Source organism: Streptosporangium sp. CA-135522 (genome assembly GCF_050949235.1).
GTDB lineage: Bacteria > Actinomycetota > Actinomycetes > Streptosporangiales > Streptosporangiaceae > Streptosporangium.
This window is the reverse complement of record NZ_CP192026.1, coordinates 9,702,245-9,759,915: the sequence shown is the minus strand read 5'-3', so window position 1 is coordinate 9,759,915 and position 57,671 is coordinate 9,702,245. Positions and strand designations below refer to the sequence as shown.

Here is a 57,671-nt window from a genome sequence, read left to right as displayed (position 1 = left end):
TTAGGTGGTGTCGCGGTTGGGTGGGCACATGATTGACGTTCACTTCGTGACTTTCGACTGCGCCCGGCCGTACGAACTGGCGACCTTCTGGAGCGAGGCCACCGGCTGGCGGATCCACCCGGAGACCGCCAAGGAGGACGACGAGGTCCTGATCCAGGGCACGATGAACATGCTGTTCATCCGGGTTCCGGAAGGCAAGTCGACCAAGAACCGCGTCCACCTGGACGTCACCGGCTCCGACGGCACCACCCGTGATCAGGAGGTCGAGCGGCTGCTCGGGATCGGCGCCACCGTTCAGGACGACCGGCGTAACCCCGACGGGACCGGCTGGGTGACCATGCTCGACCCGGAGGGCAACGAGTTCTGCGTCTGCCGCGCCGGATACGAGAAGGCGTAACCGCCCTTGTCAGAGCGATGTTCTGTCGGACATGCTGCGGTCATGAGCCCCCCGAGCGCGTCCGTGAGCATTCACGTCTCGGCGCCGCCTGCAGTGGTCTACGCCCTGGTCACCGGTATCGGCGACATGGGCGAGTGGAACGTCGAGTGCCGCAGCGCCCGGTGGCTCGGACCGGTCCGGGAGGCGCGTCCGGGCGCGCGGTTCCGGGGTGGCAACAGTCTCGGGTGGCGGCGCTGGTCCACGCTCTGCACGGTCACCGCCGCCGAACCCGGCCGGGTCTTCGCCTATCACGTCCGCGCCGCCGGCCTGCTCGACGTGGCCGTGTGGCGCTTCGGCATCACGCCCACCGAGACGGGCTGTCACGTGGAGCAGAGCACCTGGGACACCCGCGGCCCCCTCATGATGATCATCGGCAGGCTCGTCACCGGCGTCCGGGACCGGGCCGCCCACAACGAGGCCAACATGCGGCGGACCCTTGAGGGCCTCAAGCGGGTGGCCGAAGGGTCGCCGGCCCGGTCCTGATCAGTGCCCGTGCGGCAGGGACGACTGGCCGCGCCCCCTGAAGGACAGCGCCAGGATCGCGGTGATCAGATACACCACGACACCGCCCTGGAGAGCGTCCAGCGCCGCGCCGAACATCCCCTCGCCGTCAAGGACGAGCTGCACGGGATACATGAGCGCGGCGGCGCCGAGCGCCGGGTAGAGAGAGAAACGCCAGGGGCGGCGCAGGGCCCACAGGCGCGCCTGCCGGGTCACCCGGTCCCCGGTGTTGGGCTTGGCGACCGAGCCGATCGCCGCGATCAGCGTGAACAGCCCGATCCCGAGCGACAGCGCCCAGGTCAGGTCGGCGTTTCCCGGCAGGATCACGCCCATGCCGAAGCTGACGGCGGCGACCGCGCCACCGGTCGCCGCGGCGGCCTTCCACGGCGCTCCGCGCAGAGCCGCTCCGGCGAGGGACATCTCGTCACGTCGAGTCAGTTCGTCGTTCATGGCATCAGACTGCCCTTTCGAGCCCCCTGTCCACATCGGGGGGCAACCCTGACCCGTCCCTGAGCTCCGCCTCCCCGATAGGTTGACGGCCATGCCAGTGAACTTCCGTATCGCCGGGATCGAGGACGTTCCGCCGATCGTCGCCCTCATCGCCGATGACAGCATCTCGGCCGCCCGCACCGGCGACTTCGGCGACGAGCACCGCGCCGCCTTCGAGGCCATCGACGCCGACCCCAACAACGAGCTGATCGTGGCCGAGCTGGACGGCGAGGTCGTGGGCACCATGCAGCTCACCTACATCCCCGGGATCTCCCGCCGCGGCGCCACCCGGATGCAGATCGAGGCGGTCCGGATCGCGGCGGCCCTGCGCGGTCAGGGCCTGGGCCGCCAGATGATGGAGTGGGCGCTCGAACGCGGCCGGGCCCGGGGCTGCGCCATGGTCCAGCTCACCACCGACAAGGCGCGCAAGGACGCCCATCGGTTCTACGACTCGCTCGGCTTCGTCGCCTCCCACGAGGGCTACAAGCTCGGACTGGGCTGACGGGCCCGTCCCCGCGAGGGGTCAGGCCTGACCCTGATCCGCCCGACCCTGACCCTCCTGGCCCTTACCCGCCCGACCCTGATCCGCCTGACCCTGGTCCTGACCCGCCTAGCCCTGATCCGCCTGATCGGCCGGCAGCGGGGCGAGCTCGACCAGGTTGTCATGGTAGACGGCGCCTTGCCCCATGTCGGCGTCGCGCTCGTCCACCACGGCGTTCGCCGTCGCGCCTCCGGCGCTCAGCTTGCGCCAGTGCCCCTTGGCGGCGGCCACCACGCCCGGCCGTACCCTGTCGCTGATCTCCACCACCGCCTCGAACTCGCCGTTGCCGTTGAACACCCGGGCCCGCTGCCCGTCCTCCAGCCCGCGCTGCGCGGCGTCGGCCGGACTGACCAGGACCCGGGGGCCCTTCGACCGGCGAAGCAACTCGGGGTTGTTGCCGAAAGTGGTGTTGAGGAACGTGTGGGACGCCGGGGTGATCAACGCCAGCGGGTACGGCCCGCGCTCGGCGGAGGCCGTGTAGGAGGGTATGTAGGCGGGGTCCGAGCCGAACTCCAGCCTGCCCGAGGGCGTCGGGAATCCGTCGGCGAAGGGCATGAACGGCTGCGGCACGTTGAGCCGGACCCAGCCCTCCTTGCGCAGCCGATCGACCGTTATGCCCTCCAGCGACGGGTGCCCCGAGGCGAGCAACTGCTCGGCCAGCTCCAGGTCGGAGTCGTACAGCGACGGCTCGGTCAGGCCCATGTGCGCGGCCAGGCGCCGGAACGTCTCCGTGGTGGACAGGCACTCGCCCGGCGGCTCGACGGCGGGTTCGTTCCACATCAGGTACATGTGCCCGTAGCCGGCGTGCAGGTCGATGTGCTCGGTCTGCATGGTCGCCGGCAGCACGATGTCGGCGTAGTCGACGGTGTCGGTCGGGAACTGCTCCATCACGACCGTGAACAGGTCCTCGCGCAGCAGCCTCTCGCGGATGCGGTTCTGGTCGGAGGTCGAGCCCATCGGATTGGCCGCGTACACCCACAGGCACTTCACCGACTCGTCCAGCCCCTCGGCCAGCCGGGTCATCGTGAGCCGGCGAACGGGCGCGGCCAGCAGGTCGTCGCGCGTGTCGATGTTGAGGTGGACGTGGGCGCTGGTGGAGTAGGCGACCCCGCCGCCGGGGTGGCGCCAGTCGCCGGTCACCCCGGGGATGGCGGCGATCGTGCGCATCGCGGTACCGCCGCCCGCGTGCCGCTGGATGCCCATCGTGGCCCTGATGCCGGTGGGCCGGGTGTGCGCCAGCCGTACGCCGAGAGCCCGGATGTCGGACTCGGGCAACCCGGTGATCTGCGCCACGCGCTCCGGGGGATAGCGCAGGATCTCCGCGCGGAGCCCGTCCCAGCCGTCGGTGTGGTGCTCCAGGTAGTCGCGGTCCTCCATCCCCTCCGACAGGACCACGTTCATCAGCCCCAGAGCCAGGGCCGCGTCCGTGCCGGGCCGGATCGGCAGGTGCTCATCGGCCTGCTCGGCGGTCCGGGTGCGGATCGGGTCGATCGCCACCACGTGCGCTCCGGCCGCGCGGGCGTCCTGGATGAACTTCCACAGGTGATGCCCGCTGGTCAGCGTGTTGGTGCCCCACAGCAGGATCAGCTTCGACAGCGCGAACGTCTCCGGGTCCATCCCGCCGGCCGTGCCGTTGGTACGCGCCAGGCCGACGTTTCCCGCCGTCGAGCAGATGTTCAGGAAATGCTTGGAGGCGCCCAGCACGTTCCAGAACCGCCGGCCCGCCACGCCCTCGGATCCCTGGACGTAGCCCAGCGTGCCGGTGCCGAGATACGGCCAGACGGCCTCGCCGCCGTGCTCCTCGACGATCCCGCGCAGCCGCGCCGAGATCTCCTCCAGGGCCTCGTCCCAGCTGATCCGCTCGAACCGGCCGGACCCCTTCGGACCGACCCGTCGCATCGGGTGGAGGATGCGGTCCGGCGCCCGCGTGTGTTCGAGGTAGCGGTTGACCTTCACGCAGAGCGCGCCGCGGGTGTAAGGGTGGTCGGGGTTGCCGCGCATCTTGACGGCCTCGCCGTCCCGGACGGTCACCACCCACGAGCACGTGTCGGGACAATCCAACGGACAGGCACCCAGAACCTGCAATTCCCCCAAAGACATGCCCTCGACTTTAGCCGCGCAGGAAAGCAGGAAAAAAGGGGGATACGGCCGGATCGGCCGCATCCCCCTTTTCGCTCTTCACCCCGTGCGGTGCGGGATCGGCTGGCGGTCTCGCACCGCACGGACGGGCGCTACATCGGGACGCCGCCGTGGTCGTGGTCGTCTCCGAGGCCGCCACCGCCGGCTCCCGGCCGGCTGGAGGCGGGGGCGCCGCCTCCGGGCAGGTCGGCGCTGTAGGCGTAGACGAACGCCGCCGTCGCGATCGCGCCGGTGTTCACCGCCAGCGCCTTGTCGTTGATGTTGGCGATGGTGTCGCAGGCCTGGTGGTAGCACTTGTCGTAGGCGACCCCGGCCTCACCGCCGAAGCGGGCGGCCTCGGCGGCGGACTTGACGCCCTCGGCGCCGGTGAACAGGCCACCCGCGGGGATGCCCACCGCGATGAACGGCCCGTAGTCCGAGCGGCCGGTGAAGTCGGTGCCGGTGTACGGCTGGCCGAGCACCTTGAAGTACGTCTCGAAGAGCTTCTCGATCTTGTCCGAGCCCGCGGGGCCCGCCGGAGCGCCCGTCGCGTCGGAATCGTCGCCGTCGTAGATCCCGAAGACGTGGTTCGGCGACGCGATCATGTCGAAGTTCAGATACAGCTTGATCTTCGCCTTCTCCTCGGCGGAGAGGGCGCCCACATAGTGCTCCGAGCCCAGCAGACCCAGCTCCTCGGCGCCCCAGAAGGCGAAGCGGAGCTTGTTCTTGGTGGGCAGGACGTTCGCCTTCAGCGCCGTCTCCAGGACGCCCGCGCTGCCGGAGCCGTTGTCGTTGATGCCCGGCCCCTCGGTGACGCTGTCCAGGTGGGAACCGAGCATGACGACCTTGTCCGGGTCACCCCAGCGGCTGTCGGCTATGACGTTGCGAGTCTTGCGGTGCGGATCGCTCTCGGTGTTCGTGGTGAGCGTCACCGTCGTGCCGGCCGCGGCCAGCTCGTTGCCGACGGCGAAGGTGGTGCCGACGACCGGGATGTGCGTGGTGGGCTCGTTGAGCGTGCCGCTCAGCAGGATCCGCCGGTCGTTGGGGCCCTCGCCCGGCTGCCCCTCGTTGAAGATGATCACACCGGAGGCGCCGGCCGCCTGGGCGAGCTCCGCCTTGACCTGGAAGTTGCAGGTGCCGCGCTGGATCAGCGCGATGTTGCCCCGGGTGAACCCGGCGAAATCGCTCGCCTCGCAGCCGGAGGTCGAGCTGGGCGTCGGACTCGGCGGCAGGACCAGGTCCACGCCCTGCACGGCGGCCGTGGCGTTCCCCGACCCGGAGTAGGTCATGGTCCTGAAATCGGTGTTGCGCACGTAGGACTTAGCCCCGGGCGAGACCCGGTCGAGCACGGACCTGGTGACCTCACGGAAGAACGGGAACTCGAACTCCTGGAGGGTGACCCGGTAACCCGCCTCGCGCAGCTTGCCCGCCACGTAGGCGACCGAGGCCTCGTGACCCGGGGTGCCCGACGCGCGGATGCCGCCGTTGGCGGCGGCGATCTGCTGGAGCCTCTCCAGATGCCGCTTGACGGCCGGGGCTTTGACCGACTGGCTGAACGCCTTGGGGTCAGGTTCGGCCGACGCCGCAGTGGCGGAGATCACCGGCAGTGTCATGGCCGAAGCCGCGGTAATCGCGGCCACCAAGCCCTTGTAAGCGCGTGGGCGCATGCAAACTCCTCTGGCACTGGCAAGAGTGGATCAGGAAATCCCGCATGATCGCGATGAGAGCGAAGGCAGTAGGAGTAATCGCGATCCTTAAAGACCGACCTCACATTTGTTATCGAGCGGAGTCGAACCGATGTTTCGGTCAGTCGTCCGCGATGGCTATCGTCGAGGACGGGAAAGCTGCTGCGGCGGCGGTGAGCGGGCTTCGGCACATGATGGTCAGCCTTTCAGGCAGCTGCTCCTCCAGAGCGCCATCGCCGCAGCTCCACGGGTCAATTCTCGATCTCGGATAGGTAGGCGATGTTCGCCAGATCGGTCTCGTCAGTGCTGGCGCCGCCCGAGAACCAGGCGTCGAGGATCTCCTCCAGCAGGGGCGCCGACGTCAGCCGGAGACTGATCGCCAGCACGTTCGCGTCGTTCCACCGCCGAGCCCCGGCCGCCGTCGCCGCGTCCGCGCACAACGCCGCCCGGATCCCCGGCACCTTGTTCGCCGCCATCGACGCGCCGGTCCCCGTCCAGCAGCACACGATCGCCTGGTCCGCCGCGCCCGAGGCGACGTCTTGTGCGGCCTGTGAGCAACACCACGCCCAGTCGGCCCGCTCATCGGTCAGGGCTCCGTGCGGGATCACCGTGTGCCCCCTTTTCCGGAGCTCGGACAGCAGGATGGGAGCTATACCGTCGAGACTGTCAGAGGCCAGTGAGATACGCATGCCTCTGATTGTGGACACTGGAAGAGAAGATCGGTGACGCACCTGTAATGACGAAGGTGCAGAATCGCTGGCGGTGACGAAAATCAGGGAACTCAGGGAACACGGCAAAAGCGCGCCCGTCGACGACGCGAGGTCCTCGACGGGCGACGACTCCGTCGTGCTCGTCGTCGAGCCGCTGCTCCCGCAGCGGATCAGGCGCCCCTCCGACCTGTTGCGTTTCCTGGCCACCCTGCTCGGGCTCGCGGCCGTGGTGTTGCTGGCACTCGTCGCGAAGAAGACGCTCAACGGCCTCGAAAGCGACGTCATCGACGGCACGAACCGCGCCCCCTTCCTGCTCAGCGGCCTGGTCGGGGTGCTGAGCGGGGCGGCCATGCTGGGCGTCCCCGCCGCCTACGCGATCGAGCGGGTGCTCCACCGCGACGGCCTCCGGGTGGCCGAAGGCCTGTTCGCGGCCATCGCCGGCATGGTCCTGTCCTTCGCCCTGGGCGAGTGGCTGCTCAACGCCGGCCCGGAGGACCTGCGCCTGCTGCTCACCGGCGGACGCAAGGGGGTCGAACCGCTCAACACGCTGCTCACCTCGGTCATCGCCTACGTCACCGCGGTGCGGATCTCCCGCCGGCCCACCTGGCGGGCCGCCCTGTGGAGCGCGGTCGCGCTCAACGCGATCGCCCTGTTCGCCGCCACGGCCGCCACCATCCTCGGCATCGTCGTATCCATCCTCGTCGGCCTGGCCGTCGGCTACGCCACCCTGTACGGCGTGGGCAGCCCCAACACCCGCCCACCGGGCAGCGCGGTCGTCGCGGCGCTCGCCAAGCTCGGCTTCGCCCCGGTCCGGGCCCGCAGGCTCGACGACGACCACCAGAGCAGCCGGCGCTACGCCATCGGCCTCAAGGACGGCAGCCGCCTCGACGTCACCGTCCTCGACCGTGACCGGCAGGTCGCCGGCCTGCTCTACCGCCTCTGGCGCCGGATCCGGCTCAACACCGAGACCCGCCGCCGGGCCATCCGCTCCCTCCGCGCCGAGCTGGAACGCGAAGCCCTGATGGCGTACGCCGCCCAGGCCGCCGGGGCCAGCACGCCCCGCCTCGTCGGCACCAGCGAGATCGGCACCGAGGCCGCGCTGCTCGCCTACGAGCACACCGCCACCCGCGCGCTCGACGACATCCCCGACGAGGAGATCGACGACGACCTGCTCGCCCAGATCTGGGAGCAGGTCCTGCTCCTGCAGGTCCAGCGGCTCGCGCACCGGCGGCTGACCGGCGACAGCATCCACGTGGACAACGAGGGACGGGTCATCCTCATGGACGCCCGCAGCGGTGAGATCGCCGCCGGCGACCTGCTGCTCCGCCTCGACATCGCCCAGCTGCTCACCTACCTCAGCCTGCGCGTCGGCGCCGAACGAGCGGTCCGCGCGGCCGCGTCCGTCGCCGGCCCGAACACGCTCGCCGGCGCTCTCCCGCTGCTCCAGCGGATCGCGCTCACCCGCGAGACCAGGGCCGCGCTCAACCGGAACAAGGAGCTGCTGACCGCGATCCGCGAGCAGATCGTCGAGCTGGAACCCAAGGTCGAGGTCGAGGAGGTCCGCCTGGAGCGCTTCCGGCCGCGGACCCTCATCACCATCATCGCCAGCGCCTTCGCCGCGTACTTCCTGGTCTACTACATCACCCAGATCAACCTGAACATGATCAGCTCGGCCAAGTGGAGCTGGACCGGCGTCGCGCTGATCGCCGCGATGCTGACCTATGTCGCCGCCGCGCTGATGCTCAGGGGCTTCGTGCCGGAGAAGCTGCCGCTGGGCCGTACGGTGCTCGTCCAGTTCGCCGGGTCGTTCGTGAAGCTGGTCGCTCCGGCCGCGGTGAGCGGCGTCGCCATCAACACCCGCTACCTGCAAAAGCGCGGCATCTCCCCGGGCCAGGCGGTGGCCAGCGTGGGCGCCTCCCAGCTCATCGGCCTGGGCTTCCACATCACGCTGCTCCTGCTGTTCGCCTACATCACCGGCTCCAGCGCCGCCACGTCGTTCACCCCGTCGCGCACGCTGGTGTTCGTCATGCTGGCCGTGGCCGTGCTGGCACTGGTCGTCGTGACCGTCCCCCGTCTGCGCCGGCTGGTCACCGGGCGCATCCGGTCGCTGTTCTCCGGCGTGATCCCACGCCTGCTGGACGTGCTCCAGTCACCCCGCAAGATCTTCGAGGGCTTCACCGGCACCCTGCTGCTGACCATCTTCTTCGTGGTCTGCCTCGACGCCAGCGTCCGCGCCTTCGGCGGATCCCTCAGCTTCGCCGCCGTCGCCATCGTCTTCCTCGCCGGCAACGCCATCGGCTCCGCCGCCCCCACCCCCGGCGGCCTCGGCGCCGTCGAGGTCTCCCTCACCGCCGGCCTGACCCTCTCCGGCCTTCCCGGCGAGGTCGCCACCTCGGCCGTCCTGCTGTTCCGGCTGCTCACCTTCTGGCTGCCGGTCCTGCCCGGTTGGGCCTCGTTCACCTACCTGCAGCGACACGAGGCCCTTTGAGGGGTCAGGCCTCGCTGGAGCGGGACCAGAGGTTGACGCCGGCCTCGACCGCGTCCTTGTCGATCGCCTCCAGCTCGTCGTCGGCGAACGACAGGTTCCGCACCGCCCCGAGGCTGTTCTCCAGCTGCTCGACACTGCTCGCGCCGATCAGCACCGAGGTGACACGCCTGTCACGCAGCGCCCACGCCAGCGCCATCTGCGCCAGGGACTGGCCACGCCGCCCGGCGATCCCGTTGAGCGTGCGGATGTGCCCCATGGTGTCGTCGGTGAGCATCTCCGGAGTGAGGAAGTGCCGCAGCGAGGCCCGCGACCCCTCGGGGACGCCGTTGAGGTAGCGATCGGTCAGCATGCCCTGCGCCAGCGGCGAGAACGCGATGCAGCCCACACCCTCGTCCTCCAGGACGTCGAGCAGGCCGCCCTCGATCCACCGGTTCAGCATCGAGTACGACGGCTGGTGGATCAGCAGCGGCGTGCCCAGCCCGCGCAGGATCCGGGCGGCCTCGGCGGTCTGCTCGGGGGAGTAGGAGGAGATGCCCGCGTAGAGGGCCTTGCCCGACCGGACCGCGTGGTCCAGCGCGCCCATCGTCTCCTCCAGCGGCGTGTCCGGGTCGAACCGGTGGCTGTAGAAGATGTCGACGTAGTCGAGCCCCATCCGCTTCAGCGACTGGTCCAGGCTCGACAGCAGGTATTTACGCGACCCCCACTCCCCGTACGGTCCGGGCCACATGTCGTATCCGGCCTTGGTGGAGATGACCAGCTCGTCGCGGTACCGCGCGAAGTCCTCCCGGAAGTGCCGGCCGAAGTTGGTCTCCGCCGAGCCGTACGGCGGGCCGTAGTTGTTGGCCAGGTCGAAATGGGTCACTCCCAGGTCGAAGGCCCTCCTGAGGATGGCCCGCTGGGTGTCGAAGGGCTTGTCGTCGCCGAAGTTGTGCCAGAGCCCCAGCGAGACCGCCGGAAGCTTCAACCCGCTCTTGCCGACCCTGTTGTAGGGCTGGTGCCCGTCGTATCTGTCGTCCGCCGCGCTGTAGGTCACTGGGCCACCTTGGCTGTGTCGAGGATCCAGGAGAGGGTGAGGGCCTCCTCGCGCCAGGAGTCGTAGCGGCCGCTACGACCGCCGTGCCCGGCGCCCATCTCCGTCTTGAGCAGGAACGGCCCGCCGCTCGCCGTGTCGCGGAGCTTCGCGATCCACTTGGCGGGCTCGTGATAGAAGACGCGGGTGTCGTTGAGGCTGGTGATGGCGAGGATCGGCGGGTAGACCCGGCGGTCCACGTTCTCGTAGGGCGAGTAGGACTTCATGTACGCGTACACGTCCGCGTTGTGCAGCGGGTCGCCCCACTCGTCCCACTCGATGACGGTCAGCGGCAGCGATGGGTCGAGGATCGTGTTCAGCGCGTCCACGAACGGCACCTCGGCGACCACCCCCGCGAAGGACTCCGGCGCGAGGTTGGCGACCGCTCCCATCAGCAGCCCGCCGGCCGAACCGCCCCGAGCGATGATCGCGCTCGACCAGCCCTCCGCCTTGAGGTGCTCGGCGGCGGCGACGAAGTCGGTGAAGGTGTTCTTCTTCTTCTGGAACTTGCCGTCCTCGTACCAGCGGCGACCCATCTCGCCGCCTCCCCTGACGTGCGCGATGGCGAAGACGAAGCCCCGGTCGAGCAGGCTGAGCCTGGCCACCGAGAAGGACGGGTCGATCGAGATCTCGTAGCTGCCGTAGCCGTACAGCACGGTCGGCGCGGGCCGCTCGGTGCCCTTCTTGACCACGATCGAGATGGGGACGCGAGTGCCGTCGGAGGCGGTGGCCCACTCGCGGAACTGCTCGTAGTCGGCCGGGTCGTAGCCGCCGAGCACGGCCTTGCGCTTGAGCAGGATCAGCTCGCGCGACCCCAGGTCGTAGTCGTAGACCGAGGGCGGAGTGACCATGCTGGTGTAGCCGAGGCGGAGCCGTTCGGTGCTGTACTCCGGATTGCCCGAAGGCGCGACGTCATAGATCGGTTCCGGGAAGGAGATCTCGTACGCGGAGTCGAGGAGCTCGCTGCGGGAGGGCTCCGCGCCGGGCGCGTCGTCCAGGCTTCGCGGCAGGACGCGGATGCCGGTGAGGCCGTCACGGCGGAAATGCACGACGGTGTGGGTCTCGAAGGCGTCCACGTCCAGCAGCCGGGTGTCCGCGCGGTGCTCGATCAACGGCGTCCAGTCGCCGGGGGCGTCGAGCGGCGCGGTGGCCAGCTCGAAGTTCTCCGCGTCACGGTTGTGCAGGATGAGGAAGTGGTCACCGGCGTGATCGACGCCGTACTCGACGCCGGTCTCGCGCGGCCGGACGACGCGGAACTCGCCCGCCGGGTCGTCCGCCTCCAGGACGCGGACCTCACTGGTGATCTTGCTGCCGGCCGTGAGCAGGAGGTAGCGCTCGCTGCGGCTGAGCCCGACGCCGATCCAGAACCGCTCGTCGCCCTCCTCGTGGACGAGCACGTCGTCCTCGGCGGAGGTGCCGATCGTGTGCCGGTGGACCTGGTTGGGCCGCCAGGCGTCGTCGACGGTCGTGTAGAAGAACGTGGTGCCGTCGGCCGACCAGGCTCCGCCGTAGAAGATGCCGGGGATCTCGTCGGTGAGCGTCTCACCGGTGTTGAGGTCCTTCACCTTCAGAGTGAAGCGCTCGTCGCCGGTGAAGTTGACGGAGTAGGCGAGGAGGGTGCCGTCGGGGCTGACCGAACTGGTGCCGATGGAGAAGAAATCACTGTCTCCGGCCAGTTCGTTCCCGTCGAGCAGGATCTGCTCGCCGGGAAGCGACTCGCCCGCCTCCAGCTCCGGAGGCGTCTCTCCTTCGGCCGCCACCCGGCACTGGATGCCGTACTGCTTGCCCTCCTCGGTCCGGGAGTAGTACCACCAGCCGTTCTTGCGGGTGGGGACCGACAGGTCCGTCTCCAGGGTCCGGCCCTTGATCTCCTGGAAGATCGTCTCCTGCAGGTCTTTGAGATGGGCGGTCGCCTGCTGTGTGTAGGCGTTCTCCGCTTCCAGATAAGCGACCGTCTCGGGGTCGTCCTTGACCGTCAGCCACGCGTAGTCATCGACCACGGTGTCCCCGTGGTGCACGCGCTCGCTGGGAACCTTCTTCGCCGTAGGCGGCGTCTGGCTGCTCACCCAGCCGAGTCTATGTTTCCCGCCGGACCCGGCCCGGAGACCCGGCACGGATCCCCTCGACGGGCTTCGCGGTTCGGTCTCGAGCGGTCTTCGAGGACTGCTAATCTTTTGATGTCGGCAAGGTTCGGCGCAAACCACTCCACTCACTCCGGTGACTTCCGTGTGACTTGCCCCGTGTTTGCCGACAATCCCTTGAAACCAACGGTTCTAAAGATCGGTTCGCAGAGCCGCTCAGAGGCTGGTAAGTTTGAGGGGTTGCCCCGGAAACGGGGTGGCCGGAATTCCGGTAAGACCAGCTAGATCAAGTCAAGCAGTTCCAAACGGACCGGTTTGACACGAAAAAGCAGGCCTGAAAGAATAAAGGCACAACGGAACGAACGAAACGCCCTGAAGCCGGGACCATGGTCACGGCGACGGAGAACGCGTCCGTTTCTTGAGAACTCAACAGTGTGTTAAAAGCCAGTGCATGAAGCACAACCCCGTCCACCCACCCTCGGTGGGAGACGGATTCCTTTGGTTGATACACCCCCGGCCCGCTCGCGGGCCCGAGGGGTGCTTTCAGCCGGGAAACGACTGTTCAGACATTGTTTGGAGAGTTTGATCCTGGCTCAGGACGAACGCTGGCGGCGTGCTTAACACATGCAAGTCGAGCGGAAAGGCCCTTCGGGGTACTCGAGCGGCGAACGGGTGAGTAACACGTGAGTAACCTGCCCCCGACTCTGGGATAAGCCCGGGAAACTGGGTCTAATACCGGATATGACCACTTCCCGCATGGGATGGTGGTGGAAAGTTGTTTCGGTTGGGGATGGACTCGCGGCCTATCAGCTTGTTGGTGGGGTAACGGCCTACCAAGGCGACGACGGGTAGCCGGCCTGAGAGGGCGACCGGCCACACTGGGACTGAGACACGGCCCAGACTCCTACGGGAGGCAGCAGTGGGGAATATTGCGCAATGGGCGAAAGCCTGACGCAGCGACGCCGCGTGGGGGATGACGGCCTTCGGGTTGTAAACCTCTTTCAGCAGGGACGAAGTTGACGTGTACCTGCAGAAGAAGCGCCGGCTAACTACGTGCCAGCAGCCGCGGTAATACGTAGGGCGCAAGCGTTGTCCGGAATTATTGGGCGTAAAGAGCTCGTAGGTGGCTTGTCACGTCGGGTGTGAAAGCTTGGGGCTTAACTCCAGGTCTGCATTCGATACGGGCTGGCTAGAGGTAGGTAGGGGAGAACGGAATTCCTGGTGTAGCGGTGAAATGCGCAGATATCAGGAGGAACACCGGTGGCGAAGGCGGTTCTCTGGGCCTTACCTGACGCTGAGGAGCGAAAGCGTGGGGAGCGAACAGGATTAGATACCCTGGTAGTCCACGCTGTAAACGTTGGGCGCTAGGTGTGGGGGCCTTCCACGGTTTCCGCGCCGTAGCTAACGCATTAAGCGCCCCGCCTGGGGAGTACGGCCGCAAGGCTAAAACTCAAAGGAATTGACGGGGGCCCGCACAAGCGGCGGAGCATGTTGCTTAATTCGACGCAACGCGAAGAACCTTACCAAGGCTTGACATCGCCCGGAAACACTCAGAGATGGGTGCCTCTTCGGATCGGGTGACAGGTGGTGCATGGCTGTCGTCAGCTCGTGTCGTGAGATGTTGGGTTAAGTCCCGCAACGAGCGCAACCCTTGTTCAATGTTGCCAGCACGCTCCTTCGGGGGTGGTGGGGACTCATTGGAGACTGCCGGGGTCAACTCGGAGGAAGGTGGGGATGACGTCAAGTCATCATGCCCCTTATGTCTTGGGCTGCAAACATGCTACAATGGCCGGTACAGAGGGTTGCGATACCGTGAGGTGGAGCGAATCCCAAAAAGCCGGTCTCAGTTCGGATTGGGGTCTGCAACTCGACCCCATGAAGTCGGAGTCGCTAGTAATCGCAGATCAGCAACGCTGCGGTGAATACGTTCCCGGGCCTTGTACACACCGCCCGTCACGTCACGAAAGTCGGCAACACCCGAAGCCCGTGGCCCAACCACTTGTGGGGGGAGCGGTCGAAGGTGGGGCTGGCGATTGGGACGAAGTCGTAACAAGGTAGCCGTACCGGAAGGTGCGGCTGGATCACCTCCTTTCTAAGGAGCATCGGCTCGGCTGGGTCATCGTGAGATGCCGGTCGGGTCCAGGTCATGATGGTAGGCGCCTGTTCTGCCCATGACGCGCTCATTAGTGGAGCACTGGCTAATCGGATGATCCGGGTTCGCCTGGGTCGGCTAGTACCGCTCGTACTCTTCGGAGTCGGGAGGGGAACGTCGGCCGGGGGGCGCGGATGGGTCTGGACACACTGTTGGGTCCTGAGGAAACGGGCCGGATACGGAGCCTGCCTGCGGGTGGGCTTCGTGGTCTGTGTGACCTCGTGCGGGACCAGCCTCCTGTCATACCAGCGTGGCCGGGGGGAAGACGATCGTCTTCTCCTTCGGGCCGGGTGTTGGTGGCGGGACGGATCTGGTCGCTGTTTGTTGTTTGAGATTTGCATAGTGGACGCGAGCATCTTTGTGGCCAAGTTTTTTAGGGCACACGGTGGATGCCTTGGCATCAGGAGCCGATGAAGGACGTGGGAGGCTGCGTTAAGCCCCGGGGAGTCGCCAACCAGACTTTGATCCGGGGATGTCCGAATGGGGAAACCTAGCACCAGTCATGTGGTGTTGCCTCCGCCTGAATGTATAGGGCGGTTGGTGGTAACGCGGGGAAGTGAAACATCTCAGTACCCGTAGGAAGAGAAAACAAATTAGTGATTCCGTGAGTAGTGGTGAGCGAAAGCGGAAGAGGCTAAACCGTATGCGTGTGATAGCCGGCAGGCGTTGCGTGTGCGGGGTTGTGGGACCCTCTGACGGTTTCTGCCGAGACCGTAAGCAGTGAGAAATCGATGGGATAGTCGAAGCTTCTGGGAAGAAGCGCCGGAGACCGTGAGAGCCGGGTAGGCGAAATCTTGTCGACTGTTTGAGGGGATCCCAAGTAGCACGGGGCCCGAGAAATCCTGTGTGAATCTGCCAGGACCACCTGGTAAGCCTAAATACTCCCTGATGACCGATAGTGAACAAGTACCGTGAGGGAAAGGTGAAAAGCGCCCCGGTGAGGGGTCGTGAAATAGTACCTGAAACCGTGTGCCTACAAGCCGTAGGAGCGTAGGCGTCTTCGGACGTCTGTGATGTGACTGCGTGCCTTTTGAAGAATGAGCCTGCGAGTTATGGTGTGTGGCGAGGTTAACCCGTGTGGGGGAGCCGTAGCGAAAGCGAGTCTGAATAGGGCGTTTTCAGTCGCATGCTGTAGACCCGAAGCGGAGTGATCTAGGCATGGGCAGGTTGAAGCGCGGGTAAGACCGCGTGGAGGACCGAACCCACCAGGGTTGAAAACCTGGGGGATGACCTGTGTTTAGGGGTGAAAGGCCAATCAAACTCCGTGATAGCTGGTTCTCCCCGAAATGCATTTAGGTGCAGCGTTACGTGTTTCTTGCCGGAGGTAGAGCACTGGATGGCTAATGGGCCCTACCAGGTTACTGACGTCAGCCAAACTCCGAATGCCGGTAAGTGAGAGCGTAGCAGTGAGACTGCGGGGGATAAGCTCCGTAGTCGAGAGGGAAACAGCCCAGACCACCGACTAAGGCCCCTAAGCGTGTGCTAAGTGGGAAAGGATGTGGAGTCGCAGTGACAACCAGGAGGTTGGCTTAGAAGCAGCCACCCTTGAAAGAGTGCGTAATAGCTCACTGGTCAAGTGATTCCGCGCCGACAATGTAGCGGGGCTCAAGTACACCGCCGAAGTCGTGGCATTCACACGTTTGCTGAGCCTTTGTGGTTTAGGTGTGTGGATGGGTAGGGGAGCGTCGTGCGGCCGGCGAAGCAGCAGAGTGATCTAGTTGTGGAGGCCGTGCGAGTGAGAATGCAGGCATGAGTAGCGAATCAGAAGTGAGAAACTTCTGCGCCGGATGACCAAGGGTTCCTGGGCCAGGCTAATCCGCCCAGGGTAAGTCGGGACCTAAGGCGAGGCCGACAGGCGTAGTCGATGGACAACGGGTTGATATTCCCGTACCCGCTACGATGCGCCAATACTGAATCCAGTGATACTAAGGGTCCTTAACTCGGTTGTCCCTTCGGGGACGGCGTCAGAGTGAACGCCTGGCCTGATCTGGTAGTAGGTAAGCGATGGGGTGACGCAGGAAGGTAGCCCAGCCCAGGCGATGGTAGTCCTGGGGTAAGCAGGTAGGGAGGACCGTAGGCAAATCCGCGGTCCGTTAATCCTGAGATGTGATGCCGAGCCGATTGTGGCGAAGTGGGTGATCCTATGCTGCCGAGAAAAGCCTCTAGTGAGTGTCGTGGCGGCCCGTACCCGAAACCGACTCAGGTGGTCAGGTAGAGAATACCAAGGCGATCGGGTGAACTGTGGTTAAGGAACTCGGCAAATTGCCCCCGTAACTTCGGGAGAAGGGGGGCCTTCGCTGGTGACGAGTCTTGCACTCCGAGCTGGTGGGGGTCGCAGAGGCCAGGGGGAAGCGACTGTTTACTAAAAACACAGGTCCGTGCGAAGTCGTAAGACGATGTATACGGACTGACGCCTGCCCGGTGCTGGAACGTTAAGGGGACCGGTTAGTGCGCCTTTGGGTGTGCGAAGCTGAGAACTTAAGCGCCAGTAAACGGCGGTGGTAACTATAACCATCCTAAGGTAGCGAAATTCCTTGTCGGGTAAGTTCCGACCTGCACGAATGGCGTAACGACTTCCCCGCTGTCTCAACCGCAGACCCGGCGAAATTGCACTACGAGTAAAGATGCTCGTTACGCGCAGCAGGACGGAAAGACCCCGGGACCTTCACTACAGCTTGACATTGGCGTTTGGAACGTCTTGTGTAGGATAGGTGGGAGACGGTGAAGCGGTGACGCTAGTTACCGTGGAGTCATTGGTGAAATACCACTCTGGTCGTTTTGAACGTCTAACTTCGGTCCGTGATCCGGATCAGGGACAGTGTCTGGTGGGTAGTTTAACTGGGGCGGTTGCCTCCTAAAGAGTAACGGAGGCGCCCAAAGGTTCCCTCAGCCTGGTTGGCAATCAGGTGTCGAGTGTAAGTGCACAAGGGAGCTTGACTGTGAGACCGACGGGTCGAGCAGGAGCGAAAGCTGGGACTAGTGATCCGGCGGTGGCTTGTGGAAGCGCCGTCGCTCAACGGCTAAAAGGTACCCCGGGGATAACAGGCTGATCTTCCCCAAGAGTCCATATCGACGGGATGGTTTGGCACCTCGATGTCGGCTCGTCGCATCCTGGGGCTGGAGTAGGTCCCAAGGGTTGGGCTGTTCGCCCATTAAAGCGGTACGCGAGCTGGGTTTAGAACGTCGCGAGACAGTTCGGTCCCTATCCGCTGCGCGCGCAGGAGACTTGAAAGGAGCTGTCCCTAGTACGAGAGGACCGGGACGGACGAACCTCTGGTGTGCCAGTTGTTCCGCCAGGAGCACGGCTGGTTGGCTACGTTCGGAAGGGATAACCGCTGAAAGCATCTAAGCGGGAAGCTCGCCTTGAGATGAGGTCTCCCACCCTGTGAGGGGGTAAGGCTCCCGGTAGACGACCGGGTTGATAGGCCGGAGGTGGAAGCACAGTAATGTGTGGAGCTGACCGGTACTAATAGGCCGAGGACTTGACCACAAAGCATTTTGCTCGCGTCCACTAGGCAATTCTGAAACAACAAGCACCCGTTGTGTGTGTTTGATAGTTTCATAGTGTTACGGCGGTTATGGCGAAGGGGAAACACCCGGTTACATTCCGAACCCGGAAGTTAAGCTCTTCAGCGCCGATGGTACTGCACCGGGGACGGTGTGGGAGAGTAGGTCGCCGCCGGACAATCGTTTGAGAAGAGGCCACCCTTTGGGGTGGCCTTTTCTGTTTTCCCGACCCTTTTCTCGTCGTACGATCCAGTCCTTGTCGCCTGGAACTCGCCGGCCGGCCCCTACGCCCGGCGGGCCAGGATCTTCAGACGTGGAGTTCGCCGGAGAGCACGGTCACCGCACGACCGCCCAGTTCGACCCGGTCGCCCCGCACGGTCGTCCGGACGATGCCACCCCGTTGGGACAGCTGGGCGCCGATCAAGGAGTCTGAGCCGAGCTTTCCCGTCCAGTAGGGGGCCAGAGCGCAGTGGGCCGATCCGGTCACCGGGTCTTCGGGGACACCGACCTTCGGAGCGAAGAACCGGGAGACGTAGTCGGCGCCGGGCTGTGACGCCCGAGCCGTGACGATGATTCCTCGGGCATCCACCTTTTCCAGGGTGAGGAAGTCAGGGGAGAGTGTCTGCACGGTCTCCTCGGAGTCCACCTCCACGAGATAGTCCCACTCGTTCCTGCCGACCCAGAGAGGCTTGACCCCCAGCGCCTCCACCAGACCCACCGGCGGGCTCACCTCTTCAAGCGCCTTGGCGGGGAAGTTCATGGTGATTAGGCCGGCTTCGTCCCTGCTCACGGCCAAGATCCCGCTCTTCGTTGAAAACTCAAGGGTTTCCGGCACCGATCCTGTGGAATAGAGGACATGCGCCACGGCCAAGGTCGCATGTCCGCACAGGGCCACCTCGACCGCCGGCGTGAACCAACGAAGTGAATATGGCTCGCCGGCCTCCCCTTCGAGCACGAAGGCCGTCTCGGAGTGCCTCATCTCCGCGGCGACGGTCTGCATCCAGGCGTCCGAAGCCGGATTGTCGAGTATGCAGACCCCCGCGGGGTTACCCTTGGAGAATTGATCGGTAAATGAATCGACCGTATAGATACGCATGGCGTAATTTTAACCGAACGACAATATCTGCCTGAAAGCGGGTATGAGGGCCAGGCAAACCAGTGCGCTAGCCGTACAAAGTGGGAATAAGCGTTGGGCGTGTCGCGCGGCGAACTTCTTGCCGTCGGTTAACGTCCAAGGTGTAGGACAAGCCGGCTGCGGCGTGGTCCTGAGGAAAGGACGAGCCGATGGGGGCAGTGCGCAAGGTGGCGACCTACCTTGGCCTGGGCGGAGCAGAGGATTACGACGAGTCCTATGACTACGAGGACGAAGTCGAGGGCGAGGACGAGGACTGGCAGCCCGCTTCGGAGCGCGCGGCCAAGCGCTGGCGTTCGATGAGCGAGCCCTCGCGGATCGTGATGCTGACGCCGAGGAAGTACAACGACGCTCCGATCATCGGACGGCACTTCCGCGACGGCCAGACCGTCATCATGGACGTCAACGTCATGAGCACGGCTGAGGCCACGCGGATGGTCGACTTCGCCGCGGGTCTCGCCTACGGCTGCGAGGGGCGCATCGAGCGCATCGCGGAGAAGGTCTTCCTGCTGGCTCCGGCCGAGGTGGAAATCACCAACGGCTGATTTCACGACGATCGAAACGACTGGAACGCGCCATTTATCCTGAGCGCGTTCCAGGATCCGTTCGTTCTGTCCGATGTCGTCCTGCCGATGCCCTCCTGCCCGGTTCGGCGTCGCTCGACGCTGTCCCGCTCGGGTGTCGTGTTCTTCGGTCCGGCTCGGCCCGGGGCCTGTGTTCCCCGGTCCCGTCCCGGTGTTCCACGGCTTACCACACCCGGGTGCCGCACTCTCCGGCCCCGGCTCTGCCCATCGTCCGCTACCGGCTATCCGGCGCGCGGGCCTCTGCGGAGCACGCGGGTCAGCTCGGCCAGGTCCGATACCGCGGTCTGCACGCGCTTCTCACTCTCGCGAGCGTATTCGTGCAGGGCCCACACGGCGCCCTCGGCCAGCTCCCGCAGCTCGGAGATCTGGGCGGTGACGTATTCGGCGTCGGCCCGCTCGCGCTTGTGCCGGCGCCAGAGCCGGTCGCCGCCCGCTGCCACCAGGGCCAGGGCGAGCGCCGCGAGCGGCAGCGTCGCCGGAGTGACGAGTGCGGCCACCAGAGCCGCGATGGCGAGGACGAGCAGCGCGTATGCCGGCCAGGGCCGTCCGCGGACGGGCACGCCTTCGACGGCGACGCGTTCTTCGGCGGCGGCCAGTGACTCGGGATCGGGGCCTTCCGGGCGGAGCACCACCCGGTGTCCGAGCAGCGGCATCGTGACCGATTCCGGCGGATCGACCTGGGTGGCCCGCACCAGGCGCTCGGCGGCGGTTCGCACGACCGGTGTGGCCATGTGCAGCGCGATGGCGGCGAGGTGGGGGTCGGAGCCGGACTGCAGGTCGGCGAGCAGGTGGCCGCCGAGCGAGTTCATCGGACCCTCCGGGCCGCCCGAGCCGATCAGGTGGCGCAGCACCGTCAGCGGCTCGCCCTCGGCCCATGCCGCGGAGGGCCCGCCCGCGCGGTTGGCCGGGCTCCCGCCGGTTCCCTCCCGGGTGGAAGTGATCTCGACACAACGACCGAGCAGGCGGGACAGCTGGTCGGCGGCCTGGACGGGCTCAGCCAGCTCGGGAAGCTCGGCGAGCTCCGGAAAGTCGACAAGAGAAGGCGGTATCACTATCGATGGCTCGTGGGGGATGAGGGCGCTCAGCCACCGGTCGGGTTCGATCTCCGACGGCGCGGCCACCGAGTCGAGCTTGCGAAGCACGAAGATCTTGCCGGCGGGGCCGTAGGCGCCCCTGGCGGCGGCGAGCCAGAGCGCGCGCTGGCCGTGAGTCACCGGACGGTCCGCCGACATCTCGCCGAAGGCGATGCCCAGCCAGGAGGCGTGGATCTGGTCGCCCTGACCGGAGACGGCCAGAGCGAGGCAGAGGAAGAGCGCGGTTCGCTGCCCGTCGAGCTGGGCGGCGCGGCCAAGGGGGTCGAGCGCGTCTTCGCCGCGCATGAGCAGCACGAGGGCCTCGACCGCCGGAGCCAGCCAGTAGCCGGTCACATCCGGAAACTTCGGTGGAGTCGTGGAGACGGCCGCGCCGGCGGCCAGATTCGCCAGGAGCGCCTCGGCGTAGCGGTGCAACTCCGTCCCGCTGTGGTGGCTCGCGGTCAGGTCGGTGCTCAAGGCAGAGAACTCTCCGAAGTTGTGACCGGTGACCGCGCCAGCGTAGTGCGCTTCGGTCATCCCCGTCGGGAGGCGCGCCGAACCCAACTTTGCCGGATGATCGCCTCAATTTGGTGAATCAAGGCGATCATCCGGCTGATAGCTCACATGCGTTCGGGAACCGGGACGCCGAGCAGGTCCAGGCCGGTCTCCAGCACGCGCAGGGTGAGCGCGCACAGCGCGAGCCGTGAAGCGCGCGTGGCCGGCTCGACGTCGTCTTTCAGGATGGGACAGTTCTCGTAGAACGTGGTGAAGATGCTGGCGGTCTCGAACAGGTAGGCGGCGAGCTTGTGCGGCGCGGAGCCCTCGGCCACCTCCTCCACGACGGAGCCGAATCCGAGCACCTGAAGAGCGAGAGCACGCTCGCCCGGGTGACCGAGCACGATCGGGCCGGTCGCCGTGGCCGGGGTAACACCGGCCTTGCGGAAGATGGAGCGGATGCGTGCGGTGGCGTACTGCAGGTAGGGGCCGGTGTTGCCGGTCAGGGCGAGCATGCGGTCGAAGTCGAAGACGTATTCGCTGTCGTGGCTGACCGCCAGGTCGGCGTACTTGACCGCACCCATGCCGACGGCGTGCCCGATCTCGGCGCGGGTGGCTTCGTCGTAGTCGCGGCCGGCGAGCACGGCGGCGGCGCGGGCCTCCGCCTCGTCGAGCAGGTCCAGCAGCTTGATGGACTCGCCGCTGCGGGTCTTGAACATCTTGCCGTCGCTGCCCAGCACGCTGCCGATCTGGACGTGTTCGGCGCTGACGTGGTCGGGCAGCCAGCCGGCCATCCTGGCGGAGGCGAACAGCATCGACATGTGCAGTGCCTGGGTCGCCCCGATGACGTAGAGGATCCGGTCGACCTTGAGATCCTGCACGCGGTAGTGGATGGTGGCCATGTCGGTCGTGGCGTAGCCGTATCCGCCGTCGCTCTTGCGGATCATGAACGGCAGCGGCTGGTCCTCGCGGCCGGTGAAACCGGGCGGGAAGACGCAGAGCGCGCCGTCGCTGACCACGGCGATGCCGCGCTCCTGGAGCTCGTCACAGACCTGGGCGAGCATGTGGTTGTACATGCTCTCGCCGGCGATGTCGTCGTCGGTCAGCGTCACGCCGAGCTGGGTGTAGACCTTGTTGAAGTAGCGGACCGTGGCGTCCATGAAGATGTGCCACAGACGCATGGTCTCCGGCTCTTCGGCCTGGAGGGTCACCACCCGCGCGCGGGCGCGCTTGTTGAACTCCGGGTCGGTGTCGAACTTGGCACGGGCCGCCTGGTAGTAGGCGTTGCCCTCGCCCGCTTCGAGCTGGGCGACGGCGGTCTCCTCGCCGATGTCCAGCAGATGCTCGATGAGCATGCCGAAGGGGGTGCCCCAGTCGCCCAGGTGGTTCTGCCGGATGACCTTGTTGCCCAGGTGCTCGTGCACGCGGACCAGGGCGTCACCGACGATGGTGGTGCGCAGGTGGCCGACGTGCATCTCCTTGGCCGCGTTGGGCGCGGAGTAGTCGACCACGACGGTCTGCGGCGAGGCGGTCTGGGCGACGCCGCTGCGCGGGTCGGCCAGGACCTCGGCGGCCTGCTCGGTGATCCAGTCGTCGGAGAGGGTGATGTTCAGGAAGCCGGGGCCGCTGACCTCGACGGTGCCGGGGAAGGGCTCGTCCAGCGCGCCTTCGGCGCGACCGGTGAGCTGGTCGGCGATCTCCTGGGCGACCTCCCGCGGGGCTCGGCGCAGTCGCTTGCTCAGGCTCATCGCGACGTTCGCCTGGTAGTCGGCGAACTGCGAGGGACGGATCAGCGGGTCTGCGTCGGAGTACTCCGTACCGAAGGCGGCGGCCAGCGCCTGCTGGACGCGCTCGGTCAGTACGAGCTGCGGGTCGGTCATGACTCAAGGGTATCGGTTGACCGGTCGTGGCCCGGCGATATGTCGGGTGATCGCACGATCGTGAAAAAGCCCGGCGGATTCGGTCCGGACCCGGTCCGACCCGACCCGGTCCGACTCGGTGCGACCCGACTCGGTGCGGCCCGGCCCGGTCCGCGTGGTGATCTCCACGGTGACCGGCTCGGGACTCGTCGCCGCTCCACGATCCCGTCCGGGAGTCGAGCGAGTCCTCCCCCTGGAGGGTTATGGAGGCCCCTGGAGGGTTATGGAGGCGGGGTCGCCAGAGGCGATGGATCGGTTACGGGGTCGGGGTCGCCAGAGGCGATGGATCGGTTACGGGGTCGGGGTCGCCAGAGGCGATGGATCGGTTACGGGGTCGGGGTCGCCAGAGGCGATGGATCGGTTACGGGGTCGGGGTCGCCAGAGGCGATGGATCGGTTACGGGGTCGGGGTCGCCAGAGGGGATCGATCGGTTACGGGGCCGGAGTCACCAGAGGCGATGGGGTCGGTGACCGGCGGTGAGGCGCTCGCCGATGCGGGCGACCACGCCCTGGCGGGCCAGCGTGGCGGCGAGCACACACGCCGCGCTCACTCCCCTGGCCTGTGCGGAGCCGTGCGCGATGACCACGGTGCCGTTCAACCCGAGGAGTACGGCTCCGCCGTGGACCTCCGGGTCCAGCCGCTGGTTGAGCTCTTTGATGCGCTTCTTCTGCAGCAGGCCGCCCAGCCGGGCCGTGCGGCTCTCGTTGATCGTTTCGCGGAGCTCGGTGAAGGTGTAGCGGACGCTGCCCTCCATGGTCTTGAGCGCCACGTTGCCGGTGAAGCCGTCGGTGACGATGACGTCCACGGCTCCGGTGAGCAGGTCGTGCCCCTCGACGTTGCCGGTGAAGTTGAGGCCGGGCGCGGCCGACAGCAGCTCGTGCGCCCGTTTGACGAGCTTGTTGCCCTTCTCCGGTTCGCTGCCGATGGTCAACAGGCCGATCTTGGGTTCGGCGGTCTCCAGGACGGTCTCCGCGTAGGCGGCGCCGAGATGCGCGAACTGCACCAGCATTTCCGGCTTCACCTCGGCGTTCGCCCCCGCGTCCAGCAGGACGGTGGGGGTGGGACGCGTCGGCAGGGCGACGGTGATGGCGGGTCTGAGGACTCCGGGCTGGCTGCGGAGCCGAAGTTTGCCGGTGGCCACGATGCCGGCGGTGGAGCCGGCGGAGACCACGGCGGAGGCGTCGCCTCGCCGTACGAGATGGCAGGCGACGGCGATGCTGGAGCGCGGGCGGCGGAGGCTGGCGAGGGCGCCCTCGTCCATGGCCAGGGCCTCCTCGGCCCGGATGATCGGGATCTCGGTGAGCGCGTCGTGCCGGGAGAGCGCCTCCATGAGGGGACGGGGGGCGCCGACGAGGAGGATGGGAATCCCGTGCTCCCGCACCGCGTGTACGGCCCCCGCCACGATCTCGTCGGGGGCGTGGTCACCGCCCATCGCGTCCAGGGCGATCGGCATGACGCCGGAAGCGGGGATATCAGGCAAGCGGTCACCTCGTGCGGGATGGTTTGTCCGCATCGTAGGCGGGTCCGGCACCGGTTGGGTCAACCGGGTGGATCAGGGCTTGTCAGGGAGATTCCAGTCGCTTCTCTCCCGCGCGACGATGACCTTCCCGAAGGTGACCCTGCCGGCGACCCGGATGACGGGGCCGCCCTCGTCGCCATGGCCGCCGGAGATGTGTCTTTTGGCGAACAGGGCACTGACCTCGTCGATGACGTGGGCGTTCTCAGGTACCCTGACGATCAGCTTGCCGCAGTAGGCGTTGACCTCAAGGGTGATCTCGCGGCCGGGGAGCACGGCGTCGGACAGGTCGATGATCAGCGCGCCGAACGTGGCGCTCAGCGCCGTGCTGCGTCCGGCGATCCAGCGCCCGCCACGGACGACCTTGCTGAAGACGGCACTCACCTCCTGCCGGACCGGGGCGGCAGGTCCGGCCGCGGGGGTGACGTCGGGCAGGTCGAGCGTGATCGGGACGAGCTCGTCCACCGTCACCGAGTCGTAGGTCGCCTCCAGGCGGTCGGCGTGCTCGAGGCTGGTCAGGCGGCCGGTGGCGAGGGCTTCGGCCAGCACCGCGGCCACGCGGTCGCGGTCGGCGTCCGAGGCGCGCATGGCCGGGGTGTCCGAGGCGCGTAGGGCAGGGGCGTCGGAGACGCGTACGGCTGGGGTGTGGGAGTTCCGCGAAGCGGATTCACGGGGGGTCATGGGTGGAATTGTACGGCTGGTCGAGATATATCGCGATAGCGACTTGTGGGCGAACTTGCTCCGAAGTGGAACCGGCTGCGGGGGTGGTTACGTCCGGTATATAAGCGCTCTAGACGCGCGACTGGCTGGAGAGGTTTACACGAAGAGCTACAAAAAACGGAGGAAAGTCTTAGTGATCTTGAAGGAAAGCTCCACGCGCGGGTTCCGGGCCTACAACACCAAACATCTCGACGACCTGCTGCGACGGGGTGGCCTCGGAGACGAGGAGCGGCTCAGGATCAGAGCGGTGGCGACCGTACTGCCCTTTCGCACCAACGCCTACGTGGTCGACGAGCTCATCGACTGGTCGGCCATTCCCGATGACCCCATATATCGTCTGGTCTTCCCCCAGGCGGACATGCTCCCCGAGCCCGACGTCACCAGACTGGCAGGTCTCCTGAGCGCCGGTGCCCCGAACGCGAAAATCCAGGCGGCGGCGCACGAGGTCAGGATGCGGCTCAATCCTCATCCGGCCGGTCAGCTCGACCTCAACGTCCCGCGTGTCGGCGCGGAGCCGATGCCGGGCATGCAGCACAAATATCCCGAGACGGTGCTCTTCTTCCCGAAGCAGGGACAGACCTGTCACGCCTACTGCACCTACTGCTTCCGGTGGGCGCAGTTCATCGGGGAGCCCGACCTGAAATTCGCCTCCGACGACGTCGAGAACCTCCTCGGCTATCTGAAGAACCATCCCCAGGTGACCAGCGTGCTGTTCACCGGTGGCGACCCCATGATCATGGGCGAGTCGGTGCTCCGCCGCTATCTGGAGCCACTGCTCGCACTGGAGCAGCTGGAGTCCATTCGAATCGGCACCAAGTCACTGGCCTACTGGCCGCAGCGCTTCGTCTCCGATCCCGATGCCGACGACACGCTGCGCCTGTTCGCCTCCGTGGTGGACGCGGGCAAGAACCTGGCCTTCATGGCGCACTTCTCGCATCCGAGGGAAATGGAGTCCCCGATCGTCGAGGCCGCCGTGACGGGGATCCTCGCCACCGGCGCGACGATCCGGACCCAGGCGCCGCTGATCAGATCGATCAACGACGATCCGGCGATCTGGTCGTCCATGTGGCGCAGGCAGCACGTCATGGGCATGGTGCCCTACTACATGTTCGTCGAACGGGACACCGGCCCCCAGGACTACTTCGCGGTTCCCCTGGCCCGGGCCCACGAGATCTTCAGGGACGCCTACGCGAGTGTCTCGGGGCTGTGCCGCACGGTGCGGGGCCCCTCCATGTCGGCCACGCCCGGCAAGGTCTGCGTGGACGGCGTCGCGGAGGTCGCCGGGCAGAAGGTCTTCGTCCTCCATCTCATCCAGGCCCGCGACCCTGAGCTGGTCGGGCGCCCCTTCTTCGCGCACTACGACCCCACGGCCGTGTGGCTCACCGATCTGCGGCCCGCGTTCGCGGACCGTTTTCCCTTCGAACCAGCCGAGATCTCCGAACCGCTCACCCCCTTCGAGCCGGTGGTCCCCCAGCGGCTGTCCGCCTGATCCGTTCGGTCAAGCGGATACCGGGCAACCGGAAAATCTGCCGCCGCGACCTGTGGAGTCTTTTTCCCACCTCTTTCCCGGGTTTCCGTCCCCGGTGCCGCGAGGATGTGCACCGGGTGTCCGCGGTTTTGCGGCATAAGCATTGGCAGACCGTAATCCTTCGCAGGATTATTTCCAGATTTACCGGCCGCGCCGGGTGGGCCTTCGGGCCCGCCCGGCGCGGCCTGCTTGGGACTCCAGACCCGGCCCAGACGGGATTTTTGATCATCATGGGTGGACCCGGGGCCGCCGGGGGCGGTGATACAAATGCCGATGCAGCTTCCGGCCGGCGCGTTTCGTGTAGCTCTCCAAATCGCGCCCGCCGGTAATTCAAGGTCTTAGGCCCGCTTTTCTCCTGACGATTCCGAGAAATCGAGCGGGCCGATCACAAGCCGGGAAGGCAATCATGAAGCGAGTCATCAAGGCGGTTGTGGCCGTGGCGGCGTTCGGTCTCGCGGCGGCGATCTGCGCACCCGCTCAGGCGCGGTCGCGCGACATCCTCGACGGTCCGGGCGGGGCGGGTGAGGTCTCCATGGCGGTCGGGGGGCTCACCGGCGGCCTGGTCGACGGCCGGGACGTCCTGGTGGCCCTGACCGACGACCAGGGGCTGCTGGTCGCCCTGAGGGGTGATCGGGATCGGCTGAGCGGCCGGACGGCGGCCCGGCGCGCCTACGACGTCGACGGGCTGCTCGGGACGGTCTCGGACGGCGTCGAGGAGCTCGTCGGCGTCTCCGTGGACGGGCTCGCCTCCGGCGGCTCGACGGCAGGGGTCTTCACCGGGGACGGCCCGCTGCCCGAGACCGTCCGGGGCGCCAGGACCCTCACCGACGGTCTCGGCGGTCTGACCACCACGACCACGCGGACCATCGACACCGCCCGGATCTCCGCCGGGGCGGTCGAGGGGCTGGCCGAGAAGCGTTCCGAGGCCGGCGGTCTCGTCGACGCCGTCAACCGGGCCGTCCCGCAGGGGACCGAGCGGGCGGGCACCCTCGCCCCGCTGGTGGGCGTCCTCTCCCCGGCCGAGGCCGCGCCGGTCGCCGGGGCGGTCGCCCCGATCGTCCGCTCCGCCTCCGTCGACGAGCTCGCGCCCCTGGTGGGCAACACCACCGGGGAGGGCGCCAGGGCCGCCACCGGGGCCGTCGACTCCGTGGCCGACGCCACCATGGGCGTCACCAGGCACGCCGCGGAGTGATCGCGGTATTCACGGTGAAGAGAAGACCGGCCGGTGCGCACCGGCCGGTCTCCGCTCGTCTCAGAGGCCCGGCCCCCGCACGGCGGTGCGGCGGGCGATCTGGGCCTGAAGCCTGGCCATCTGCCAGTGCAGCTCGATGAGCTGCTCGGCGAGCTGGAGACGGGGAATCTCGGACGGGTCCTCTGTGGCCAGGTGGTCGATCGCGGTCGAAAGCTCTCGCATCGCGCGCCCCCACTCCATGACGACTTCCTCGGATCGAAACAACGTTCGAATCATAGCGGAACGCCGATCACGATGTCAGTCGATTGCCGCCGGGCGCGCCGGTGATCCGAGCCGGGACGCGGGTGGGCGTCCGAGGCCGGCGTCCGAGGCCGTCGTCCGGCGACCGCGACGCGTCCGGTGTCGCGGTCGCCGGGCGTGTCGCTCAGGTTTCGTAGACGGGTGCGATGTATCCCCGGGCCAGGGTGTGGGCGGTGATGTTGAAGCCCACCACGGCGGGTGGGGTGTCGGCGTCCACGCCGAGCTTCTCCACGTCGAGGGCGTGCACCGCGAAGATGTAACGGTGCGGCCAGCCGGGGGGCGGGGCGGCGCCGCCGTAGGCGTTGGCGCTGTAGTCGTTACGGCCGTGCACGCCGAACGAGGTGCCGGCGCGACCCGCCCCGGTGGGCAGTTCGGTCACGCCGGCGGGGATGTCGAACAGCAGCCAGTGCCAGAATCCGCTGCCGGTGGGGGCGTCGGGGTCGAAGCACGTCACCGCGTAGCCGAGGGTGCCCTCGGGAGCCCCCGACCAGCGCAGGTGCGGGGAGATGTTCTGCCCGTCCGATCCCCAGCCGTCGAACACGTGGGCCTTGGACAGGGTCTCGCCGTCGCGGACGTCGTCGCTCTCGACGGTCAGCTCGGGCACCTGGGGCAGGAAGTCATATGGAATCGGTGGCCGTGAGGACATGATTCACCTCCGATGGGAGCGTTTAGCCGGTCGCTCCTCATCCTGCCCTGCCGCCGGGCCTCGGTGCGGGCGGCAGGGTGCGGGTCGCGCGGCGCGTCCGACGGTGAACGCCTGGTTCGCGGGGCGCCGGGCTCAGGCGTTGTAGGCGGCGAGGACCGTCTGCGGGTCGCCGTCCATCTTGATCTTTCCCTTGTGCAGCCAGATGACCCGGTTGCAGGTCTCCTCGATCACGTCGAGGTTGTGCGCGACCAGGAAGACCGTGCCGGCCTCGTCGCGCATCTGCTTGATGCGCTCCTGGCTCTTGCGCTTGAAGTCGCGGTCGCCGGTGGCCAGGGCCTCGTCGATGAGCAGCACGTCGTGGGCCTTGGCGGAGGCGATGGCGAAACGGAGGCGGGCGCCCATGCCGGAGGAGTAGGTGGACATGGGGAACTGGACGAACTCGCCGATGCCGGAGAAGTCGACGATCTCGTCGTACTTCTCCTTCACCTGTGTGGGGTTCATGCCCATCGCGTAGCAGCCCAGCACGATGTTGCGCTCGCCGGTGAGCTCGCGCATCAGCGCGGCGTTGACGCCGAGCAGGGACGGCTGGCCGTCGGTGTAGACGGCGCCCGAGTGGGGTGGCAGGAGCCCGGCGATGGCGCGCAGCATGGTGGACTTGCCCGAGCCGTTGCGGCCGATGATGCCGATGGCGTCGCCGTGGTGGGCCACGAAGGAGACGCCGCGCACGGCGTGCACCTCCTTCATCTGCGGCCTGCCCTGACGCTTGAGCAGGCGCATGAGGGCGTTGGCCGCGTTGCCCTTCTCGGCCTCGGTGGCCGCGCCGTACACGCGGTAGATGATGTGCAGGTCGTCCACGATGACCGTCGGGGTGCCCGCGCGGCTGTTGCCTGCGGGGTCCGGGTTGGGGTGCACCCGGACGTCCGTGCTCGGGACGCCGGGTTCCTCAGCCTTCACTTGGGACAGCTCCTCGGTCAACTCAGCCACGGCCGTACTTCTCCTCGGCTCGCCAGAAGTACCAGAAGCCGCCGAGCAGGGCGAACACGGCCCAGAATACGCAGACGGACCATACCCACGAACTTGCGACATGTGTCCGCATGAGCAGGTCGCGCATCAGTTCGATGTAGGCGGCGGCGGGGTTGGCGTACATGACGTCCGCGACCCACTGCGGCAGGTGGTTTTTTACGACGATCTTGTCCTGGATCGAGAAGAAGACCCCGGAGGCGTAGAGCCAGGTGCGCGTGATGAACGGCAGCAACTGGTTCAGGTCGCGGGCGGTGGCGCCGATGCGGGCCAGCACCAGGCTGGCGCCGATGTTGAACATCGTCTGCAGCAGCAGCGCGACCGGGACCAGCAGCCAGAGCCAGGTGATCGGCTCACCGGTGATCAGCACCAGCACGAACAGCACGCCCATCGAGATCAGGAGCTGCTGGAACTCCTGGATCGTGTAGGCGAGCGGAAGCGCCGCGCGCGGGAAGTGCAACGCACGGATCAGTGCCAGGTTGCTGGAGACGGCCTTGGCGCCGCTGCTCACCGAGCGCTGGGTGTAGGTGAAGACGAACATCCCGGTGATGAGGAACGCGGGATAGTTCTTGATGTCCCCCTTCGCGCCGAGGATCAGGCCGAACATCAGGTAGTAGATGCCCGCGTTGAGCAGGGGGGTCAGGACCTGCCAGAGCTGGCCCAGGGCTGAGTTGCTGTACTTCGAGACGTTGCGCGAGGTCGCGTACGTCATGACGAAGTGCCGTCGTTCCCACAACTGGCGCAGGTAGACGGGCAGACTGGGGCGTGCGATGGCACGCCGAAGTCCGTAACGCTCGGCGAGCTTGGCCAGCGGCTCTTGCCCCTTGTCTGGGGTGCCGTTACTCGGGCCGCCCGCCTGGGCGTCCGCGATCGCGGATTCCGGCTGGCTCATGGCAAGGACTCTATTGGATGCGAGTGGTTGAAGTGCCTACGGCGGTGGTCCGCCGCACACATTGGACGGGATCTCCTCGAAGGAGGTTCCAGGGCAATGGGGTGGTTCGCCTGCGAACCTCCCTGCCTCCCGCGGCGTGGTCAACGTTAGCCCAGGTGGAGGTCGCCCGCGGGCAATGGATGCAAGCACTCACGGCGCGGGGGTATTTTGGCGTGACCGTTCACGCCCTACATGTGCCCCTATGTCCGCTTGTGGCCTTTATGGGAATCTGGACCGGTCGAGCTGGTAGACGCGTGACGCCGAACTGGCATGCGCGTGACCGAACCGCAACATCACAGAGACATCTGGGTGTGGAGCGGTACGGGATAGTCGCGTCCGACTGGTGTGGTGTCACCACCTCGGCCGGGACGCCGGGAGCCTGGGACCACAACATCCCCTTCCGGACTGTCCGGGCTTGAGGACCTCAATGGCGACGTCCACCTGTAAAGGGAGGAATTACCACCATGCGCGTTACTAACGGCGCACGAATCATCGCTGGTACCGCGCTGCTCGCCCTGGGGCTGGCCGCGTGCGGCGGCGAATCGTCCACGGGCGGGGCGGCCTCGGCCGACCAGCCCGTGCGAATGGAGCTCGGTGAGCCGCAGAAGCTCTTCTATCCCGGTGACACCACCGAATCCGAGGGCTCCGAGGTGCTGTCGGCCGTCTTCGCCCCGCTGGTGGACTACGACGAGAACAAGCAGGTCGTCAACGACGTCGCCGAGTCGATCAAGACGACCGACAACAGGGTCTGGACGATCGAGATCAAGCCGGGCTACACCTGGCACGACGGCAAGCCGCTGGTCGCGCAGAACTACGTCGACGCGTGGAACTACGCCGCCAACCAGGACAACGCGCAGGGCGCCAACGGCTTCTTCAGCCGCGTCGAGGGCTGGGCCGACCTGAACCCGGGCGAGGGCCGGCCCGTCTCCACCAAGGAGATGAAGGGCCTGAAGGTCATCAACGACACCACCTTCAGGGTCACCCTGAGCAAGCCGTTCTCCCAGTTCAAGACGATGCTGGGCTACACCGTGTTCTACCCGCTGCCCAAGGTCGCCTTCGGTCCCGACGGCAAGATCACCGAGAAGTACGCCAAGCAGCCGATCGGGCAGGGTTACTTCAAGCTCGACAAGCCCTACAACAAGGGCACCGACCAGACGATCGACCTGACCCGGTACGACGCGTTCCCCGGGGAGAAGCCGAAGTTCGACAAGCTCCAGTTCAGGCTCTACTCGAACTCCGAGACCGCGTTCAACGACCTGCGCGCGGGCAACCTGGACGTCCACGACTCGCTGCCCCCCTCGGCCATCGCCAGCGCCAAGGCCGAGCTCGGCGAGCGCTACATGGACGAGGCCGACGCCGGCGTCGGCTACATCGGCTTCCCGATGCAGTACAACAAGACCTACGCGAACGTGAAGGTCCGTGAGGCCATCTCCATGGCCATCGACCGCAAGACGATCGCCGAGACGGTCTTCTCGGGCACCCGCGCCCCCGCCGACGACTTCATCAACCCGCTGCTCGACGGCTACCGTCCGGGCGCCTGCGCGGTCTGCACCTACGACCCCGCCAAGGCCAAGGCGCAGTACGCCGCCAACAACGGCCCGAAGACGCTGGAACTGGGCTACAACACCGACGGCCCGCACAAGGAGTGGATCGAGGCCGTCGCCAACAACCTCCGCGCCAACCTCGGCGTCCAGGTCACGGTGAAGCCGTTCGAGAAGTTCGCCTCGATCCTCGACGAGCTGGACAAGAAGACCTACGGCGGCATGTTCCGCATGGGCTGGGCGATCGACTACCCGTCCGCGGAGAACTACCTGACCCCGGTCTTCTCCACCGTCGCGATCAAGACCGGTTCCAACTACGCCGGCTGGTCCAACAAGGAGTTCGACGACCTCCTCGCCGAGGGCGACGCCGCCGAGACCCAGAAGGAAGGCCTGAAGTCCTACCAGCGGGCCGACGACATCCTGATCAAGGAACTGCCGTACATCCCGGTGTACTTCTACCGGACCAACGCCGCGTTCTCCCAGCATGTCAAGGGGGTCAAGCTCAACCTCCTCAACCAGGTCGAGTGGACCAAGGTCGAGAAGGCCGCCTGACGGACGGCCACGGGCCGGGCACGTGAGCCCGGCCCCATGAAGCTGCCTCGGGCAGGCTCCGGCACCGCACACCCCGATGCGGCGTCGGGGCCGGCCCCGAGGCGTGTACGGGAGGCTTGAATGGGCCGCTACATCATCAGGCGCCTGATCCAGGCGATACCTGTCCTGCTGGGCGCCACCCTGCTCATCTACGCCATCGTCTTCGCGCTGCCCGGCGACCCCATCGCGGCGCTGGCGGGCGAGAAGCGGATGGACCCCAACATCGTCGAGATCCTGCGGGAGCACTACCACCTGAACGACCCGTTCCTGGTGCAGTACTGGTACTACCTCGTGGGCCTGTTCCGCGGCGACTTCGGCACCACCTTCGCCGGGGTCCCGGTCAACGACATCATGGCGGGCAAGTTCCAGGTGACCATCAACCTGGCGATGACGGCCCTGGTCATGGAGGCGATCATCGGCGTCGGCCTCGGCCTGTACGCGGCGCTGCGCCACGGCAGGGCCCAGGACTCGATGGTCCTCGCCTCCACGCTGGTGCTGATCTCCATCCCCACGCTGGTCACCGGCTTCGTGCTCCAGCTGTCGCTGGGCGTCAAGGTCGGCCTCTTCCCCGTGGCGGGCGTCATGGACGGCTGGCGCAGCTACCTGCTGCCCGGCTTCGTGCTCGCCGGGACGTCGATCGCCTACCTCACCCGGCTGACCCGGACCAGTCTCGTGGAGACCCTGCGGGCCGACTACATCCGCACCGCGGTGGCCAAGGGCCTGCCCCGGCGCCGGATCGTCGGACGGCACGCGTTGCGCAACGCGCTGATTCCGCTGATCACCTATCTCGGCGCGGACCTCGGCACGCTGATGGGCGGAGCGGTGATCACCGAGACGATCTTCAACCTGCCCGGCATCGGCCAGCAGCTGTTCAGCTCGGTCTACCTGCGCGAGCAGTCCGTGGTCGTGGGCATCGTGACCATGCTGGTGCTGATCTACATCCTGGCCAACCTGGTCGTCGACCTGCTCTATGCCGTGCTCGACCCGAGGATCCGCTATGAGTGACACCCTTGCCCCGACCGCCCGGCGCGCCAAACACAGCAAACGAGCCAAGCCGCCCAAGGCCGCGAGCCTGTGGAGTGACGCCTGGCACGATCTGCGCCGTCGCCCGCTCTTCATCGGCTCGGCCGCCCTTATCTGTATTTTTCTTGTCATGTCGGTATTTCCGGGGCTCTTCACCTCGGTGGACCCGTTCGACGCCGCGAGCTGCCGGCTCGCCGAGGCCCGGCAGGGCATGGGCGGCGCCCACTGGTTCGGCACCGACAACCTCGGCTGCGACGTCTACGCCCGGACCGTCTACGGCGCCCGCAACTCGATCGTGGTGGGCGTGACGACCACGATCGTCACCGCGCTGGTGGGCGGCCTGCTCGGCCTGGTCGCGGGGTTCAAGGGCGGCGCGGTGGACACGCTGCTCTCCCGGATCACCGAGATCTTCTTCGCGATCCCGTCGATCCTCGGCGCCCTGCTCATCCTGGCGGTCTTCCGCACGGGCAACGTCTGGACCGTCATGCTGGCGCTGGCCGTACTGGCCTGGCCGATGACATACCGCATCATGCGGGCCGCGGTGATCACCGCCAAGGGTCAGGACTACGTGGTCGCGGCCCGGGCGCTCGGCGCCTCAGCGCCCCGGATCATGTTCCGGCACATCCTGCCGAACGCGGTCGCGTCCGTGATCGTGGTCGCCACGATCAACCTGGGCGGTTTCATCGCCGCCGAAGCCGGGCTGTCGTTTCTCGGCGTCGGTCTGCGCTCGCCTGACATCTCCTGGGGACTTATGATCTCCGATGCCCGGGAACGCTTCCTGGAGGCTCCGGGTCCGCTGCTCTTCCCGGCGCTGTTCTTGAGCCTGACCGTGCTGGCCTTCATCATGCTGGGTGACGCGGTCCGCGACGCCCTCGACCCGAAGCTGCGGTAAGGGGGACCTGTGAAGAAGACCTCGACGTCGGTACTGCCGGCCGGGGGAGCCCTGGGCGACGAACCCCTGCTCGCCGTCGACGACCTGCACGTGGAGTTCGTCACCAGGCAGGGCGTCGTCAAGGCGGTCAACGGGGTCAGCTACTCGCTGAACCCCGGCGAGACGCTCGCCGTGCTCGGCGAGTCGGGCTCCGGCAAGTCGGTGACCGCACAGGCGATCATGGGCATCCTCGACATGCCGCCGGCCCGCATCCCCCGGGGCGAGATCCGCTTCCGGGGCACGGACCTGCTCGGGCTGTCGGAGGACGCCCGCTCCCAGGTCCGCGGGCAGCGGATCGCGATGATCTTCCAGGACGCGCTCTCCGCGCTGAACCCGGTCTTCACCGTGGGCTCGCAGATCGGGGAGATGTTCCGGGTGCACCGGGGCACCTCCCGGCGCGACGCCGAGAAGAAGGCCGTCGAGTTGATGGACCGGGTCCGCATCCCCGGCGCCAGGCAGCGGGTGCACGACTACCCGCACCAGTTCTCGGGCGGCATGCGCCAGCGCATCATGATCGCGATGTCGATCGCGCTCGACCCGGAGGTGCTGATCGCCGACGAGCCGACCACGGCTCTCGACGTGACGGTGCAGGCCCAGATCATGGAACTCCTCGCCGAACTGCAGCGCGAGAGCAACATGGGCCTGATTCTGATCACTCACGATCTCGGCGTGGTGGCCGACGTGGCCGACAAGATCGCGGTCATGTACGGCGGGCGGATCGTGGAGAACGCCCTCGTGCACGACATCTACCGGGCCCCGGCCCACCCGTACGCCAAGGGACTGCTGGACTCCATCCCCCGGGTCGACCAGAAGGGCCAGGAGCTGTACGCCATCAAGGGCATGCCGCCGAACCTGCTGGCGATGCCCACGGGCTGTGCTTTCCACCCCCGATGCCCCTACCGTCAGGACAACTGCGTCACCGACGCGCCGCCTCTGTACGAGATCGGCCCGACGCGCAGCAGCGCCTGTCACTACTGGAGGGAGGCCCTCGATGGCAGCCACGGGTGAGCCGATCCTTGAGGTCCGCGACCTGGTCAAGCACTTCCCGCTGAATCAGGGCGTCATCATGAAGAAGCAGGTCGGTGCGATCAAGGCCGTGGACGGGGTCTCCTTCGACCTGCGCCGCGGTGAGACGCTCGGCATCGTGGGGGAGTCGGGCTGCGGCAAGTCCACGCTGGCCAAGCTCCTGATGGCCCTGGAGCGGCCGACCTCCGGCTCCGTGAAGATCAACGGCCGGGAGATCGCCCGTGCCAGGGGCGCCGAGCTCAAGCGGGTGCGCCGCAACATCCAGATGGTCATGCAGGACCCGTACACTTCGCTGAACCCCCGGATGACCGTGGGCGACATCATCGGCGAGCCGTACGAGATCCACCAGGAGGTCGCTCCTAAGGGGGACCGCCGCCGTAAGGTGCAGGAACTGCTGGAGGTCGTGGGCCTCAACCCCGACCACGTCAACCGCTACCCGCACCAGTTCTCCGGCGGCCAGCGCCAGCGCATCGGCATCGCCCGCGGACTGGCCCTCCAGCCGGAGATCATCGTCTGCGACGAGCCGGTGTCCGCCCTCGACGTGTCGATCCAGGCCCAGGTGATCAACCTGCTGGAGCGGTTGCAGGACGAGTTCGACCTCGCCTACATCTTCATCGCTCACGACCTGTCGGTGGTGCGCCACATCTCCGACCGGGTCGGTGTGATGTATCTGGGCAAGATGGTGGAGCTCGGCAAGGACACCGAGATCTACGACCGCCCGGCCCATCCCTACACTCAGGCGTTGCTGTCGGCGGTGCCGGTGCCCGACCCGGACGGACGGGAGCGGCGCGAGCGGATCATCCTCCAGGGCGACCCGCCGTCCCCGGCCAACCCGCCGTCGGGCTGCCGGTTCCGCACCAGGTGCTGGAAGGCGCAGGACATCTGCGCCGAGCAGGAGCCGCTGCTGCAGATCCGGCCCGGCACCGCGCACGCGAGCGCCTGCCACTTCGCCGAGTCCCACGACGTGGTGCACGCCTCCTGACCGGCGCGTCGGAGTGACGAACGGTGAGAGCCCCTCATGCGACCATGAGGGGCTCTCAGCGGGTTCAGTAGTGGCAGACCCGGACGCGCTGGCAGTGGCGGGTGGACAGGCCGGTCGAGTTCCAGGTGTTGAACGAGCCGCCGGAGTACACCGTGCTTCCGGCGTTGACCGAGCTGGAGGCGTTGACTGCGGCGGTCGCTGCGACGTTCACGGTAGCGGCGGCGTTGGCTGCGGCGTTGGCTGCGGCAGCGGCGTTGGCCGCGGCGGTTGCCGCGGTGTCGGCGGCGGCGTTGGCCGCGGCGGTAGCTGCGGCGTTGGCGGCGACTGCGGCGTTGACCGCTGCGGCGGCGTTGGCTGCGGCGTTGGCGTTGGCTGCGGCGTTGGCCGCGGCGGTTGCCGCGGCGTTGGCGGCGGCGTTGGCGGCGGCGCTGGCGTTCGCGTTGGCTGCGACTGTGGCGTTGGCGGCGGCGGTAGCTGCGGCGTTGGCGGCGGCGTTGGCTGCGACCGCGGCGTTCACCGCGACGTTGACGTCGACGCTGACCCGAATATCGAGACTCAGGTCGAGGCCGAGGGTGAGACCGCCCAAGAGGCTGATGTTGGAGCGACAGCGGTCGTCACAGCCCGTGCTGTCGGCGGAAGCGACAGTGGCCGGGCCGGCCACCGCGAGCCCGGCGATTACGGAAGCCGCGAGAATGCGACGGATCATGATGTTGTCTCCCCCGAATACCCTGGGGGAACACGTCGCCGTCGACGCGTTCCGCGACAGGGTGACTACAGACTGTTGCCCAAAAGTATGGTTGCCGCACCCGAGCCGGGTCCAACACCGCCGGGGCTGGTGTCCGTCAAGTGGTGGCGATGATGGCGGAGCCGTGGCCGAACAACCCCTGGTTGGCGGCAAGGCCGATCCTGGCCCCGGTAATCTGGCGCGCCCCGGCCGTTCCGCGGAGCTGCCAGGTGAGCTCGCAGACCTGGGCGATGGCCTGGGCGGGGATGGCCTCGCCGAAGGAGGCGAGCCCGCCGGAGGGATTGACCGGGATCCGGCCGCCGAGCGCGGTGTCCCCGGCGCGCAGCAGCTTTTCGGCCTCGCCCGGCGGGCACAGGCCGATGTCCTCGGCCCAGTCGAGCTCCAGCGCGGTGGAAAGGTCGTAGACCTCGGCGAACGACAGGTCGGCGGGGCCCAGGCCCGCCTCCTCGTAGGCGGCGTGGGCGATGGCGGCGCGGAAGGTTCGCTCGGCGGGCGGCACCGCCGCGGTGGAGTCGGTGGCGAAGCTCGCCAGCCCGAGGACCGTGTCGGGGAAGGACGGCGTCACCGTGGAGACGGCCGCGAGCCGTACCGGGTCGCTCGCGCCGTGGCGGCGGGCGAAGTCGTCCGAGGCCAGCACCAGCGCGGCGCCGCCGTCGGAGGTGGCGCAGATGTCCATCAGCCGCAGCGGGTCGGCCACCATCGGCGAGGCGAGCACCTGCTCGACGGTGGTGGTCCGGCGGTAGCGGGCATTGTCGTTGAGAGAGCCGGCGAGGGCGTTCTTGACCTTGACGGCGGCGAAGTCCTCGGCGGTGCTGCCGTACAGGGCCATCCGCCTGCGTGCGTAGAGAGCGAAGTACGCCGGGTTGGTGGCGCCGAGCAACCGGAACCGGAGCCAGTCGGGGTCGTCCGGCCGGTCGCCGCCCACCGGCGCGAAGAATCCCTTCGGAGTGGAGTCGGCTCCCACGACCAGCGCCACGTCGCAGAGCCCGGCGAGGATCCGGGTGCGGGCGATGTCGATGGCCTGCGCGCCCGAGGCGCACGCCGCGTAGCAGGACGCGATGCGCGCGCCGCTCCAGCCCATCGCCTGGGCGAACGTCGCGCCGGCGATGAATCCCGGGTAGCCGTTCCTGATCGTGCCGGCGCCCACCACGAACTGCACGTCGGTCCAGTCCAGGCCCGCGTCGCGCAGTGCGGCCCGGGTGGCGGCCACGCCGTACTCGACGAAGGGCCGTCCCCACTTGCCCCACGGGTGCATTCCCGCGCCCAGGATGACGGCGCTCACGGCCTGCCCCACATCCACACCAGCGGGCCGTCGGCGAGCGGGGCCACGGTCAGCTCCAGCTCCATGCCCACGTGCAGGTCCTCCACGGCCAGATCTCTGACCTGGCCGAGCACGACGATCCCCTCCTCGGCGAGCTCCACCGCCGCGAGGGTCACCGGCGTGTACGGCTCGGCCGTCACGAACGGCGCGGGAGGCGGGTAGCAGGCGTTGGTGTAGGACCAGACGGTGCCCCGCCGCGAGAGCCGTGTCACCGCCAGGTCCTCGCCCGTGCAGTGGGGGTTGCGGCAGAACCCCGTCTGGGGTGGGAAGCAGACGGTCCGGCAGTCGGCGCAGCGGGTGCCGAGCAGATGCGCGACGCCGTCCTCCACGACGAACCAGCCGTCGATCACGGGTGTGGTCATAGGGCAACTATTACACAAGCGCTTGCTAGGTAACATCCCCCGCCCGCGGGCGTCCGGTCAGGGCGCGAGGGACAGCCGCACGTGGGCGCCCGGAGGAAGGCCCAGCCGCTGGGAGGCGTCCCCGGAGTTGACAGCCAGCGCGATCAGCCCGGCCGAATCGGCGAAGGCGACCAGCTCGCCGGGGGGAACGGCGGCGAAGGTCTCCCGGAAAGGCACCGCGACCTGCCTGCGGCCCAGCTGGACCGCCAGCGTGTCGCCCGGCCGCACGCCCAGGGTGAACAGGTCGCCCGCGCTGATCGACAACTGGGTGTTGCCGTAGCGGTCCACCGACAGTACCTCGCCCTCCACCACGCCCTCGCGCACCAGCGAGGTCGGTGTGGGCAACGAGACCAACCGCTCCAGCGGGATCTCCGGTCCCAGCTCGGGCAGGGCGTGCCCGACCGTCAGGTGCGCCGCCACGGGCGCGAAGATGTCGCGTCCGTGGAAGGTCGGCGAGACCGGTTTCCTGAAGAACTCGTCGTTGGTCAGCTCGTACGCGGCCTTCGCGCCGCCGCTGGCGTGGGCCGCCCACGACAGCACGCCGTTGTCCGGGCCCAGGAACACGTGGTCGCCCGCCTCGACCGCCACGGCCCGGCGCGAGCCGCCCCCGGGGTCCACCACGGCGATGTGCACGCCGACCGGGAGATAGGGGATCGTCTGCGCCAGGATCGCCGCGGCCCGCCGTATGTCGCCGGAGGGGACCAGATGGCACACGTCGATGATCCGCGACTCCGGCGAGATCGCGACGATCACGCCGTGGCAGGCGGCGACGTAGCCGTCTTCCAGGCCGTAGTCGGTGAGAAGGGTGATGACTGAGGTCACATCTGGTGACTGTACGTCTCCGGATCCGTGATGAACAGCTGGAAATGCATGCGTCGTAACCAGCCCGAAATTCCCGACTATCCTGACAGCGGGCCGCGCGTACGCGGTGTGATCATCGCGTGCCCGACCGAGGAGGACACCAATGGACACTGCGCCGATCCCCGGTGACAGTGCTGCTCAGGAACCGGCCCTGCGGGCTCTGACGGACCGGGAGCGGGAGCTTCTCGCCTTCGAGCGGCAGTGGTGGCGTTACGCCGGGGCCAAGGAACAGGCCATCCGCGAGGCCTTCGACATCTCGGCCACCCGCTACTACCAACTGCTCAGCGAGCTCATCGACAGGCCGGAGGCGCTGGCCCACGATCCGATGCTGGTCAAGCGCCTGCGCCGGCTCCGGGAGAGCCGCCGCCGCGACCGTGCCGCCCGGCGGATGGGCCTGCGCCCCTGATCTCCGGTTCCGGCCGGCGGGACGGAGCACGGCCGGGCTGAGCCGGATACGGCCGGGTGGAGCTGGGTACGGCCAGCCAGAGGAAGCAGCCGGACCGGTCCCACGGAGAGCGGGCCACGCGAACCGCGCGGGACGGCGAAGCCGACGAGGAGCCGAGTGAGCATGACCGTGAACACCCCCGATGGACTGCGCGCGATCGTGGACGACCCCGCGGGGGCGGTGATCGGGCTCGACTTCGACGGCACGCTCTCCCCGATCGTGCCCGACCCCGCGGCGGCCAGGATCCATCCGGACGGTCCCGCGGTGCTGGCCAGGCTCGGCCGCCTGGTCGGCGCCGTGGTGGTCGTCACCGGCCGCCCGGCCGCCACGGCCGTCGAGTACGGTTCCCTGGCCGATGTGCCGGGACTGGTCGTGCTCGGCCACTACGGCCTCGAACGCTGGGAGGCGGGCACGCTCACCGCGCCTCCCGTCCATCCCGGCCTGGCCCGGGTACGTGCCGAACTGCCCAGGTTGATCTCCAGGTTCGAGGGGGTCGGCTACGAGGACAAGGAACGGGCGGTGGCCGTGCACACACGCCGGACCGCCGACCCGCAGGGCACGCTGGAGGCGCTGCGGGAGCCGGTCGCCAAGCTTGCGGCCGAGGCGGGGCTGACGGTCGAGCCGGGCAAGTTCGTGCTGGAGCTGAGACCGCCCGGCGTGGACAAGGGGGTGGCACTGGGCGCCTTCCTGGAGGCGCGGTCGGCGCGGTCGGTGCTGTTCGCCGGTGACGACCTGGGAGATCTGCCGGCCTTCGCGGCCGTGCGGGCCTGCGGGCTGCCCGGCGTGACGGTGTTCAGCGGGTCGGCCGAGGTCACCGTGGAGGCCGACATCGTCGTGGACGGGCCCGCCGGGGTGATGGAGCTGCTCGGCTCGATCGCCGATGCCATCGAACGTTAAGTCATCGGCAAGTGGGGACGAGTAGCTTTCCCGGCATGAGAAAGACCGCTTCCGTCCTTGCCGCCCTGGCCGCTGCCGCCCTGATCGCCGCCCCGATGGCCGCCTCCGCTTCGGCCACGCAGCGCCTGTCCTTCCGGGGAATGAACCTGACGATCCCCTCCGCCTGGAGGGTGCATCGCGACGGCGACCAGGTCAAGGTGATCACCGGAACGTGCGGTGAGCCGTCCGGGGGCTATTTCACGCCCGGGTGCGACGCCTTCTGGATCTTCGGCCCGAAGAGGATCAAGTACGGGCACGAGGGGTTTTCGGCCTATACGCCCGAGCGCCCCTTCTACCCCGCCAGCGATGTGCAGCGCTGCCCCTTCAACGGCAAGCACGGTCAGGTCCTCGGCAAGGCCACCGTGGCGGACCTGCGCCAGGTCGGAGCCGGGCACAAGGCGAACTACCGGTCCTGGTCCGGCCGGTGCGTGAAGTACACCAACGGCGAGCAGACCGCGACCTTCGACCAGCGTGAGTGGTTCCTGCCCAAGTCGAAGATCCTCGTGGTCGACGTCTGGAACACCCCAGGCCTGGCGGGCGTGCTGAAAGGCGCTACCTGGAGCTGACCAGGATCCCGCCGACGGCCAGCCCGATCAGGACGGGCACCATCACGAACGCCCGCTGGGTGCCGAACCCGTCGGCCAGCGCGCCCAGCAGGAGCGGTCCCATGCCCACCGCGAGGCCGGCGAAGATGGAGGCGGCGGCGGTGGCCTGGTCCGCCCGCCCGCCGGAGGCGTCCAGCACGCGCGACAGAGCCAGCGGGAAGTGCAGCGAGACCCCGAGCCCGGACAGGGCCAGGCCCACGTAGGACAGGACGGGGGTACGGCTGAGCCAGAAGAGCGTCCAGCCGGCGGCGGTGAGCGCGAGGGCGCCGACGAGCAGGGGCGCGGGCCGCACCCGTAGCGCCAGCCGCGCTCCGGTGAACCGCCCGGCCGCCAGGCCGGCCGTGAACGCGGTCAGCCCGGTCGCGGCGACCGCGGCCGACAGTCCGGTCTGGTCGGCGAAGAGCTTGGCCGCCCACAGGTTGAAGCAGAACTCCAGCGCGACGCAGCACAACAGCACGGTCCCCGCGACGTAGAAGCGCCAGCCGAACCGAGCCCCGCTCTCCGGGCCGGCGACGGCCGCGGCGTTCTCGCGCTCGGGGATCCAGATTCGGCCCATGGTCAGCGCGAGCAGCGCGGTCAGGACCGGGGTCATCAGCAGCGCCGCCCGCCAGCCGAGCGCGGTCTGCGCGGCGAAGCTGACGACGAACGGGGCCGCGATGCCGACGGTCACCCCGACGGCGTTGGCCTCGCTGATCGCCGCGGCGCCCGCCGGGCCGTGGTGGTCGTTGAGCGCGGCCATGCCGGCGTAGAGGGTGATCGACGCCATCCCGCTGGCGATGCCGTACCCGGCGAGGGTGACCGGCAGCGTGGTGCCCGTCATCACCAGCAGGACACCGACATTCATTCCGGCCAGCCCCAGCCAGGTCACGGCCCGGCGGCCGATCCTCCTGGTGAGCCAGGGAAGCGCGAGCCCGGTGAGGATGCCGCCGACCGCCATCGAGGTGCCGTGCAGTCCGGCGACCCCCTGCGACACGCCCTGGTCGATGCGGAGCATCGGAAGCGCGGCGCTGAGGCCGTAGAGGTAGGTGGCGAAGGTGCCGAGCTGCAGGTAGATGAGCCAGGTGGCGCGATCACGGGTCAACCGGACGGGAGTGATCGTGGTCACTGGTTCCCTCGGGTGGGCGACAGACGGATTTTCTCGCAAACTATCTCACGGCGGGACAAACGTTCTAGAGCTCGTTCGGTGTTTCAGCGGAGGGCGGTGCGCCGGTCCGGGTTTCGGCGTCCCGGTGAAGGGCGGCGAGCAGGTTCGGCTTCGGTGTCCCGGTGGGAGCGGTGAGGGCGGTGCGCCGGTCCGGGTCTCGGCGTCTCAGCAGAGCGCGTCGAGCTGGTCGGAGAACCAGCGGCGCGGGGGGAGCGCGGTGGCCGCGGCCGACAGGCTGGCCCCCCTGCGGGCGCGCTCCTCCTCGGGCATCACCAGGCCCTCGTGGAGGGCTGCGGCCGTGGCCGAGACGTCATAGGGATTGACCATGAGCGCGTGCTCGCCCAACTCGGCGGCGGCGCCCGCCTCGCGTGACAGGACCAGCGCGCTGTCGGGGGACAGCACGGGACCCTCCTTGGCCACGAGGTTCATGCCGTCGCGGATCGGATTGACCAGCAGCACGTCGGCCAGCCGGTAGGCGGCCAGCGAGCGAGGGTAGTCGTCGTGCACGTTGAGGATCACCGGGTCCCAGTCCTCGGTGGCGTACTCGTCCTCGATCTCCTGGGCGCAGCGCTGCACCGCCGCGGTGTATTCGCGGTATTCGGGCAGATCGTGACGGGAGGGATAGGCGAAGGCGAGGTGCACGACGCGGCCGTGCCACTCGGGGTGGGCCGCCAGGAACTCCCGGTAGGCGGTCAGACCCCGGACGATGTTCTTCGACAGCTCGGTCCGGTCGATCCGTACGATCAGCTTGCGGTCGCCGACCTGGTCGCGCAGGGCGGCCATGTGCGACTCGACGTCGGGTTCGGAGGCTCGCGCCCACAGCGCCTTGCCGTCCACGCCGAGGCTGTGCACGCCGATCCGGGTGGTTCTGCCCCCGTGGGCGACCGTACGGCCCGCGCGGTCGACCTCCGCGCCGAGCACCGTCTCGCAGCAGTCCATGAAGGCTCCCGCCCAGCGCCCGGTCAGGAATCCCGCGTGGTCGGCGCCCAGGATGCCTTCGAGGAGCTCGATCCCGACGTCGTCGGGCAGCAGGCTGAAATACTCCGGCGGCGCCCACGGGGTGTGCGAGAAGTGGGCCACCCGCAGGTCGGGCCGCTCGCCTCTCAGCATGGCCGGAACCAGGGTCAGGTGGTAGTCCTGCACCATCACCCTCGCCCCGTGCGCGGCCTCCTCGGCCAGAGCCATCGCGAACGCCTCGTTGTAGGCCTGGTAGGACTCCCACTCCCGGCCGAAGCGGGCGTCGAACTGCGGCTGGTTGGGGGTGTCGTAGAGGAGATGGTTGACGAACCAGAGAGTGGAGTTCGCGACCGCGTTGTAGGCCCGGTGGAAGATCGTCGGAGGGATGTCGAGCATCCGCACCGCCCCGGTGTCGTAGCCGGCGTGGTCGAGCCGGCCGCCGGGTGCGAGCCGTACGGCGCTCCGGTCGCCGTCGGACAGCGCGGCGCAGACCCAGAGCATGTCGAGGTCCTTGGCCACCTCCGCCAGACCGGACACCAGGCCGCCGCCTCCCCTGCGCATGCTCAGGGAGCCGTCCTCGGAGAGAGTGAAGGAGACGGGGCCGCGGTTGGAGGCCACCAGGATCGCGTTCATTAGATCCCCTCGCCTAGGGACATGCTTGTCCCGAAGGTTAACCAAACATAACCCTCGACCGTAGGATGTCCAGCGACTGTGACCGCTGATGGGGGCTCGCGATGGCGCTGGACGAGACGACCGAGGAACTGGCCCGCTTGGCAGCCCAAGGCGATCACCGCGCGCTGGGCGAGTTGCTCAAGCGCATCGAACCGGACGTGCTGCGGCACTGCGGGCGCATCCTGCCCTATCGGCAGGACGCCGAGGAGGCGTGCCAGGACACGCTGCTCGCGGTGGCTCGTAACATCGGCCGGTTCGAAGGGCGGGCCCGGTTCACCACGTGGCTGCACATCGTAACCGCCAACTGCGCCCGGACCACCTACCGCTCGCTTAAGCGGCGCTCGGCCGAGCAGACCTCGGACGAGCTGCCGTTGCAGCGGCCCGACGTCGCCCGGGTGAGCGTGATCGCCGGATCCCGGCTGGACCTGCTCGACGCGATGGAGGCGCTGGAGGCCGAAAAGCCCGAGCTGGCCCAGGCGTTGGTGCTGCGCGACATCTGCCAGCTCGATTACAACGAGGTGGCCGAGCAGCTCGGCATCCCGCTCGGCACCGCCAAGTCCCGGATCCACCAGGCGCGCAAATACGTCCAGGGTGCGTTGGGCGACGCCTACGGCTTCTGAACGCGGCGTGACGTCGGCCGTTTCACCAGGGCCGTGGTTTCACCGGGCCGTGGTTTCACCGGGGGCGTGAAGGTGATCCCGGCACCGCGGCCTGGACGCTCGGACTCCATCGCTTCGCCGCGAGTTTGTCCACATGCTGTGGACAACGTGCGGTCGCGGGTGCGTGCGGCGTGTTTCGCGGCCGACGATCTGGCGAGAATGTCCGACAGGTAACACATTGCGTCTTGCACAGTGAGACACCTGGTCAGGATGGCGGCAAGGCGATGTAGAGTGCGTAGGACCTGCTCGTCAGGTTTCCAACTGAATATTTGCTCATCCAGAGGGGTGGAGGGACCGGCCCTGCGAAGCCCCGGCAACCCTCCCGGTTCAAGACTCGTGATCTGACGAGGTCGGCCGGGACAGGTGCCAATTCCGGTCTGTGACCAGGGTGGTCGCAGACGAAGATGAGGGAAAGGCCTCGCTTCATGGCGCTCGCAAGCACTGAAACCACCACCTCGCCCGTTCGCGTCGAAGACACGCGGAACAAGCCCTTCGGCCCCGCCGCGGCACTGTCCTGTCGCGAGTGCGGTGCCCGCTACGACCTCGGTCCCAGCTTCGCCTGCGTCGAGTGTTTCGGGCCCCTTGAGATCGCCTACGACTTCGGGCGCGTGACCCGGGAGCAGATCGCCGAGGGGCCGACGAACATCTGGCGCTACCGCTCGCTGCTGCCCGTCCCGGCGGACGTGGCGACCAAGCCCAACATGGCGCCCGGCTGGACCAAGCTGGTCAAGGCCGACAACCTCGCCCGTGAGCTGGGCATCCGCTCGTTGCACGTCAAGGACGACTCCGGCAACCCCACCCACTCCTTCAAGGACCGCGTGGTGGCCATCGCCGTCGAGGCGGCCCGTAACTTCGGCTTCCACACCCTGTCCTGCTCCTCCACCGGCAACCTGGCCGGCGCGGTGACCGCGGCCGCGGCACGGGCCGGGTTGGACGCCTGCGTGTTCATCCCCGCGGACCTGGAGGAAGCCAAGATCGTCATGGCGTCGGTCTACGGCGGCAGGCTCGTCGGCATCAAGGGCACCTACGACGACGTCAACCGCTTCTGCTCCGAACTCATCGGGGACGAGCTGGGCGACAAGTGGGGCTTCGTCAACGTCAACCTCCGGCCTTACTACGCCGAGGGCTCCAAGACCCTGGCCTACGAGATCGCCGAGCAGCTCGGCTGGCGGATCCCCGACCAGATCGTCATCCCGGTCGCGTCCGGCTCCCAGCTCACGAAGATCGACAAGGCTTTCAAGGAGCTGATCGCGCTCGGGCTCGTCGAGGACAAGCCGTACAAGATCTTCGCGGCCCAGGCCGAGGGCTGCTCCCCGGTCTCCGCCGCCTACAAGGCCGGTCACGACGTGATCCGCCCGGTCAAGCCGGACACCATCGCCAAGTCGCTGGCGATCGGAAACCCCGCCGACGGCCCCTACGTGCTGGACATCGCCCGGCGCACCGGGGGCGCGGTGGAGGACGTCACGGACGCCGAGGTCGTCGACGCGATCCGGCTGCTGGCCAGGACCGAGGGCATCTTCGCCGAGACGGCGGGCGGCGTGACCGTCGGCGTGCTGCGCAAGCTGGTGGCCTCCGGGCGGCTCGACCCCGATGGGGAGACCGTGGTCCTCAACACCGGCGACGGTCTCAAGACCCTCGACGCGGTGGCGGAACAGGCTCGCCCCACCGCCGTCATCCGGCCGTCTCTCGACGCATTCCGTACGGCTATCGCCTAGAAAATCGTGAAAGGTACTGAACTATGAGCGTTTCTGTGCGGATTCCGACGATTCTCCGAACCTACACCGATGGTACCGCCGAGGTGAGCGCCGAGGGCGAGACCCTGCGCGACGTTCTGCAGAAGCTCGATGCCGACTTCCCCGGGATCGGTGCTCGCATTCTCGATGAAACGGGCAAGATTCGCCGTTTTGTCAATGTCTACGTCGGAGATGAGGACGTCCGATTCGCGGACAACCTTGACACGGCGACGCCCTCCGGCGTTCAGATCTCCATCATTCCGGCGGTCGCCGGAGGCTGAGCGCCCAGCACTCGTCCCGCGGCTCCGGCCGCGTCTCCACGACACCCGCACCCGGTCCGACCGGGTGCGGGTGTCGTGTTTTGCGACGTGAGGCCATATCTCCGGGGCGGAGATACGATGCAATTTTTAACCAGATAAACACTCCGGCAAAAATCCACACCGCCCCTGAATGTGTACGTAAAGCAGTAGTTTGCTGATTGACTCTGTTGCCCTACGGTGTCCCACAGGTATGGTCGAGAACGATCGACGTAGGCGATGTCTACGCCTCGAAGATTGCGGACTTCGCGTGAGGAATGGGCGATGTCCTCAAGTCAAGTAAGAGGAGTCGGAAGTGGCGCAAGGCACCGTCAAATGGTTCAACGCGGACAAGGGCTACGGCTTCATCGCGGTCGACGGTGGTAAGGATGTGTTCGTCCATTACTCCGCGATCATGATGGATGGCTATCGCGCGCTCGAGCAGGGCCAGCGGGTCGAGTTCGAGATCACGCAAGGTCAGAAGGGTCCCCAGGCGGAATCCGTCCGGACGGTCTGACGTAGCCGTTCCGTCCATTCGTCGGGAGGCGACGGAAGCTCCCGTGGCAGCGCAGTCCACGAGGATCCTCCAGCGCTTCGACCCGGCTCGCCGCTCCACCGGCGGGCCGGGTCTTCGCTTTTCGGACATGGCTCCGGTCTAAGCTGGACGCAGGTCAGAGCGCCGCGGCTTGCACTCGGCAGGGTAGAGTGCTAAACAGTTCGTTGGCACTCCCTGTTGGAGAGTGCCAACCCTGGATCGAGACGATGGGACCCGCCGAACGGAGTCGCGGGTTCACATGCCGTCGCGGGCGTCGACTCGATCCGGTGCAAGCCACCCTGCGTTTGGGAGGTCTAGCCGTATGGCAGCCAAGATGATCGCGTTTGACGAGGACGCCCGGCGCGGTCTCGAGCGCGGTATGAACCAGCTCGCGGACGCCGTCAAGGTGACCCTCGGCCCCAAGGGCCGTAACGTCGTTCTGGAGAAGAAGTGGGGCGCCCCCACGATCACCAACGACGGTGTCTCCATCGCCAAGGAGATCGAGCTCGAGGACCCCTGGGAGAAGATCGGGGCCGAGCTCGTCAAGGAAGTCGCCAAGAAGACCGACGATGTCGCGGGCGACGGCACCACCACCGCCACCGTGCTCGCCCAGGCTCTGGTACGTGAGGGCCTCCGCAACGTCGCCGCGGGCGCCAACCCGATGTCCCTGAAGAAGGGCATCGAGGCCGCCGTCGAGCGCGTCTCCGAGGAGCTCTCCAAGCTGGCCAAGGACGTGGAGACGAAGGCGCAGATCGCCTCCACCGCCTCCATCTCCGCGGGCGACCCGCAGATCGGCGAGATGATCGCCGAGGCGATGGACAAGGTCGGCAAGGAAGGCGTCATCACCGTCGAGGAGAGCAACACCTTCGGCCTGGAGCTTGAGCTCACCGAGGGCATGCGCTTCGACAAGGGCTACATCTCGCCCTACTTCGTGACCGACCCGGAGCGTATGGAGGCCGTCCTCGACGACCCGTACATCCTCGTCGTCAACTCCAAGGTCTCCGCCAACAAGGACCTGCTCCCGGTCCTCGACAAGGTCGTGCAGGCCGGCAAGCCGCTGCTGATCATCGCCGAGGACATCGAGGGCGAGGCCCTGGCCACCCTGGTCGTCAACAAGATCCGTGGCCTGTTCCGCTCGGTCGCCGTCAAGGCCCCGGGCTTCGGTGACCGCCGCAAGGCGATGCTGGGCGACATCGGCATCCTGACCGGTGCCCAGGTCATCAGCGAGGACCTCGGCCTCAAGCTCGAGTCCACCTCGCTGGACCAGCTCGGCCGCGCCCGCCAGGTCATCGTGACCAAGGACGAGACCACCATCGTCGACGGCTCCGGCGACGCCGAGCAGATCGCCGGCCGGGTCAACCAGATCCGCGCCGAGATCGAGAACACCGACTCCGACTACGACCGCGAGAAGCTCCAGGAGCGTCTCGCCAAGCTGGCCGGCGGCGTGGCCGTCATCAAGGCCGGCGCGGCGACCGAGGTTGAGCTCAAGGAGCGCAAGCACCGCATCGAGGACGCCGTTCGCAACGCGAAGGCGGCCGTCGAGGAGGGCATCGTCCCCGGCGGTGGCGTGGCCCTGCTGCAGGCCGGCGCCAAGGCGTTCGACAAGCTGGAGCTGCTCGGTGACGAGGCCACCGGCGCCGCGATCGTGCGCAAGGCTCTTGAGGAGCCGCTGAAGCAGATCGCCGTCAACGCCGGCCTTGAGGGCGGCGTCGTGGTGGAGAAGGTGCGCAACCTCACCCCCGGTGAGGGTCTGAACGCCGCCTCCGGCGAGTACGTCAACATGTTCGAGTCGGGCATCATCGACCCGGCCAAGGTGACCCGTTCCGCTCTGCAGAACGCGGCGTCCATCGCGGCGCTGTTCCTCACCACCGAGGCCGTCATCGCCGAGAAGCCCGAGAAGGCCGGTGCCGCTCCCGCAATGCCGGGCGGCGGCGACATGGACTTCTAAGTCCAGCCGCTTTCACAGAAAGAGGCGACCCCGAGCTTCCGGGGCCGCCTCTTTTCGTGTTCCCCTCCGGGCCGTTCACCTCTTCGGGCCGTTCACCCCTCCGGCCGTCCCTCTTCCGGTCGCTCACCGCTCCGGTCGTTCCTCTTCCGGCCTCTTCCGGCCGTTCGCCGCTCCTTCGTTCGCCGCGGCGCGATCCGAGAGGCGACCGAACCCGTTCTTTTCCATGCGGTTCACGATCTGTAAAGAGGCCGTTTCCATCGGGTGACCGCATGGCCCCCGCGGAAACTCCAGAAACGACTCAGGTCCTAACTCCGGGCCTTGACCCAGCGTGACCACCACGGCCGGGGGCATATCCGGCGACCCCCGGCGTGGTGGGCCGGGACATTGTCGTGGAGCGCCGTCGCGCGGGCGCGGAACACGTCGAATTTCGCGAAACGCTCCTCCGCCGCCCGGATGAGGCCGGTTCCCGCCCTCGGCGGCGGGCGGGTACGGCGGAGGTCAACAGAGCTGGGCGGGGAGCTCCCTGGTGTGCAGGACGGTCAGGGAGGTGACGGCACGGGTCAGTACCACGTACAGGCGGGCCAGGCCACGTGGCTCGGCGTCCACGATGTCGGCCGGCTCCACCACGATGACGTGGTCGTATTCCAGGCCTTTGGCCAGGGTCGCCGGGATGACCAGCAGCCGGTGCTCCTCGACCGAGTCGGGGCTCAGCACCCGGTGGTCCAGGGCGGACAGGGTTTCGGACACGGCCGCGACGGAGGCGTCCGGGACGATGACCCCGATGGAGCCCTCGCGGGAGAGGGCCTCCCGCACCGCCCGTGTCAGGGACTCGGCCGGATCGGGCGCGTGCCGTACCGACAGGGAGCCCACACCGGGCCGGAGCGACCGGGGGGCCGCCAGATCCGGAGCGACGGCCGGCAGCAGCCTGACGGCGTAGTCGAGGACCTCGCGGGGGACGCGGAAGCCGAGGGTGAGCTCGGTGACCGCGCCGTCCTCGAAGCCCAGATGGGTGAGGACCTCGCTCCAGGAGCGGGCGGACCAGGGCGTCGTACCCTGGGCGAGGTCACCCAGCACGGTGGCCGACCCGGTACGGCAGCGCCGCCCCAGGGCGCGCAGCTGCATCGCCGACAGATCCTGGGCCTCGTCCACGACCAGGTGTCCCAGGGGCGCCGTCCGCTCGATCAGATCGCTGAGCTCGTCCATCAACGCGCCGTCGGCCGCCGACCACTTCGCCGAGCGGAAGGACTTGGCCGGCCTGGCCCACAGCAGCAGGCCCTGCTCCTGTGGGGTGAGGTCGTCCTTGGCGGCGGCGGAGAGGAACTCGGGGTCGCTGAAGAGGCGGTGAAGCACCTGCCGGGGGGTCAGCTTGGGCCACACCTGGTCCACGAGCTGCTTGACCGGTTTGGAGCGGGCCACCGCGTCCTGCACCCGGTCGTCGGGGGACTCGCCGCGCTGTTCCATCCGGACGAGCACCAGGTGGGCCAGCCGCTGGGCGAGAGTCGCGCGGCCGGGGCCGTAGCGCGTGGTGCCGCGCAGTGACGCGACGATCTCGCGGACCTCGTGGTCGGCCACCCGGTAGCGGTTGACCCCCTTGGTGAACAGCACCCCTTCGGCCGGCTTGACGATGTGCATCCACAGGGCGCGCCGGAGCACCGGTGCCATTCTCGCGTCGCCCTTGACCGCGCTGATCGCGGGATCTTCGGGCGTGGCGTGATCGCCCAGGATTCCGGCGACCGTCGTCTGGTCGACCTTGACCTCGCCCAGCGCGGGGAGCACCGAGGAGATATAGGACAGGAAGGCCCGGTTCGGGCCGACGATCATCACTCCGGATCGGGCGAGCTTCTCGCGGTGAGTGAAGAGCAGGTAGGCCGCACGGTGCAGGCCGACGGCGGTCTTCCCGGTGCCGGGCGCCCCCTGGACGCACACGGTCCGTCCGAGCTCGGAGCGGACGATCTCGTCCTGGTCGGGCTGGATGGTCGCGACGATGTCGCGCATCGGACCGGAGCGAGGCCGTTCGATCTCCTCGGTGAGGATCCTGCTGTGCTGCAGGGCGCCGCTCTGGTCGAGCGGCTCATCCTCGTAGGCGGTCAGGTCGCCGCCGTGGTAGCCGAACCGGCGGCGCAGCGCCACGTCCATCGGGTCGGACGGGCTGGCCTGGTAGAAGGCCCGCGAGACGGGGGCCCGCCAGTCGATGACCATGGGGCGGCTGCGGTCGTCGTGGACATGCCGCCGTCCGACGTAGACGGTGCCGGGCAGGTCGTCGTCCACGGCCCGGTCGAGGCGGCCGAAGAACAGCGGGGTGCCGGAGTGGTCGGCGAGCGCCGCCACCCGCTGATCCAGCAGCGCCTGCAGGATCTGCTGCGAGACCCAGTCTCCGGCGGCGTCGGAGGAAAGGGATTGGGCGTGTTCGCGCATCGCGCGCAGGGCGGCCCTGGAGGCGGCCAGATGCTCGCGTTCGGCGGCGAGGATCTCGGCCGGGTCGTCGGTTATGTCAGGGGCCAATTGATGTGCGGGCACGCGGAAGCGCCTCCCATTCGATAAACGGAGGTGGTGGTCATCAGGCAGCGAATCGACTAGCTTACCGGCGGTGCTCGCCCGCTCAAAAGGATTAATCGCCGGGGTGGCGATGCCCGGCGATTACCGTTCGCGTCTTCCGTGATACCGAACGTGGTGAAACTTCCCGGCGCACCGCATTGGTCGCCGGAGGTTCGCCGTTCGGCGCACAGGGCCGGGCCGTCGTGGCGGGGGAGAGCCGCGTGACACCCGTGGCCGCGACGCGGTCGCCGAGGTGTTCGCGAAGGGGTTTCCTCGCCGGCGGGCCGACATTTTCGTAACCGTGCTGGCACCCTCCGTGATTCTCCGCCAAAATCACGAAAAACCCGGGCAAATCCGGTGACTCCAGCAGATCATGGGGTATGTCGCCATTGGCCGTCGCGGCCCAGCGAGGGGGTGGTTTCTTTGTCGAAAACCCGCGGTATTTCGTGGACCTGACCGACGTGGACCTGATTGACACAGACGACGTGTTCGCCTATGCGGCTATTCTCCGGCGAGCACGTCGTCAGCGTCGATGATCTGGTAGGCGTATCCCTGCTCGGCCAGGAACCGCTGCCGGTGCGCGGCGAACTCCTGATCGACGGTGTCCCTGCTGACCACCGAGTAGAAGCGGGCTCCGCCGCCGTCCGACTTGGGCCGCAGCACGCGGCCGAGTCGCTGCGCCTCCTCCTGCCGTGAGCCGAAGGTGCCGGACACCTGGATGGCGACCGCCGCCTCCGGCAGATCGATGGAGAAGTTGGCCACCTTGGAGACCACCAGGACCTGGATCTCCTTGTCGCGGAACGCCTGGAACAGCCGCTCCCGCTCCTTGACCTTCGTCTCCCCCTTGATCACCGGCGCGTTCAGGTGCTCGCCGAGCTCGTCGAGCTGGTCGATGTACTGCCCGATGACCAGCACCTGCTCGTCCAGGTGCCGCCGGACCAGCGCCTCGGTCACCCGGGTCTTGGACGGTGTGGTCGCGCAGAACCGGTAACGCTCCTCGGATTCGGCCATCGCGTAGGCGAGCCGCTCCTCGTCGGTGAGCGTCACCCGCACCTCGACGCAGTCGGCCGGGGCGATCCAGCCCTGGTTCTCCATCTCCTTCCACGGCGCGTCGTAGCGCTTGGGGCCGATCAGGGAGAACACGTCACCCTCCCGGCCGTCCTCGCGCACGAGCGTCGCGGTCAGTCCCACCCGCCGCCGCGCCTGAAGGTCGGCGGTCATCCGGAAGATCGGCGCGGGCAGCAGGTGCACCTCGTCGTAGACGACCAGGCCCCAGTCGCGGGCGTCGAACAGCTCCAGATGGCGGTAGACGCCCTGCCTGCGGGTCGTCATCACCTGATAGGTGGCGATGGTGACCGGTCGGATCTCCTTCTTGGTGCCCGTGTACTCGCCGATCTCGTCCTCGGTCAGTGAGGTCCGCTTGATCAGCTCCTGCTTCCACTGGTGCGCCGAGACCGTGTTGGTCACCAGGATCAGCGTCGTCGCCTTGGCGTGCGACATCGCCGCCGCGCCCACGATCGTCTTGCCCGCCCCGCAGGGGAGCACGACCACGCCGGAGCCGCCGTGCCAGAACGCCTCGGCGGCCTCGCGCTGGTAGGGGCGCAGCTCCCAACCGTCCTCGGTCAGCGTGATCGGGTGGTGCTCGCCGTCGACGTATCCGGCCAGGTCCTCGGCCGGCCAGCCCAGCTTGAGCAGGTGCTGCTTGATGTTGCCGCGCTCGCTCGGATGCACCGCCACGGCGTCGGCGTCCAGCCGCTCGCCCAGCAGCGGCTGGATCTTCTTGGAGCGCAGCACCTCCTCCAGCACGGCCCGGTCGGTGCTGGTCAGGACGAGCCCGTGGACGGGGTGCTTCTCCAGCCGGAGCCTGCCGTAGCGGGCCATGGTCTCGGCGATGTCGACCAGCAACGCGTGCGGCACGGGGTAGCGGCTGTAGCCGATCAGCGCGTCGACCACCTGCTCGGCGTCGTGCCCGGCGGCCCGCGCGTTCCACAGAGCCAGCGGGGTGATCCGGTAGGTGTGCACGTGCTCGGGGGCACGCTCCAGCTCGGCGAACGGCGCGATCGCCTTGCGGCACTCGTCGGCCTTGTCGTGCTCGACCTCGAGCAGCAGGGTTTTGTCGGATTGGACGATCAGACAGGACACGCGCACCTCCGGATGGGATCCCCAGTGCTCAACGAAGCTACTCCCGAAACCCTTCCACGCTGCCGGAATCCCTCGTCCGTGCGCTGCCCGGATCGAGTCGAGGTCGTCGGTTCCCGATGAGGTTACCCGGCGGCCAGCTCTTCGAGCGCGCGCAGGCTCGGGCACTCCTGCTCCGAGTCCGGATCGACGCGGCCCGCGCGTGGGTCCTCCTCATGGCCGGCCCAGTGCCGCAGCGCCTGCAGCGGTGTGACGCCGTTCGCCTTCGCCCAACGGAGCCTCTGCACCCATGCAACCCCGGCGTTGAAGCCGGCGTCCCCACTGTCCTCCCGCGCCACGTACCGCGCGGCGTCATCGGTGACGGCCGCCCACAGGTAGCCGACGACGGCGCCGTTCATGGTGACCGGGACGAATCGAACGGCGGACTGAGTCGTCTGTGGATGGCTCTCGGGCACCCAGACCGTATTGAACTTCGGATCGTCCTTGAGCGACACCGCCGTTCCTCCTCATCAGCCTGTCTCTTCCGGCAGCACCCAGCCGAAGATGTGCCATATTCCATCTATTTTCACCACGTCCTCGGCGAACCAGGATCGACCGCTGGCGAGCAGAAATTCAAAATCGCCGTTCGGATTGATCGACTCGATGTAAATAGCCGGGGTTCCCCGGGGCACTCGCAGGTGAAAATGAATATTCTTGTCACCCCATTCGGAGTTCAATCTGTTGCCGATGACGGTCGACATGAAACCCGGCTCCCTTTGCACGGTTCCCGGCAGTTCCTCGATGGGTACGGTGAAGAGGCCTGGCTTCATATCAACAGCCCGAAACACGTCGATCGTATGCGGCAGCGGTTGCCTATGCGCGGCCGCGTTTATGAGATCGATTTGTTCCCGCGCACCCTCCATGTTTTCGCTATGGTCATGGTTTCCTTCTTCGCGCAGGAAGCCATTTATCCATCGATAGCCGTCGAAGGTGTAGATTCTGATCGCCTCATGCTCTCCGGCGGGCAGATTCTCGATGGTCTCGCCCCAGACCCTGGCCCCATACGAAGGATCGACCAGGAGGGCGCCGAAGGGCGAAGTCGTGAGCGCTTGCGGATAAAATAGACCGGCTGGTTTGTAGGGGAGTTCGGAATAGAAGATATCGGCTTTTCCGGTGAACGGGTTGGCGCCTTTTTCGACGAGTCCATTGTCGAAGAATGACAACACATTGCCGATGGACTCGTTCAGTTCGGGATGTAACTGGCCTTTGGTTGACATTTCGGATAGTTCCGAGAGTGTCACCCATTTTGCGTCGCTGGTCTCACTTCCACCGACTTTAGGAGTGAACATCTCGCCGTCCGCGGCGATATTTGTATACTTCCAGCCATTGGGTCCGTCTACGACGTGCATTCCCTTGAGCTTCAGCTTGTCGAGATACCCCTGGTCGACACCCAACTCCTCGCTGAGCTCCCGTGCCGCCCCCTGGTGGGCGGTCTCCTTGCTGTCCAGCGCGCCTCCGGGCAACTGCCATTTGCCGACGTTCGAATCGACCATGGGACCGCGCTCCACCAGGAGGTAACGCGTGACTCCGGCGGCGTCGACGTTCTTGATCAGGACGCCTGCGGCCCCGTACTTGCCCCACACGCCGGGAGCCACGAACCCGTCACCGGACAGGCCGGTGTCGGCGAGAATCTTGAACGGGCCGGGAGCCGGTCCGGGGTGCGGAGCCGTGGCCGCCCCGGGGTGGTTGATGGCATGGGTCGGGGCACTTGTCAGGTCGCCGGTCATGGGCGGGGCGATGGTGTCGGAGGACTGCGCGAGATGATGAGACGCGGACGCCTGCCGGTCGAACGGCCCCGGCGTGAGGGTCGGAGTCTCATTCGGCGAGCGGTCGGGCAGGATGTGGACGTTCGGCTGGATGTCGTTGACCAGGTGGGCGTCTTCTTTGGGCTTGAAGTCGACGCTCCCCTTGAAGGGGGATCCCGTGCCGGTGGAGTCGCGTGCGGCAGGCACAGGGCTGCCGCCGGTCGAGGTGCCGTGGGGTGTCGCCGGGGTCGGCGAGCCGGAAGAGCCGTCTCCGCCGCCTGAGCCGGCCCTCTGGCCTGTCAGGCCTCCGCTCTCACCGGCCTGGGGAGCTTTGAGGCCACCGGAGGTCTGAGCCGAGCCGTTGATCAGGGAGTCGATACTAGGACGCGTCTTGGGCATCGTGCCGCCCGGATGGGGCCCGGCGGTCGCGGTTCCGCCCGGCGTTCCACCTCCGTACGCGACCGTGGTGCCATCGATCCCCGTTCCCGTGTGTTCCGGTATGGCATGTGTCACCGCCGGCGTGGCAAGGTGCTGCGTCGTGGGATGGACCACGACCCCGCCCGTGTTCATCACGGCTGTCGCCAGAGTCGCGGCCGGGCCGGGCTGGGCCTGGTCGGGAACATGCGTGGCCTTCGTCGACAGCAACGTCGGGACCGTGTTCGGCGTGATTTCATCCGGCAGAAGGTATACGCCGTTTCCGGGAATCGCGCGGCGATGCAGCTGAAGAGTGCCATCCGGCCCGTGCACGGGCGCCGGATGATGGTCAGGCCCCCCTCCGCTCCCCGGCGCACCGGCGGACCCGTCGATGTGCTCCATATGCGAAGGCGGGGTCAAGTTCGCCCCGTTGGCCTGCCCTGTGTGCAAAGACGGGTTCCAGCTCGCCCAGTGCGCGTCAGCACCGCCGAGGGCGCCCGCCGTCATGCTTTTGAACAGCAGATCGAGGTCGAACGGCTGGTCGCTCATCACCATCGTGGTCGCCGCGGTGGCGCCACTGGCCAGTGCCGCCTGCCGCATCAGCTCCGCCATCG

The 57,671-nt window shown here is 67.5% G+C and carries 45 protein-coding genes, 3 rRNA genes and 1 riboswitch (1 of these 49 cut by a window edge); of the genes, 23 read left to right on the top strand and 25 right to left on the bottom strand.

The annotated features are described in order from the left end of the window. Window positions 1–28: 28 nt before the first annotated feature. Together ACQPYK_RS45800 and ACQPYK_RS45795 are read left to right on the top strand one after the other, a co-directional pair. Window positions 29–397 (top strand): VOC family protein, encoded by a 369-nt coding sequence (locus ACQPYK_RS45800; protein WP_433246756.1) that lies wholly within the window; start codon window positions 29–31, stop codon window positions 395–397. A 42-nt stretch (window positions 398–439) separates the two neighbouring features. After that, window positions 440–919: an SRPBCC family protein gene (locus ACQPYK_RS45795; RefSeq protein ID WP_433246753.1), complete on the top strand. Its 480-nt coding sequence runs from the start codon at window positions 440–442 to the stop codon at window positions 917–919. On the opposite strand, the gene ACQPYK_RS45790 is transcribed toward ACQPYK_RS45795, so the two are convergent. Beyond that, window positions 920–1,387 (bottom strand): hypothetical protein, encoded by a 468-nt coding sequence (locus tag ACQPYK_RS45790; protein ID WP_433246750.1) that lies wholly within the window; start codon window positions 1,385–1,387, stop codon window positions 920–922. A 91-nt stretch (window positions 1,388–1,478) separates the two neighbouring features. On the opposite strand from ACQPYK_RS45790, the gene ACQPYK_RS45785 reads away from it, so the two are divergent. Next, the gene (locus ACQPYK_RS45785) at window positions 1,479–1,928 is read left to right on the top strand and encodes an N-acetyltransferase family protein (protein WP_433246747.1); all 450 of its coding nucleotides are present in this window, start codon (window positions 1,479–1,481) and stop codon (window positions 1,926–1,928) included. Window positions 1,929–2,036: 108 nt separating this feature from the next. Here ACQPYK_RS45785 and ACQPYK_RS45780 read toward each other — a convergent pair whose 3' ends face one another. The 3 genes from ACQPYK_RS45780 to ACQPYK_RS45770 form a co-directional block, all read right to left on the bottom strand. Next, the gene (locus tag ACQPYK_RS45780; RefSeq protein ID WP_433246744.1) at window positions 2,037–4,067 is read right to left on the bottom strand and encodes a molybdopterin-containing oxidoreductase family protein; all 2,031 of its coding nucleotides are present in this window, start codon (window positions 4,065–4,067) and stop codon (window positions 2,037–2,039) included. A gap of 131 nt (window positions 4,068–4,198) precedes the next feature. Next, window positions 4,199–5,752 (bottom strand): M28 family metallopeptidase, encoded by a 1,554-nt coding sequence (locus ACQPYK_RS45775; RefSeq protein ID WP_433246741.1) that lies wholly within the window; start codon window positions 5,750–5,752, stop codon window positions 4,199–4,201. Between the two features lie 269 nt (window positions 5,753–6,021). Beyond that, on the bottom strand, window positions 6,022–6,459 hold the full coding sequence (locus ACQPYK_RS45770) for an RpiB/LacA/LacB family sugar-phosphate isomerase (protein WP_433246738.1): 438 nt from the start codon (window positions 6,457–6,459) through the stop codon (window positions 6,022–6,024). Between the two features lie 73 nt (window positions 6,460–6,532). Here ACQPYK_RS45770 and ACQPYK_RS45765 point away from each other — a divergent pair, with 73 nt between their 5' ends. Then, window positions 6,533–8,968: a lysylphosphatidylglycerol synthase transmembrane domain-containing protein gene (locus ACQPYK_RS45765; RefSeq protein WP_433246735.1), complete on the top strand. Its 2,436-nt coding sequence runs from the start codon at window positions 6,533–6,535 to the stop codon at window positions 8,966–8,968. Between the two features lie 4 nt (window positions 8,969–8,972). Here ACQPYK_RS45765 and mgrA read toward each other — a convergent pair whose 3' ends face one another. Continuing rightward, a complete protein-coding gene (mgrA, locus tag ACQPYK_RS45760) occupies window positions 8,973–10,001 on the bottom strand; it encodes an L-glyceraldehyde 3-phosphate reductase (protein WP_433246732.1) in 1,029 nt (342 codons plus the stop codon). After that, window positions 9,998–12,103, bottom strand: coding sequence for a S9 family peptidase (locus ACQPYK_RS45755; RefSeq protein WP_433246729.1), 2,106 nt, complete (start codon window positions 12,101–12,103; stop codon window positions 9,998–10,000). The genes mgrA and ACQPYK_RS45755 overlap by 4 nt, the downstream gene beginning before the upstream one ends. Before the next feature lie 585 nt (window positions 12,104–12,688). On the opposite strand from ACQPYK_RS45755, the gene ACQPYK_RS45750 reads away from it, so the two are divergent. The 3 genes from ACQPYK_RS45750 (at window position 12,689) to rrf (ending at window position 17,955) form a co-directional block, all read left to right on the top strand. After that, window positions 12,689–14,210 (top strand): 16S ribosomal RNA (locus tag ACQPYK_RS45750). Between the two features lie 422 nt (window positions 14,211–14,632). Beyond that, window positions 14,633–17,760: ribosomal RNA gene (locus tag ACQPYK_RS45745) — 23S ribosomal RNA — on the top strand. A 78-nt stretch (window positions 17,761–17,838) separates the two neighbouring features. Further along, window positions 17,839–17,955 (top strand): 5S ribosomal RNA (rrf, locus tag ACQPYK_RS45740). Together the 16S, 23S and 5S rRNA genes form the textbook arrangement of a ribosomal RNA operon. 129 nt (window positions 17,956–18,084) lie before the next feature. Here rrf and ACQPYK_RS45735 read toward each other — a convergent pair. Continuing rightward, a complete protein-coding gene (locus ACQPYK_RS45735) occupies window positions 18,085–18,873 on the bottom strand; it encodes a PhzF family phenazine biosynthesis protein (RefSeq protein ID WP_433246726.1) in 789 nt (262 codons plus the stop codon). 188 nt (window positions 18,874–19,061) lie between these two features. Between ACQPYK_RS45735 and ACQPYK_RS45730 the strand changes: the two genes are divergently transcribed. Beyond that, window positions 19,062–19,454 carry a cell division protein SepF gene (locus tag ACQPYK_RS45730; protein WP_433246723.1) on the top strand — a complete coding sequence of 131 codons (393 nt, stop codon included), beginning with the start codon at window positions 19,062–19,064 and terminating at the stop codon, window positions 19,452–19,454. Window positions 19,455–19,714: 260 nt separating this feature from the next. On the opposite strand, the gene ACQPYK_RS45725 is transcribed toward ACQPYK_RS45730, so the two are convergent. The 4 genes from ACQPYK_RS45725 to ACQPYK_RS45710 all read right to left on the bottom strand — a co-directional run bounded on the left by ACQPYK_RS45725 (window position 19,715) and on the right by ACQPYK_RS45710 (window position 25,177). Beyond that, the gene (locus ACQPYK_RS45725) at window positions 19,715–21,043 is read right to left on the bottom strand and encodes a hypothetical protein (RefSeq protein ID WP_433246720.1); all 1,329 of its coding nucleotides are present in this window, start codon (window positions 21,041–21,043) and stop codon (window positions 19,715–19,717) included. 143 nt (window positions 21,044–21,186) lie between these two features. Then, entirely contained in the window at window positions 21,187–22,941 is a 1,755-nt protein-coding gene (gene argS / locus ACQPYK_RS45720; protein WP_433246717.1) for an arginine--tRNA ligase, read from the bottom strand. A gap of 484 nt (window positions 22,942–23,425) precedes the next feature. Then, entirely contained in the window at window positions 23,426–24,433 is a 1,008-nt protein-coding gene (plsX, locus tag ACQPYK_RS45715) for a phosphate acyltransferase PlsX (RefSeq protein ID WP_433259106.1), read from the bottom strand. A 99-nt stretch (window positions 24,434–24,532) separates the two neighbouring features. Then, window positions 24,533–25,177 (bottom strand): DUF1707 SHOCT-like domain-containing protein, encoded by a 645-nt coding sequence (locus ACQPYK_RS45710; RefSeq protein WP_433246714.1) that lies wholly within the window; start codon window positions 25,175–25,177, stop codon window positions 24,533–24,535. A gap of 172 nt (window positions 25,178–25,349) precedes the next feature. Here ACQPYK_RS45710 and ACQPYK_RS45705 point away from each other — a divergent pair, with 172 nt between their 5' ends. Then, window positions 25,350–26,705, top strand: a complete 1,356-nt coding sequence (locus tag ACQPYK_RS45705) for a KamA family radical SAM protein (protein ID WP_433246711.1) — start codon at window positions 25,350–25,352, stop codon at window positions 26,703–26,705. Window positions 26,706–27,150: 445 nt separating this feature from the next. After that, a complete protein-coding gene (locus tag ACQPYK_RS45700; protein WP_433246708.1) occupies window positions 27,151–27,936 on the top strand; it encodes a hypothetical protein in 786 nt (261 codons plus the stop codon). 60 nt (window positions 27,937–27,996) lie between these two features. Here ACQPYK_RS45700 and ACQPYK_RS45695 read toward each other — a convergent pair whose 3' ends face one another. The 4 genes from ACQPYK_RS45695 to ACQPYK_RS45680 all read right to left on the bottom strand — a co-directional run bounded on the left by ACQPYK_RS45695 (window position 27,997) and on the right by ACQPYK_RS45680 (window position 30,794). Next, a complete protein-coding gene (locus ACQPYK_RS45695) occupies window positions 27,997–28,200 on the bottom strand; it encodes a hypothetical protein (protein ID WP_433246705.1) in 204 nt (67 codons plus the stop codon). 160 nt (window positions 28,201–28,360) lie between these two features. Further along, complete coding sequence (locus ACQPYK_RS45690; RefSeq protein ID WP_433246702.1) at window positions 28,361–28,882, bottom strand: YbhB/YbcL family Raf kinase inhibitor-like protein; 522 nt, start codon at window positions 28,880–28,882, stop codon at window positions 28,361–28,363. Window positions 28,883–29,014: 132 nt separating this feature from the next. Beyond that, complete coding sequence (locus ACQPYK_RS45685; protein WP_433246699.1) at window positions 29,015–29,866, bottom strand: ABC transporter ATP-binding protein; 852 nt, start codon at window positions 29,864–29,866, stop codon at window positions 29,015–29,017. After that, a complete protein-coding gene (locus ACQPYK_RS45680) occupies window positions 29,859–30,794 on the bottom strand; it encodes an ABC transporter permease (protein ID WP_433246696.1) in 936 nt (311 codons plus the stop codon). Before ACQPYK_RS45680 ends, ACQPYK_RS45685 begins: the two co-directional genes overlap by 8 nt. Window positions 30,795–31,297: 503 nt before the next feature. Here ACQPYK_RS45680 and ACQPYK_RS45675 point away from each other — a divergent pair. From ACQPYK_RS45675 to ACQPYK_RS45655, 5 genes are all read left to right on the top strand, one after another. After that, on the top strand, window positions 31,298–32,926 hold the full coding sequence (locus tag ACQPYK_RS45675; protein WP_433246693.1) for a peptide ABC transporter substrate-binding protein: 1,629 nt from the start codon (window positions 31,298–31,300) through the stop codon (window positions 32,924–32,926). A gap of 120 nt (window positions 32,927–33,046) precedes the next feature. Beyond that, entirely contained in the window at window positions 33,047–33,970 is a 924-nt protein-coding gene (locus ACQPYK_RS45670; RefSeq protein WP_433246690.1) for an ABC transporter permease, read from the top strand. Further along, window positions 33,963–34,880, top strand: coding sequence for an ABC transporter permease (locus ACQPYK_RS45665; RefSeq protein WP_433246687.1), 918 nt, complete (start codon window positions 33,963–33,965; stop codon window positions 34,878–34,880). Before ACQPYK_RS45670 ends, ACQPYK_RS45665 begins: the two co-directional genes overlap by 8 nt. Before the next feature lie 9 nt (window positions 34,881–34,889). Then, on the top strand, window positions 34,890–35,927 hold the full coding sequence (locus ACQPYK_RS45660; RefSeq protein WP_433246684.1) for an ABC transporter ATP-binding protein: 1,038 nt from the start codon (window positions 34,890–34,892) through the stop codon (window positions 35,925–35,927). Then, window positions 35,911–36,927 carry an ABC transporter ATP-binding protein gene (locus tag ACQPYK_RS45655; protein WP_433246681.1) on the top strand — a complete coding sequence of 339 codons (1,017 nt, stop codon included), beginning with the start codon at window positions 35,911–35,913 and terminating at the stop codon, window positions 36,925–36,927. The genes ACQPYK_RS45660 and ACQPYK_RS45655 overlap by 17 nt, the downstream gene beginning before the upstream one ends. A gap of 64 nt (window positions 36,928–36,991) precedes the next feature. Here the strand turns inward: ACQPYK_RS45655 and ACQPYK_RS45650 are convergent, their stop codons facing one another. The 4 genes from ACQPYK_RS45650 to ACQPYK_RS45635 all read right to left on the bottom strand — a co-directional run bounded on the left by ACQPYK_RS45650 (window position 36,992) and on the right by ACQPYK_RS45635 (window position 40,216). After that, on the bottom strand, window positions 36,992–37,513 hold the full coding sequence (locus ACQPYK_RS45650; protein ID WP_433246678.1) for a hypothetical protein: 522 nt from the start codon (window positions 37,511–37,513) through the stop codon (window positions 36,992–36,994). Between the two features lie 256 nt (window positions 37,514–37,769). Continuing rightward, a complete protein-coding gene (locus tag ACQPYK_RS45645) occupies window positions 37,770–38,954 on the bottom strand; it encodes a lipid-transfer protein (RefSeq protein ID WP_433246675.1) in 1,185 nt (394 codons plus the stop codon). Then, on the bottom strand, window positions 38,951–39,355 hold the full coding sequence (locus ACQPYK_RS45640) for a Zn-ribbon domain-containing OB-fold protein (protein WP_433246672.1): 405 nt from the start codon (window positions 39,353–39,355) through the stop codon (window positions 38,951–38,953). Before ACQPYK_RS45640 ends, ACQPYK_RS45645 begins: the two co-directional genes overlap by 4 nt. A 57-nt stretch (window positions 39,356–39,412) precedes the next feature. Further along, complete coding sequence (locus ACQPYK_RS45635; RefSeq protein WP_433246669.1) at window positions 39,413–40,216, bottom strand: SAM hydrolase/SAM-dependent halogenase family protein; 804 nt, start codon at window positions 40,214–40,216, stop codon at window positions 39,413–39,415. Window positions 40,217–40,358: 142 nt separating this feature from the next. Between ACQPYK_RS45635 and ACQPYK_RS45630 the strand changes: the two genes are divergently transcribed. The 3 genes from ACQPYK_RS45630 (at window position 40,359) to ACQPYK_RS45620 (ending at window position 42,202) form a co-directional block, all read left to right on the top strand. Further along, on the top strand, window positions 40,359–40,661 hold the full coding sequence (locus ACQPYK_RS45630) for a DUF3263 domain-containing protein (protein WP_433246666.1): 303 nt from the start codon (window positions 40,359–40,361) through the stop codon (window positions 40,659–40,661). Between the two features lie 162 nt (window positions 40,662–40,823). Beyond that, on the top strand, window positions 40,824–41,597 hold the full coding sequence (otsB, locus tag ACQPYK_RS45625; RefSeq protein ID WP_433246663.1) for a trehalose-phosphatase: 774 nt from the start codon (window positions 40,824–40,826) through the stop codon (window positions 41,595–41,597). A 35-nt stretch (window positions 41,598–41,632) separates the two neighbouring features. Beyond that, window positions 41,633–42,202: a hypothetical protein gene (locus ACQPYK_RS45620; RefSeq protein WP_433246660.1), complete on the top strand. Its 570-nt coding sequence runs from the start codon at window positions 41,633–41,635 to the stop codon at window positions 42,200–42,202. Here ACQPYK_RS45620 and ACQPYK_RS45615 read toward each other — a convergent pair. Both ACQPYK_RS45615 and ACQPYK_RS45610 read right to left on the bottom strand, forming a co-directional pair. Continuing rightward, the gene (locus ACQPYK_RS45615; RefSeq protein ID WP_433246657.1) at window positions 42,189–43,346 is read right to left on the bottom strand and encodes an MFS transporter; all 1,158 of its coding nucleotides are present in this window, start codon (window positions 43,344–43,346) and stop codon (window positions 42,189–42,191) included. The genes ACQPYK_RS45620 and ACQPYK_RS45615 overlap by 14 nt on opposite strands. 204 nt (window positions 43,347–43,550) lie before the next feature. Beyond that, the gene (locus ACQPYK_RS45610; RefSeq protein ID WP_433246654.1) at window positions 43,551–44,975 is read right to left on the bottom strand and encodes an alpha,alpha-trehalose-phosphate synthase (UDP-forming); all 1,425 of its coding nucleotides are present in this window, start codon (window positions 44,973–44,975) and stop codon (window positions 43,551–43,553) included. A 101-nt stretch (window positions 44,976–45,076) separates the two neighbouring features. On the opposite strand from ACQPYK_RS45610, the gene ACQPYK_RS45605 reads away from it, so the two are divergent. The 5 genes from ACQPYK_RS45605 (at window position 45,077) to groL (ending at window position 50,185) form a co-directional block, all read left to right on the top strand. Continuing rightward, window positions 45,077–45,634, top strand: a complete 558-nt coding sequence (locus ACQPYK_RS45605; protein ID WP_433246651.1) for an RNA polymerase sigma factor — start codon at window positions 45,077–45,079, stop codon at window positions 45,632–45,634. A gap of 309 nt (window positions 45,635–45,943) precedes the next feature. After that, window positions 45,944–46,084, top strand: a riboswitch (SAM riboswitch). 14 nt (window positions 46,085–46,098) lie between these two features. Continuing rightward, complete coding sequence (gene thrC / locus ACQPYK_RS45600; protein ID WP_433246648.1) at window positions 46,099–47,388, top strand: threonine synthase; 1,290 nt, start codon at window positions 46,099–46,101, stop codon at window positions 47,386–47,388. A 23-nt stretch (window positions 47,389–47,411) separates the two neighbouring features. Next, entirely contained in the window at window positions 47,412–47,687 is a 276-nt protein-coding gene (locus ACQPYK_RS45595; RefSeq protein ID WP_433246645.1) for a MoaD/ThiS family protein, read from the top strand. Window positions 47,688–48,018: 331 nt separating this feature from the next. After that, a complete protein-coding gene (locus ACQPYK_RS45590; protein WP_113704857.1) occupies window positions 48,019–48,219 on the top strand; it encodes a cold-shock protein in 201 nt (66 codons plus the stop codon). Between the two features lie 340 nt (window positions 48,220–48,559). Continuing rightward, on the top strand, window positions 48,560–50,185 hold the full coding sequence (groL, locus tag ACQPYK_RS45585) for a chaperonin GroEL (protein ID WP_433246640.1): 1,626 nt from the start codon (window positions 48,560–48,562) through the stop codon (window positions 50,183–50,185). A 498-nt stretch (window positions 50,186–50,683) separates the two neighbouring features. Here the strand turns inward: groL and ACQPYK_RS45580 are convergent, their stop codons facing one another. The 4 genes from ACQPYK_RS45580 to ACQPYK_RS45565 form a co-directional block, all read right to left on the bottom strand. Further along, window positions 50,684–52,702 (bottom strand): HelD family protein, encoded by a 2,019-nt coding sequence (locus ACQPYK_RS45580; RefSeq protein WP_433246637.1) that lies wholly within the window; start codon window positions 52,700–52,702, stop codon window positions 50,684–50,686. A 519-nt stretch (window positions 52,703–53,221) separates the two neighbouring features. Further along, window positions 53,222–54,862 carry a DNA repair helicase XPB gene (locus ACQPYK_RS45575; RefSeq protein WP_433246634.1) on the bottom strand — a complete coding sequence of 547 codons (1,641 nt, stop codon included), beginning with the start codon at window positions 54,860–54,862 and terminating at the stop codon, window positions 53,222–53,224. Window positions 54,863–54,984: 122 nt separating this feature from the next. Beyond that, window positions 54,985–55,353: a hypothetical protein gene (locus ACQPYK_RS45570; protein ID WP_433246631.1), complete on the bottom strand. Its 369-nt coding sequence runs from the start codon at window positions 55,351–55,353 to the stop codon at window positions 54,985–54,987. A 15-nt stretch (window positions 55,354–55,368) separates the two neighbouring features. Next, window positions 55,369–57,671: the 3' portion of an ADP-ribosyltransferase gene (locus tag ACQPYK_RS45565; RefSeq protein ID WP_433246628.1), read on the bottom strand. 649 nt of this gene lie beyond the right edge of the window; only the last 2,303 of its 2,952 coding nucleotides appear in the window; its start codon lies off the right edge, out of view — the gene reads right to left on this strand; it ends in the stop codon at window positions 55,369–55,371.

Coding starts and splice junctions, on each gene's coding strand:
- ACQPYK_RS45800 (WP_433246756.1), top strand. CDS start 29: ATGATTGACGTTCACTTCGTGACTTTCGACTGCGCCCGGCCGTACGAA.
- ACQPYK_RS45795 (WP_433246753.1), top strand. CDS start 440: ATGAGCCCCCCGAGCGCGTCCGTGAGCATTCACGTCTCGGCGCCGCCT.
- ACQPYK_RS45790 (WP_433246750.1), bottom strand. CDS start 1,387: ATGAACGACGAACTGACTCGACGTGACGAGATGTCCCTCGCCGGAGCG.
- ACQPYK_RS45785 (WP_433246747.1), top strand. CDS start 1,479: ATGCCAGTGAACTTCCGTATCGCCGGGATCGAGGACGTTCCGCCGATC.
- ACQPYK_RS45780 (WP_433246744.1), bottom strand. CDS start 4,067: ATGTCTTTGGGGGAATTGCAGGTTCTGGGTGCCTGTCCGTTGGATTGT.
- ACQPYK_RS45775 (WP_433246741.1), bottom strand. CDS start 5,752: ATGCGCCCACGCGCTTACAAGGGCTTGGTGGCCGCGATTACCGCGGCT.
- ACQPYK_RS45770 (WP_433246738.1), bottom strand. CDS start 6,459: ATGCGTATCTCACTGGCCTCTGACAGTCTCGACGGTATAGCTCCCATC.
- ACQPYK_RS45735 (WP_433246726.1), bottom strand. CDS start 18,873: ATGCGTATCTATACGGTCGATTCATTTACCGATCAATTCTCCAAGGGT.
- ACQPYK_RS45730 (WP_433246723.1), top strand. CDS start 19,062: ATGGGGGCAGTGCGCAAGGTGGCGACCTACCTTGGCCTGGGCGGAGCA.
- argS (WP_433246717.1), bottom strand. CDS start 22,941: ATGACCGACCCGCAGCTCGTACTGACCGAGCGCGTCCAGCAGGCGCTG.
- plsX (WP_433259106.1), bottom strand. CDS start 24,433: ATGCCGATCGCCCTGGACGCGATGGGCGGTGACCACGCCCCCGACGAG.
- ACQPYK_RS45710 (WP_433246714.1), bottom strand. CDS start 25,177: ATGACCCCCCGTGAATCCGCTTCGCGGAACTCCCACACCCCAGCCGTA.
- ACQPYK_RS45700 (WP_433246708.1), top strand. CDS start 27,151: ATGAAGCGAGTCATCAAGGCGGTTGTGGCCGTGGCGGCGTTCGGTCTC.
- ACQPYK_RS45690 (WP_433246702.1), bottom strand. CDS start 28,882: ATGTCCTCACGGCCACCGATTCCATATGACTTCCTGCCCCAGGTGCCC.
- ACQPYK_RS45680 (WP_433246696.1), bottom strand. CDS start 30,794: ATGAGCCAGCCGGAATCCGCGATCGCGGACGCCCAGGCGGGCGGCCCG.
- ACQPYK_RS45675 (WP_433246693.1), top strand. CDS start 31,298: ATGCGCGTTACTAACGGCGCACGAATCATCGCTGGTACCGCGCTGCTC.
- ACQPYK_RS45670 (WP_433246690.1), top strand. CDS start 33,047: ATGGGCCGCTACATCATCAGGCGCCTGATCCAGGCGATACCTGTCCTG.
- ACQPYK_RS45665 (WP_433246687.1), top strand. CDS start 33,963: ATGAGTGACACCCTTGCCCCGACCGCCCGGCGCGCCAAACACAGCAAA.
- ACQPYK_RS45655 (WP_433246681.1), top strand. CDS start 35,911: ATGGCAGCCACGGGTGAGCCGATCCTTGAGGTCCGCGACCTGGTCAAG.
- ACQPYK_RS45640 (WP_433246672.1), bottom strand. CDS start 39,355: ATGACCACACCCGTGATCGACGGCTGGTTCGTCGTGGAGGACGGCGTC.
- ACQPYK_RS45630 (WP_433246666.1), top strand. CDS start 40,359: ATGGACACTGCGCCGATCCCCGGTGACAGTGCTGCTCAGGAACCGGCC.
- otsB (WP_433246663.1), top strand. CDS start 40,824: ATGACCGTGAACACCCCCGATGGACTGCGCGCGATCGTGGACGACCCC.
- ACQPYK_RS45620 (WP_433246660.1), top strand. CDS start 41,633: ATGAGAAAGACCGCTTCCGTCCTTGCCGCCCTGGCCGCTGCCGCCCTG.
- ACQPYK_RS45610 (WP_433246654.1), bottom strand. CDS start 44,975: ATGAACGCGATCCTGGTGGCCTCCAACCGCGGCCCCGTCTCCTTCACT.
- ACQPYK_RS45605 (WP_433246651.1), top strand. CDS start 45,077: ATGGCGCTGGACGAGACGACCGAGGAACTGGCCCGCTTGGCAGCCCAA.
- thrC (WP_433246648.1), top strand. CDS start 46,099: ATGGCGCTCGCAAGCACTGAAACCACCACCTCGCCCGTTCGCGTCGAA.
- ACQPYK_RS45595 (WP_433246645.1), top strand. CDS start 47,412: ATGAGCGTTTCTGTGCGGATTCCGACGATTCTCCGAACCTACACCGAT.
- groL (WP_433246640.1), top strand. CDS start 48,560: ATGGCAGCCAAGATGATCGCGTTTGACGAGGACGCCCGGCGCGGTCTC.